This is a genomic window from Anaerostipes sp. PC18 (assembly GCF_039789045.1).
Lineage (GTDB): Bacteria > Bacillota > Clostridia > Lachnospirales > Lachnospiraceae > Anaerostipes > Anaerostipes hominis.
This window is the reverse complement of sequence record NZ_CP121164.1, coordinates 1030266-1087240: the sequence shown is the minus strand read 5'-3', so window position 1 is coordinate 1087240 and position 56975 is coordinate 1030266. Positions and strand designations below refer to the sequence as shown.

Below are 56975 nucleotides of genomic sequence, written 5' to 3'. Positions count from 1 at the left end.
ATTAATGATCATGGAAATCCCCATCTCTTCTTTGATAAAATTGATCTCATCAAAATAAACCGGATTGCTGACTCTTGCGATGGTGGCACATTTTCCGGCTTTTTTAGCGATCAGGCAGCACAGCAGGTTTAATTCATCCGAATTCGTCACCGCAATCAAAAGATCGGCCTCTTCCACTCCGACTTCCGTTAAAACATTATAGCTTGCCCCGTTTCCCACAATTCCAAATACATCATACATATCTACCATTGACTGGACGACGTATGCCTTTGGATCTACAATGGATATATCATGATTCTCGCTGCTTAACTGTTCTACCAAAGAACGGCCGACTTTTCCGCAGCCTACGATAATGATGTTCATATTCCCCTCATCTTTCCCATACTTCTTTCTTTTTCGCTAAGATAACAGTATCGTAACAAGAATTCACCAGGGAAGCAATAAAGAAATGCCATGAAAACCAAATATTTGTTAGTTTCTATTTCTTATTGCTTTTCAGTGTCACTGCATAAGTATAGACATTCAAAGGATAAGTACCATTTCGAATGGTCTCTTTAGAGGGCTTGACCCCATTGACAGAAAGCATTTCGATGTGTGGATTCACAACCAACATCAAGTCTTCCTCCTCCATAAACCAAAACAAAAGCTCCGGCAATCAAGTAATCAAAAAATCGGAAAAAGCTGTATGGTGCAGCTGCTATGCGAATCATAGAACCCAGACACCATACAACCCATCCCGCAAATCCCCAGACTTCTGTCATGATCAGATTAAATCCAGCTCAGAAAAGCTATTTTAAGGCCTGGTTATATTTATCATAAAATATAATGAACAAGCTGAGTCATATTCTTTACGAAAAAGCAGCACAGACAGCCGGCTGCGGTGGGGAGCAGAAAAGCAGCAAACGTCCACTTGAGACTTCCTGTTTCCTTTTTAATGGTGAGGAGCGTCGTGGAACACGGCCAGTGCATCAGAGAAAACAGCATCATACACAGGGCCGTCGTCTGTGTCCAGCCGTTATGTATCAGAAGCTGACGGATCGTCTCCACACTTCCGGGTTCTGTAATTATCCCCTGAGACAAATATGCCATGATCATCACCGGCACGACAATTTCATTGGCTGGAAACCCGAGGATAAACGCAGCCAGGATCACTCCGTCCAGTCCGATCATTCTCGCGAACGGGTCCAGCAGCTCCGTAAATCCGCAAAGCAAGGTTGTTTCCCCTATTGAAATATTGGCCAGAATCCAGATCAGCAGTCCTGCCGGTGCAGCCACTGCCGCCGCACGGCCCAGGACAAATAAAGTCCGGTCAAAAATAGATCTTACGATGACTTTCCCGATCTGAGGCCTCCGAAACGGCGGAAGTTCCAGCGTAAAAGATGCCGGCATTCCTTTGAGCACCGTTTTTGACAACAGTCTTGAAACTGCAAGGGTCATAAATACCCCCAGCAGAATCAACAGTGTCAGCAGCACCGCCGAGCCGATGGAGGCGGGCAGTCCGTCTCCTGTCCCTACAAAAAACAGGGTGATCATAAGGATCAGCGTCGGAAATCTGCCATTGCACGGTACGAATGAGTTTGTGAGGATCGCTATGAGCCTTTCCCTGGGTGAATCAATGATACGGCACCCAACGATCCCTGCGGCATTGCATCCAAAGCCCATACACATAGTAAGTGCCTGTTTTCCGCATGTACAGCATCTTTTAAAGGACCGGTCCAGATTATATGCGACTCTCGGAAGATATCCTGCGTCCTCCAAAAGTGTAAAAAGAGGAAAAAAGATTGCCATGGGCGGCAGCATGACGGATACGACCCAGGCTAAAACCCGGTAAACTCCTGAGAACAGCATACTGCAAAGCCATGCAGGCAGTCCCGCATTAAGAAACAGCCCGGCAAGGCGGTCTTCCGCCCAAAACAGAGCCTTTGACAGCAGTTCTGAAGGGTAGTTGGCTCCAACGATCGTAACCCACAGCACCATGGCCAAAAGTCCGATCATCACCGGATATCCGGTTTTCCTGCTGGTCAGAATATCATCCAGCTTCCGATCCCTTTTTATATAATCTTTTGTCCCGAACAGGACTGTATCGGCACAAATGTCCTGAGCTGTTTTTACCAGCCCTGAGACAATCCTGTCTTCCAGATCCTCTGTTCCGTCTTCTGAAAGAATCTGTTCTGCTTTTTTAACAGCCTGTTTCATATCCGGATCTTCTCTTAGCTCGGTGCCCAGCCGCTGTTCTATCTCCAGAAGCAGAAAAGGATCTGACTCCAGAAGCATAAGTGCAGACCAGCGGCCCGGAAACCTACCCGATACCTTTTGGTCCACCACCGGCTTGAGATTTTTCAGTGCTTCCTCTAAACAAGAATCATACGATGGTTTTACAGGCTTTTGATCCCATCTGCCGTCGGCAACGGCATCGACGGCATTCATCAGTTCCGCAAGGCCCTCTCCGCTTCTGGCAGCCGCTGCCACCACCGGAACCCCCAATTTGTCTGAGATCGCCCGGACATCGATCGAGATTCCCTTCTTTCCCGCCTCATCCATCAGGTTGATACAGACTACGACCCGGTCTGTGATCTCCATAGTCTGGAGTACCAGGTTTAGGTTTCTCTCCAGACAGCAGGCATCACATACAACGATGACCGCATCCGGTTCTTCAAAACAAATAAAATCTCTGGCAACTTCCTCTTCCGCGGAATGTGCCATCAGAGAGTAGGTGCCGGGTATATCGATCATGACATAGGAATTCTTCTCTGTTTTGCAGTACCCCTGTGCATTTGCCACTGTCTTTCCCGGCCAGTTCCCTGTGTGCTGTCTCATTCCCGTCAAATTGTTGAACACCGTGCTTTTCCCCACATTGGGATTCCCCGCTATGGCAACAATTTTGTCCTTTGGATTCTGTTTTTTTACGTTCAGCCCCGAATCTACGGATTTCATTCCGGTGGAATGACTGGTCAGTCCCATCGCATTATGTCCTCCTGTTTTAAATCCTCACTACAATATCTTTCATATCTTCAGAACGTATCGCGATTACCGCACCTCTGATCAAAAAAGCTGCCGGGTCTCCTGCCGGGCTCTTCCCGACGCATTCTATCTTCGTGTCCTTCACCAGTCCAATGTCCAGAAGCCTCCTGCGGATGCTCCCCCTGGTTTTAAGTTCTTTTACCACTGCCGTTTCACCCGGATTTAATTCATTTAAACTGCAATTCTGACTCATAAAATGATTCACTCCTTAATATCTATTAGGATAGGGAAACTTTATTTCTCAATGCTATTATATTGAGGGACAAAAGAAAGCGTTACAATATTTTTAGGAAAAGGAAGCGGCTCATGGAAAAAAGAGAAGGATTTTATACACTAAAAGGATATCAGAACGGAGAAGCCCACAATATGACGGCCTCCATGGAAGATTATCTGGAAATGATCTGCCGCCTGCTCCTGACAGAAGAAGTCGTCAGGGTAAACCAGCTGGCCCACATGCTCCATGTCAAGCCTTCCTCTGCTTCAAAAATGGTAAAAAATTTAAAGGATCTGGGATATCTCTTATCTGAAAAATACGGATATATCCGGCTCACCGACAAAGGCAGAAAAGCCGGGGATTATCTTTTATTCCGGCATGATATCCTGAACCGTTTTCTGTGCATGATCAATGAAAGTGAAGACGAACTGGAACAGGTGGAAAAAATTGAACACTTTATAAATGAAAAGACCATTTATAATATAGAAAATTTTCTAAAAATCCACGAAAAAGAAAAACGGCAGAACAAAGGTCCTGCCGTTTAAAACGAGAAAATGCGTTTTATTTTGTTTTACAGTCGAAAGCCGGGTTGAAAGCATAGAAGTTTTTAGAATCGAGATGATCCTGTACTCTTCTCAGGGCCTCACCGAATCTCTGATAATGCACGATTTCCCGTTCTCTCAGGAAAGCGATCGGATCTCTGACATCCGGGTCTTTAATCAGACGAAGCAGGTTGTCATACGTCGTTCTGGCTTTCTGCTCAGCTGCCAAATCTTCATTCAAATCGGTGATCGGATCTCCGACAGACTGGAAGAAATCTGCTTTAAAAGGTTCTCCGCTGGCTGCCTGAGGCCAAACACCGGTTGTGTGATCGACATAGTACTGGTCAAACCCAGCCGCCTGAATTTGTTCAGGAGTCAAATCACGTGTGAGCTGATGAACAATAGAACAAACCATTTCCAGATGGGCAAGTTCTTCTGTTCCAACATCTGTTAGCACGCCGCATACTTCTTTATACGGCATCGCAAATCTCTGTGAAAGATATCTCATGGATGCGCCCAGCTCACCATTCGGTCCGCCGTATTGAGTGATGATGACTTTCGCAAGCATCGGATCACATTTTTTGATGTTGACTTTATATTCCAAACGTTTCTCATAATTCCACATAGTCTAACATCCCTCCTTCTGCCAAGGCCATTTCGTGGTTGCCCAGGTGAATGTGTCAGTGATCTCTGCAGAATCAATGGTTAATGGCTCAAAGTATTGGGAATACTCTTTAACAGCCTTATTTCTGGCACACTGGTACTGATTAAAGTGACTGATTGCCTCCTGGTCATCCGGATGGGTATCCAGGTACAGTGTCGTATCGATCAAGGCAAAGCTGACTGCATCAATATATCTCAATAATTTTTCCTGATCATATTTATTCATCGTCTGCACCCCGCTTTCCCATAAAATGGTTTGTTAAGTTCCGGGAAAATGGTACCGCATGCCAATCCCTCTTCAGGGCAATAGATCTGATCCCAATGCTGCCACGGCACATATGCCATTGCCAGTGCCATGGAATCCACGCCGTCATGGCGGTGACCGTAATTACCATTTCTTTTCATTTTTGAATTATAACCGCATGTTCGGTCCATTTCATATGGTGCCGGCTGTCCGCATGAGCATCTCTGCTGATTGTATTTTTCCAACGAATTATCTCCTTTCAATTCTGATAATATCAGTTTATGTGAACATCCATAGAATGTGCAGAACAGCTTTTATTTATATTATGAGATCAGAGTCATGAACGCCAAAAAAAGGATTGCCTAAAAAGAAGGCAATCCCGGAAAATTTTATGAAATTATAATACCGTCATTGACGGAGCGGCATAGACTCTTGTCTGAAGCTCTGCGTCCAGCATATATAAGCCTTTCGGATCAGTCCCAAACATTTCAAATTTTTGAACGAGGGAATCCGTATTGTTCTCCTCTTCCATCTGCTCTTTCACAAACCAGTCCAGGAACTGCATACTCCTGAAGTCCTTGCACTGATATGCCGCATCATAAATATTGTTGATCAGAGACGTAACATACTGCTCATGCTCCAATGCTGCTTTGAGCGGGTCCGCCGGTTCTTCAAATCTCTTATCCGGTTTTGCCACTGCCTCCAGTGTTACTTTGCAGCTATTTGCCTGGAGATACTCCATAAATAAAATCGCATGGTCTCTTTCTTCCTGTGCCTGAATCTTAAACCAGTTGGCAAATCCGTCCAGATTTTTGTCCACATAGTAGTTGGACATATCTAAATACAGATAGGAAGAATAAAACTCCTTATTGATCTGATCGTTCATCAATTCTGCTACTTTTTCATTTAACATACTGTGCTTCCCCTTTCTTTATGTAAAACTTACCATATCCATATCATAACGCATAAATTTCAAACTTTAAAGAGGCTTTCTTGCTTCTTCAAATTCTTCCTGCATTTCTTTGGTCGGTTCTTCTGTCAGGAGACTGACAACGATGATCAGCAGAGAAGACACGATAAATGCAGGCAACAGACAGTAAATCTCAAAAATTCCGCCCAGCTTCGCAAACGTATACGGCCAGACAAGGGCGATGACACCGCCGCTGACCATTCCTGCAACTGCTCCCTTTAAATTGGTCCGCTTCCAGAACAGAGCAAATAAGATCAGCGGGCCAAACGCTCCGCCAAATCCTGCCCAGGCATTTTCCACCAGCTTAAATACTGAGCTGTTTTCATCCAGTGCAATGATAACTCCGATGGCAGCGATGACGACCGTAGTAACCCTGGAAATAATCAGGATTTTTTTCTCAGATGCTTTTCTTTTAAAGAATCCCTCATACATATTTTTCGATACACAGGAAGAAGCGATCAACAGCTGGGAGTCTGATGTACTCATGGTCGCTGCCAGAATTCCTGACAAGATAATACCCGCAAAGAGCAAAGGAATAATTCCCTTAAACAGGTGCATTGTCATATAGATAAAAATTCTCTGATTTCCGCTGCCTGCAAGCTCCGCTACGTTCGAATAAAGAGCCGCTCCGGTAAATCCGATGCACACAGCTACCGTCAGTGAAATCAATACCCAAACCATAGCGATCCTTCTGGATTTTTTGATCTCATTAACGTTCTTGATGGCCATAAAACGTACAAGGATATGTGGGACACCGAAGTATCCGAGTCCCCATGCAAGCCCTGAAAGGATGGGGATTATGCCTTGGGATACGGCATGTCCGGTGGCCGGATCATGATATTTCATAACATCAAAGAAGCCTTCCATAGTCTTTCCGTGTTCTACAATATTTCCAACGCCGCCCACAGCCGCGACACCCACGATCAGGACTGTGACGATCGCAAAGGACATCAAAAGCCCCTGGATCAGGTCTGTGGTGCTGGCGGCAAGGAATCCGCCGATCGATGTATAGATAACGATAACTGCCGCGCAGGCGATCATGCTTGCCTGGTAATTGAGCCCGAATACTGAGTTAAACAGAGTTCCGCAGGCAGCAAATCCGGATGCTGTATAGACCGTAAAACAGATCAGGATCATGATGGATGAGACAAACATTAAGATCTTCTTCTCATCTTTGAATCGGTTGCTGAAAAAGTCGGGAACCGTGATAGAGTTGTTGGAAACTTCCGTATAGCGGCGGAGACGTTTTGCAACGATCTTCCAGTTCAAATAGGTTCCTAAGATCAGGCCGATGGCAGTCCATCCCGCCTGGCTGAAGCCGGATGCATAAGCCAGTCCCGGAAGTCCCATCAACAGCCAGCTGCTCATGTCAGAAGCCTCGGCGCTCATTGCCGTAACCCAGGGACCGAGTCCTCTTCCTCCCAGAAAATAGTCTTCAGAAGTCTTATTCTTCTTGCTGTAAATCACTCCGATGTACACAACCATTGCCATGTAGGCAATCATGGCGATCAAAATTGGTGTTTTCATATGATTTCTCCTCTTTGTCAAAATATAAGACCAAGCCTTTTGACTTGGTCTTTTTCGGATAATATTATATCATAGCTTTGACAACGGATGCAATTACTATTTTTAATACCTTCTCTCGGGTATGATGACTGCCGCCACAATGTAAACCAAGATTCCGGTTCCTGAGCATCCCAACAGTACGGCGCCCAATCGTACCAAGGTCGGGTCCACATCAAAATATTCTGCAATTCCTCCGCAGACGCCGCAGACCATTTTGTCCTCTCTTGATTTATATAATCGTTTACTGCTCATGAAAATCTCCTCCTTAAATATTGTTCAAAAAGTCTATGTTAATGTCTCCGCTTCCGCATTGAACATCAATAAATTTGGTCCCATTTCCCCAGGTTCCTTCTTTATTGCTGTGTTCCAGTTCGTGTCCGTCAAAGACTACGTCTCCACTTCCCACATTAATATTATACCTGTAATTAACCCTGCTGTCCCATATGTCCGCCTCTATATTCCCGCTTCCGCACTGAATATCAATATTATCAGACTTGATTCCGGACAATTTGATGTCTCCACTTCCGCACTGAATCCTCATTCTTTTGGATTTCAGTTCCTCTGATACAAAATCTCCGCTCCCCACATCCAGACTGAAATCATCCAGGTTTACATCTTTTGGTATGCTCAAAACTGCCTGTTCATATCCATAATCAAAGAAAAAGGGACGGTGAACCGAAGATTTTGACCGGATCGTCAGCTCATTGAGGCCCTCGTTTAGCTGAGATTGAAACAGTTTGCGGCTTCCTTTTGTAGTGAGCACGATCTGACTTCCTTCTCCTCTGACAATGGACAGATCCCTGCTGCCTACCTTTATTGTTATCTTCTTTACTTTGTCTTTCGGAAATTCCAGCCGCTCTGCCTCTTCGTCTTCATATTTGCCTGAGTAGCCATTTACTTTATCTCTCACATAGTGATAAGTATCCGTAAAGGAAAATCCCATCGCTGCCGCTGCGATAATGCAGCCTGCTCCTGCAACTGTAAATACCAGACAGATGATCAGACAGATCTTATAAAATTTTTTCATGCTTCTTCTCCCCCTTTATGAAACAATAACTTCTCGGAATCTTCAGCCCTGATTTTATAAGGCTTTCAGACCCTATCTCAAAAAAATCACCCACTTTTTTTAAAAACACTTGACAAATCGCTCAAAATTTGCGGCGAAGCCGATTGATTATATTTTATTTCAATCGATTGGAGGCGATTTCTTTGTTACCTACTAATCCCGGCGGACATGCCGCCTATCAGGATACTTTCGTATCCGAGTTTCTGAATTTTTATCCTGATCCCTTTGTGCTTTCCAAAAACACCTGGGATTATATCGTGCAGTTCTGGTATCTCGATCTTTCACCTACTGATTCTATCATGCGGGACTGCTACTCTGTCTTTGGACCGGAACCCCGGCTTCCTTCCTGCATGCTGCGTTCTTACCTGCTTGCCCTGAAACTGAAAGTGACTTCCATTACCGTCTGGTGCCGTATGCTCCGGGAAACTCCCCTTTATGCCATCCTCAGTGGCTTCCCTTTCGGAGATACTCCCGGTGTTGGTACCTTTTACGATTTCTTCTCCCGTATTTGGCAGGATGACTCCAACAACTCTTCTCCGAAAGACCGGTTTCCTAAAATGAAACCCCTTAAGGGAAAAAAGAAAGGCGATAAGACTCCCTGCGATTCTTCCAGTACAGCTTCAAAACTTCTTCCTTTGTTGGAACGCTGGCACTTTAAAGCAGATAATCCTTTTTATCTGATATTCCGTCTTTATCATCAGCAGTTCCTAAGCCTTTCTGTCCGTAAAGGCCTGATTGATCCGGAGCACCTTGCTCTGGCCGGTGACGGAACTCCTGTCCGTACTGCTGCTCAGCAACGGAAAAAAAGGATCTGCGGCTGTAAGGAAAAGGGCCGTTCTTCCTGTAACTGCAAGCATCATTATTCCCAACCGGACTGTAACTGGGGATGGGACTCCCACCGGGAATGCTATTTCTTCGGTTACCACCTCTACATGTATGTGGCTTCTGATTCCTACAGCGATCTCCCTGTATTTCCGCTTTTAGAAAGAGCGTCCCGACATGATATGCTTTCTTTTCTTCACTCCTTTTTTACAATGAAAGCATACCTCCCGGAATTCCGTATTGAGAAACTCCTCCTGGATTCCGCCCATGATGCTTATGCTGTCTATGAATACTGCCGGAAGGAAAAGATCTCTCCTTTTATTGACCTCAATCCTGGCCACACCGGACATTTTACCTATAAGGACGATTTCACTATTGACGGCGATGGTGTCCCTGTCTGTAAGCTGGGCTTACGCATGCACAAAGATGGATATGAGGTTGCCAAACACCGGGCAAAATACCGGTGCCCGAAATCAAACCGCAAATGCGGCTGCTTCTGTGAGCATCCCTGCTCACCGGCGAAATACGGCAGAACCGTACACATCTTCACCGATGATAATCCAAGGTTATTTAACATACCGCCAAGGGACAGTAAAGCATGGGAAAAGGAATATGACAGAAGGACTTCCGTGGAACGCTCCAACAAGCGTGAGAAAGAAGACTATAAACTAGAAGACGGCAGACACCGCTCTACGAAGATGTGGTACTGCCGCCTCTACGGCATCATGATGCTGCAACATCTTGATGCCTGGGAAATGCCGCCAACGGAGGCATTTCAAGAATCATTATTAAGTTTAGCCGCTTAATGATGATATCTTACCCCATACCATAGAATTTTTCAAGGCATAGCTTCCTCTATGTCCAACGTTTATGCCCTTTTTTGCCAAATCTCTATTCCTGCACGATATTCAGTTTTCAAATTTCAGTTAGAATCTAATTCATTGAGATTCCGAGAAGTTATAACAGCCTCCGGATCAGATTTACGACTCCTCTGATCAAGGGCGGAAATACTGTTACGAGGATCCAGCCAAAAAGTACACAGAACAAGAGTCCCACTGCCATCATGATCAAACCGCCGCCGCACATCATAAATCCTGTGGGAAGCTGCGTAAACATCTTTACAATTCCGGCAGCGAATACACCGATCCCTCCTGCCAGAAGCCCCACACTGATTCCGGCAACTCCGGATATAAAGCCGAAAAATATACCGACAATTCCGACTGCTGTTCCTCCAATCACACCAATCAGAGGAAGACCCAGTACCACTGTACCCACTACAATCAAAACAATGAGGATCAGATTCCGGTCCCGGTTCCCTTTGAAATGAAAGCCCGATTCTTTCTTTGCCTTCTCTGGCATCTTCGTGTTTTCATCATATCTCCGGTTATGATATCCATTTTCTGTATATTCATCTTCTCCGGTCGTACCGTTCAGTGAATCCCGGATCATGGCGGCGATTTTTTCAGGACTCCCCAATTCCTCGATCACCTGCTGCTCACGATCCGGTCCCGCTTCCTCAAAATAATCCACATAATATCCAATTGCATCATCCCGTTCTTCCGGCGCAATGTCCTGAAGCAAATATGCCAGTTGGTCCAGAAATTCTTTTTTACTCATGGACTGCTCCTCCTTCAAATATTTTCGTAATCTTAAATGAGTAAGATTTCCACTCTGTCCTATATAAGTTCAGCTGGATCATACCCTGACTGGTCACTTTATAGTACCTGCGGTTCCTCCCGTCGCACTGCCTGTCGTAAACTTCCAGGCAGCCTTCATTTCTGAGTCTGCGCAGCACAGGATATAAAGTGGACTCTGATACATCCAGGACTCTTCGTACATCCTGGGTAATCTTATACCCATAGGACCCTTCTTCTTCTTTTGAGACTACCGCGAGGACAATGGCGTCCAGCAAAGCAGCTCCTGTATTAAATACCATAGACACACTCCCATATCATAATATTGTAGTCAAAATATCTTTTGACCCTGATATCATATTATTTTTTTATCAATACTATATGATATATAATATACTTAATTTTATAATATGTCAATAAAAAAGAAGCATATCGCTTTGCTGTGATATGCTTCTTTTTTATGTTTCCTTCTGTTCGGCATTTTAATTTTTTAGAATGTCGAGTATTGTTTCTTTGATTTTCTCTATTGTTTTATCCTTCTTTATCCCTGTTATAAATGAAGTAACATTGATGATTGGACAAGGGACTTCTCCCCGGTAATTGTTCGTAACAAAAATGATGTCCATACCGTCGGAATTGGCCGGTATATCTGAAATGGAGCATTTTGTAAGCTGAACTCTCACCCCCAGTTCGTCAAATATTTCCTGAATATTGCCTGCCGCAACCGTTGAAGTTGCAATCCCGCTTCCACAGGCTACCATCGCATTGATCAGTCTGTTCATACTCTCTCCCTTCTGTGTGCAGTTATTATTATATAATAACTGCACACAGATAGAAAGTCTTTATGGCCTCAGCATGATTTTAAATCCATCCCTGCTTTCCGCTTTTTGGAATGCTCTGTCCCATTGTTCCAGAGGATAGCTGCCGCTGATGAACTTTTTAAATTCGTCTTGATGTTCGCTTAACAAGTTTAAAGCTTCATGCCATCCTTTTGGAGTGGAGGAACAGGACGGAAGAACTTTAATCTGGCTGCCAAAAACTTTTGTCATATTGACAGAGTAGCCTGTGCTTGATTCATCAATGGCTCCGACCACAATCCTTCCCAGCTTTTTCACCACATGAAAAGTGCTTTGAAAAACAGCTTCTTTCCCTGCCGCATCAACCGCCATATCCGCGTATCCGCCGAAATAATCTAATATATTTTTCGGCAGTTTCTCATCATTGATAAAACATTGGATCCCGTTGTCCTGCAAAACTTCCATTCTGTGTCTGGAATGTTTCGTTCCGACGATCACAGGGACCGCCCCATTTGCCCTGACTGTCATTGCACAGCAGGCGCCGATGGGTCCGGGACCAAAAATTACTGCTTTTTCTCCTCTCCTGATCTTTCCTATTTCTTCGACAATTCTTACAGAACATGCCAGAGGCTCCGTAAGGGCAGCCGTATCCAGAGGCAGCTCCTCCGGAATCTTTATGGCATTTTTCGCGGGACAAACAAGGAATTCTGCAAATGCGCCGTTTATATCAGATCCAATGCCTTTTCTTTCTCTGCAGAGTCCCCAGTTTCCGGTCAGACAGTATTCACATCTCCCACAAGGTTTTACCATCGTATGACAGACAACTCTGTCACCAACTTCCACATGATGAACGGCACTGCCCTTTTCCCACACAATCCCGCTGAACTCATGTCCCGGAATCACAGGAGGCCTCAGTTTGCTGTCAGGGGCAGAACAATCCATGTGGAACATTTTGATATCTGATCCGCAGATCCCTGCATAGGACACCTTCACTTTTAACCAGTCGTCTCCCGGCAACCGGGGTTCCGGAAGGTCCATAAGCACCATATCGTTTGGTTTCTCACTGATTCTTTTTAATCCTTTCATGTTATTTTGCCAGCTCATATACTTTCCGGATATCTTCTTCGTGAAGCTCCACAAAATGCCCGGCGCATCGGTTTTTGCAGAGAAAGTCCATATCCTTTTCACAGACTCCAAGTTCATGAAGGGTCACAGGCATTCCAAGTGATTTAAAAAATTCTTTTGTTCTCCGGATTCCCTCTAAAGCCACTGCTTCCTGGTCAAAGGGGTCATTTGGTACTCTCCACACTTCTGTTGCAAAACGTACAAACCTCGGTATATCATGTTTATATACATACCGCATCCATGCAGGTGCGATGGTTGCAAGGCCCGCTCCATGAGCGGAATCATACAGCCCGCCGATCACGTCCTGTATCATGTGGCTGGCTAAATCGATCTCACGTCCCACGCCGCAGATCCCGTTGTGAGCAATGACCCCAGCCCACATAATTTCTGCCCTTGCTTCATAGTGGTCCGGTTTCTCCATCACTACCGGACCATATTTTATCATCGTCCGCAAGACACCCTCGCTCAGCTGATCCGTAAGTTCCGTCCCCTTTGTATTGGTAAAATAGCGTTCGATCACATGCATCATAATGTCTGTAATCCCGCACGCCGTCTGATATTTGGGCAGACTGAACGTCAGCTCCGGATTCTCGATGGCATAGGCAGGACGAAATACTTCGCTGTGCAGTCCTACTTTTATATTATGTTCCTCGTCTTTTAACAAACATGCCTCGGAGCCCTCGCTCCCGGATGCCGCAATCGTTACAATGGCCCCAATGGGGAGTGCCTTTTCAAACGGAATATTTTTTTGGAAGTGCTCCCAAAAATCATCCCCGCACAGCGCCCCTGCTGCAGTGGCTTTGGCCGTATCAATACAGCTTCCTCCGCCGATAGCAAGAACCGAGTCCACCTTTTCTTCTTTTGCTGTTTCTATACATTTCAAGGTATAATCAAGCCTGGGATTTGCTTTTACACCGCCTGCTTCTACAAATTCAATCTGTCCTTCTGCAAGTGTTTCTTTCACCCGGTCAAGAATACCTGACCTTAGTTCCGGACCGCTCATATGAAAAATCATGACTTTTCTTGAACTGATCCAGTCAAGCAGTTCACCCAAATTGTCCTCTGCATTTTTTCCAAAACAAAATTTAGTGGGACTGTAAAATGTAAACTTATCCATTGCTTCTCCTTTCCTGATCTGTCCACTTTCTCTGAAGTTCGTTCTCCAGACTGCTGCAGGACATTGTTTTTGCATCTTTTAACAGTTTCTCATCCTGGACAGTCCCGATAATCTTATTCAGCATTCCCAGCTGATCATCATTAGATTTTAATGCTATATTAAACACAAATTCTGCCTCGGCCTGTCTGGAATCATCCTCCATTAAAGAGAAAGCAACCGGTTTTTTAAGTCTCAGTACACACACCGCAGGAGATATTACATGGACAGAGTCCGTATGGGGAATTGCCACTGGAATCGGTGTATCCAGTCCCGTAGGAAACCGTTTCTCCCTTTCAACACATCCCTCATAAAAACTTTCTTTTACGAAACCTTCCTCATAAAGCTTCTGGAATGTAATCCTTAATGCCTCTTCTTTGTTTCGAGCCTCACCTTCTATAACAAAAACCTTTTTCATCATTTCCGTTCTTCACCCCTTTCCTTTTCCTGAAAGTGATAAGGGCCTGGACTTTTGATCCGAAGTCCAAACCCATCTGCTATGTTACTGTTTTATGCCGCTTACTTCTCTAAAAACAGAGGATGAAAAATCCATAAATTCTTCCGGCATTGTTTTTACTTTTCCTGCAGCCCTGATGCTTAAATACAATCTGCAGTTTCTTTCAATATTATCGCTGGCAAGCAGTGCCTCATCCATATTTTTTCCCACACCGATGGCTCCGTGGTTTGACAGCAGTACGCCGCCTTTTTCTCCTATGGCTGCTCGTGCAAACTCTGCAAGTTCTGGGCTCCCCGGAGGGGCAAACCCGGCGATATCCATATCTCCGCCGAGTCCAAAAGCCGCTTCAATGTCCACCGCCGGGATCATATTAACCCCTTCAACACTGGCTGCCGCAGTGGCATATGGTGAATGAGAGTGTACAATGGCTTTTACATCTTTTCTCTCGCGATAAATTCCCCGATGCATGGTAAATTCAATGGACGGTTTTTTATCCCCCTCTACAATATTTCCGTCCAGGTCTGCCACGACCAGATCCTTTTCTTCCATAATGTTATACGGATAGCTGGACGGCGTGATGACAAACAAATTCTCTCCTTCCACAATGGATGAGACATTTCCTGCTGTACCAAGTACATATCCATTACCGGAAATAATTTTGCAGGCACGCACAACTTCTGATTTTGCTTTATTTAATGCTTCAGACATTTTTCACCTCCCAATAATCAATCCCAGTTGATGGCATTTTTAATTCCTTCCTGTCTTCCATGGGCTTCCACCGCCTCAATGAGCTGTTCCCATGGGTATTCACCCGTTACAAAAGTATCTACAGGAATTTCGCCATTGATGATCATATCAGCCGCCATCTGCACATGTCTTGGAGTTGTGTGATAGAATCCCGTCAATGTCACCCCATCGTAGTGAATTCTATGTGTGTCAACGGTAATGGTTGTACCTGCTTTGCATCCTCCAAACAGATTGACAAATCCTGCTTTGCGGACAATATTAATTGCATTTTCCCATGCAGCCGGCTGTCCGGAAGCATCAATCGCTGAGTCTGCACCTCGTCCGTCCGGTGTCAGTGCCCGGATTTCTTTCACCGGATCTTCCACACCGGTCAGGTCAAACACAATATCTGTCCCCAGAGATTTGCTGACTTCCAAACGTTTTGCACTAAAGTCTGCATGGATCACTTTTGCTCCCTTTTTCTTCATGAGCATGGCAATCATCAGTCCGATAGGGCCTGCCCCCAGGATAACCACATAGTCACCAAAATGTACCGGAGTCATATCTGCACCGTAGACAGCACAGGAAAATGGCTCTACCAATGCAGCTGCCTTATACGGAACCTGATCCGGGACATGGAACAGGTTTGTTTTCACAATCTGGTCCGGCACTGCCACATACTGAGAATGTCCGCCTTTGATGCGCACCAGAGACTCACATTCCCCGTCATTCCGACCGATCTTGCAGTAATAACAGCTTCCGCACGGCGCCGTATTATGGGTAACTACCCTGTCTCCCACTTTAAATCCTTCTACATCTTTTCCTACTTTTACAATTTCCCCCGCAACTTCATGGCCAAATGTAGCACCCGGTTTTTCTCCCGGATATCCTCGCTTATATGTTTTTACATCGGTTCCGCATGTCAGGGTAACCTTTGTTTTGATCAATACCCCTTTATCATCGATCTCCGGTACCGGAACATCTACAAATCTTACATCTAAAGGTGCATACCATAATGCTGCTTTCATTGTTGCTGGAATTTCACTCATAACTTACCTCCTAATTTGAAATTAATATTTGAAATATTTATCTGCATGCAATAAATAAATACTACCTAGATCAACCCTGCAAACTTTGCAATGATCGCGATGATCACGTTGTAAATGGTGTCGCAGACTGTACCAACCACCTGTGCTCCGCCGGACAAGTCCATGGTTCCCGCCGCCTTTACTACCAGTGTTGTAAGCCCTGCCATAAAGCTCATGGCAATCAGCTCATATACAGTAACCATAATTGCTGAGATCAGTGTCTTCAGTACATTACCTTTGGATGCCCATGAAGAAACAGTCGTCGTGTAAACCATGCCGCCTACAAGGCCAATGGGAAAGAAATTCACTCCCGGAACGATAAATCCCAATGCTATCGTAATCGGTATCATGATGACAGCTGTCTGAATGGCGCAGGTATCACCAAGCCCCAGTGCCACGTCCATACCGATATTAATGTCGTATTCGTCTCCAAGCTTTTTCTGCATAAATTCAGAGGCAGCCTGTCCGATAGGTCCCAATCCTTCCAACAAAACAGATACCATCTTTGGAAGCAATACAATGGCTGCCGCAATGGAAATGCTGATCGTCAAAGTATTTGCCGCAGACTGTTTTGTAATAATACAAAGGATGATACCGATCACAAAACTCATAACCGACGTATCTCCGAAAATTCCTAATCTCTTACTGAGGGTCTTTAAATCAAATTTCGTATCTTTGATTCCGGGAATTCTGTCCAGGACCCAGTTTGTCATTTTAGCGATCGGGTAAGCCGTTACCATAGCAAATTGGGTGGTAACGGCCGTTCCCTCCTGTCCGAAATAGTCCTGCCAGCTTTCTGCGGTGGCATCTGCCACCTTCAGCACGATGACCGAACAGACAAGAGCCGCAATCGTTCCCGCAATTCCCGCGGTAATAACGGAAGCTCCTCCGAGTCTCATCGGATAATAAACCATACACGCGGTGATCAAAAAATGCCAGTAATTCCACAAGTCCACGTTTAATGTTTTTGTAAACCGGAATCTCACCAGAATAAAATTTAATATAAATCCCAGCGGAATCACCAGCATCGCAAAGGGTGTTGACCATCCTGCCGCTCCGAGCGCCGGCCATCCGCCGTCGATGACGGTAAATCCGCTCCCAAGATTCTGATAATATCCGGAGATGTTCCCCATCGCTCCGGTAAGGATTCCCAGTGCCGTGTTAATTCCAAGAAATCCAATCCCTACCATCAATCCGTTTCTGACTGCTTTCTTTACTCCTATCCTAAAGTAAAGACCCAGCACTGCTATGACAAACGGCAGCATGGCGGAAGCTCCTACATCCGAAATAAATTTTACTATCGTATTGATCAGTTCCATATAATCCTCCTTTGTTTTCCCACACTATCCATTAATCTTTTCATTCAGACCTGTAATGACATCTTTAATCTCTGCAATCTTTTTGTCTTTTTTTATTCCGGTCAGAAAAGCTGTAACATTGACTACCGGACACGAAATTTCTTCTCTATAGCAATTTGTCACAAACACAATATCCATCTCATCTGCTTTTTCAGATATTTCCGGAACCGTACCTTTTATGATTTTTACATCAATCCCAAGTTCCTGAAATATTTCATGGACTGCATTTGCCGCAACCGTCGAAGTCGCAATGCCGCTGCCGCATGCTACCATCGCTCTGATCTCTCTTCCCATAACTTCACCTCCTTACATTTTGATACTTTTATTTCATTTTTTGTTTACTTATTTGATTTTATGATTCTTTTTTGTCGTTTTATTGATTTGTTTGATTCAATATTAATCCTGTTTTCCTCTTTTGTCAACCTTTTTATCTATAAATTCATATTTTTGATTTATTAATTTCAATTTTGGATAAAATATTGACATCTTTGTGTCATTTCAGTATTATGGTAGAAAGAAATATGATGTCCCATTAGAGTTGTGTTCTGTACAGAAAGGAAAGACTATGGCAAAAAGAGAAAAAAGACTGAATGAATTGTTATCTTATATTAAAACTTATGAGTATGTTCCAATCCCCCAGCTGATGAGCGATTTTAATGTTTCAAAATCAACGATCATTCGTGATCTGTCCATTTTAGATGAACAGGGACTGATTGAGCGGATCCACGGCGGAGCCCGCGCGCTTTCCGATGACCGGATCACAAAATTTAATATTCGGGAAAAGCTCAATGAAAAAGAAAAAACTGCGATTGTGCGCCGTGCCGCAATGCAGGTCCATGACAATGACACGATCTATCTGGATACAGGTTCTACCTGTTTTCTCCTTTACAAGGAGATCACCGCAAAGAATGTCACGGTTTTCACTCCTAATCTGGCGATCATTCATTATGGCCCCCGTTCCAACGTGACACATATTTATGCCCTTGAAGGAGAGGTGTCCACCTCCAACTATTCACTGACCGGCAACCTGACACTTGAAAATATGAAAAGGATCTATCCGGAAAAAATTTTCTTTTCTGCTCTTGGTCTTCACAATCACCATAATCATGAGATCCAGTGTGCAAATGAGATTCAGATGAGCACTATACGGATTATTTGTGAGATGGAAGGTCTAAAGATCCTTATGCTCGACTCCTCGAAAATCGGCCTTCACAAAGCATTTCAGGGAAATCCAATCCGGGATATAGATCTGCTCATCACTGATTCCAATATCACTGATGAAGATTCTAAGAGTATTCAAGACAGTGTAAAAGAAATGATCATTGCAGAATTATGATAAATCAAAGGACAAAAAAAGAGATTATTCAGAGTCTTAATCTCTGAATAATCTCAAAAAACTTTTATTTTAATACAGTCTTCAGCTGGTTTACTGCTTTCCTGCTGGTCTTGCTTTTAAGGTCCTGATAGTCAAAGAATGCAAATCCGTCCACTTTGTACTTGCGGCCATACTGTACCTGTTTTTTCAGCACCTTCGTGTCACTCTTCCATTCTTTTCTCTCTGCCCGGTTCTGTCCCGCATTGTGTCCTGCCCGGTAGACTCCGATCCCAATATAGAGCTTCACTTTTTTCTTCCTTGCAGCCTTCACCCATCGTCTCGTCACTTTGTCAAATGCAGCCGTCGGATGTTTGAATCCCCAGTAGATCTGAGGACAGATATAATCCACATAAGCCGTGGAGTTCAGCCATTTATGAATATCTACATAGTAAGAATACTTGCTGGTCAGATTATCAATGTTTCCTGCCGGACTGATGCCGTAGGTCACGTTCGGGTCCACGCTTTTGATCGTCTTTTTCATCCTCTTGACCAGGTTATTTACCTGAGCCCTTCGGTATGTATAAATGCTTTTTTTCTTCTTTTTGTAGGAAGACTTGTTGTATTCTTTTGCATCGAATGCTTTCTTGACATTCTTCTTTGTAAAACTCGGATAGAAGTAGTCATCCATATGGATACCGTCCACATCATACTTCTGGACGATCTCCTTTGCCCCGTTCACGATCAGGTTCTGAACGCCCTTTTTAGATGGGTTGTAATAAAGGCTTCCTCCGTAGGAAAGTACATTCCTCCTTGTAGATTTCTTTGCATTCCACTTTCTGGCCGGGTTGTTCTTTGACAGCTTTTTATAGCTGGTGCTGCCCTTGGTCACCCTGTAAGGATTCACCCATGCCTCAATAGCCATTCCTTTGGAATGTGCCACGGATACCATAATCTTCAACGGATCATATCCCGGGCTTCTGCCCTGTTTTCCTGAAATATATTTGGACCATGGGAAGTACTTGGACTTGTAGATGGCATCACCGAACGGCCTTACTTGAACGATCACACGGTTCATGCCAAGGCTCTTTCCCTTGTTTACAACTTTTGTAAAATACTTTTTGAAATTTGATGCGTTATTCTTTTTATAGGTGTCACGATATTCATCGTAATCATAAAACGAGAACCAAAAAGCCTTATATTCTTCTGATGCTTTTGTTGTCTTTGCCTTCTGTTCTGTTTCTGTCACAGCGGTCTTTGGCTGTACTTTTGCGATCCTGTTTCTTCTCTGGGCAGCCCGCACCACTGCCTCACTGCTTAAACTGACAAACATGGCACTGGCAACCAGCCACGCTGTCAGACGCAGGATCTTCACTCTTGATTCTTTCATACTCTGCGATCCTTCCCTTCCCACTATTTGATTCTGTCAATTTTCTGTCACTGCTGTCTCCATTGTATGAAGAATTTTCCAGCTTGTCAATGGAAGAATCCTATTGTCCGGCGAGTATATGTAACTGCTCATAAAAGTTGGGATATGACACGTCCACACACTCTGCATCCTCAATGACCGTCGTTCCCTGTGCATTGATCCCTGCGACAGAAAATGTCATGGCGATCCGGTGGTCATATTTGCAGTGGATAGACGCTCCCCTCAGTGGATTTCCGCCGCGGATGATCATTCCGTCATCGGTGGCCTCGGCATTGACTCCCATTTTCACCAGGTTATCCACGGTCAGATCAATCCGGTTAGATTCTTTCACTTTAAGTTCTGCCGCATCTTTGATGACGGTCTCGCCTTCTGCAAAAGCCGCCATCAATGCAATGACAGGGATTTCATCAATCAGTGTGGGAATCAGCTCTCCGCCGATCTCCGTGCCTTTCAGCCTGCTTGTTTTTACTGTGATATCTGCCGTCGGTTCTCCGTTATCGTCTTTTACATTGGACATCGTAAGATCTGCCCCCATAGCTTCGCATACTTTTAAAATGCCATTTCTGGTAGGATTGATACCAACCTGTTTTAGAGTAATACAGGAATTCGGGGTCACAAGTCCCGCAGCAATGAAAAACGCTGCAGATGAAATATCGCCCGGCACTGCAATGTCCGTGGCCGTCATCTCTTTTGGCGGCATCACGGATGCCGTTGTACCCTCCGACAATACCTGAACTCCGAAAGACTTAAGCATCAGTTCCGTATGGTTCCTGGACAGGGCAGGCTCTGTGACACTCGTTCTGCCGTCCGCATAGAGTCCCGCAAGAAGAACTGCGGATTTTACCTGTGCGGAGGCCACCGGCGATTCATAGCGGACTGCCTTCAATGGTTTTCCGGTTATTTTAAGCGGAGCACATCCGTCTCCATTGACACTCTCAATCTCCGCTCCCATCATGGAGAGCGGCTTCATGATGCGCCCCATGGGGCGTTTGTTTAAAGATGCATCGCCTGAAAGTGTAACTTCAAAATCCTGTCCGCTCAGAATCCCGGAGATCAGCCGGGTCGTCGTCCCGCTGTTTCCCACATCCAGCTGTTTCTCAGGTTTTTTAAGTCCACGGAGGCCGTTGCCGTGTACCGTAACCACTGTGCCTTCCTGTTCTATCCTGACTCCCATTGCCCGGAAACAGTCTATGGTAGCCAGGCAGTCCGCACCGGATAAAAAGTTTGTGATATGTGTCGTTCCCTTTGCCAGAGACCCGAACATGACTGCCCTGTGGCTGATGGATTTATCTCCGGGTATGGATATCGTGCCTTTTAGTCCTTCTACTTTCTTAAGTTTCATTTCTAGTTCCTTTCATATACACTGTAATTTTTATCCTGCAGTATCTCTCTGGCGCGTTTGGCAGAGACATCATCGTAGAGCATAATCTTTAAGACACCCTCTTCAAACTCCCGGTTATGGATGATTCCGATATTTTTAATACTGATATTATTAAGCGCCAGCAAAGTCGTAGTCGTAGACAAGGTTCCCGGCTCATCCGGAATATCTACAAATATCTCATAAGATTTTTCCATCAGTCCCACAGCACTGTCCGGAACGGTCTCCCGGTACTCTCCTGCCTCTTTAAAATACTCGTTCAGATAACTGTGGTCGTCTCTGTCCAGCGCATGGATCATTTCCGTAATGCTGTCTTTGATCTGCATTAAAAGCTCTTTTATATTTTCCTTATTCGAAAGGCTGATCTGTTCCCAGACAACAGGAGAAGAGGATGCAATCCTTGTAATATCCTTGAATCCTCCGGCCGCCAGCTGTTTTAAAATGCCGTCTTCGGTGTCCATATTTCTCACCGTATGTACCAGTTCTGCCGCCATAATATGCGGAACATGGCTGATCGCGGCAGTAAAAGCGTCGTGGCGCTTTGCATCCAGCAGGATCGTCAATGCACCCAGTTCTTCTATGAAAGATGTAAATTCTTTTACCTTCTCGGTATTTACTTTTTCTGTCGGCGTAATAAAATAATAGGCATTTTCAATCAAACGGTCAGAGCTGTAAGAAAATCCGGCTTTTTCTGAACCAACCATGGGATGTCCTCCGATAAAGCAGGTCTCCATGTCCAGATCTTTTACTTTTTTATGAATCCCGCCTTTTACGCTTCCCACATCCGTCACGATGCATCCCTCTTTCAAATATGGCTTCAGCTGCTCTAAAAACTGGAGGTTATGCTGCACCGGCGCACATAGAAAAATATAGCTGCATTCGGAAAAATCACTGTTAAGTTCCGCCGCCGGGCGGTCGAGAACTCCTTCCTCCACAGCCTTTTTCAGGGCTTCTTTATCTGTGTCATATCCGATCACCGTATAGTTCGGAAATACACGGCGTACATTTTTGGCAATGGACCCTCCGATGAGTCCAAGCCCGATAAATCCTATTGTAAAATTCGTCTCTGTTGACATATAGATCGCTCTCCTTGTGTTGATTGATATGGTTCATTTTACCGTGGCGATGGGGAAAAGTCAACACATCGTCACTTTAAAGCATCAAAGCAGAGAATTCCTTCATTGACCGCATCATAAAAATGATTTATGATAAGTATGTAAAAATGTCCGCAAAAAAGGAGAAACCCATGTTTGAGAAAGCAATTATCTTTGCAGCGAAAGCCCATTCCGGCCAGAAGCGAAAGGGAACCGATATCCCATTTATGATCCATCCCCTGGAAGTCGCCTCGATCGTTGCCGGCATTACGCCGGATGAAGAGATGATGTGCGCCGCGGTCCTCCACGATGTCATCGAAGACTGCAAAGATGTGACCGGAGAGGATATACGGAGGGAATTTGGGGACAAAGTAGCGGATTATGTCCTGATAGAGAGTGAGGACAAGAGCAGATCCTGGATTGAGAGAAAACGTCATACTGTGGACTTCTTAAAACACCGCGCCAAACGTCCTGCCAAAGTCATTGCCCTTGGGGACAAGCTTGCCAACGTCCGTTCTCTGGCCAGAGACTACAAGCTTCTGGGAGACGATCTGTGGCAGCGCTTTAATATGAAAGATAAGAATATGCAGGGCTGGTATTACAAAAGCATGATCGAGTGTTTTGAAGAGTTTTCTGATTATCACGAATACAAAGAGTACTGCTGTCTGGTAGAACAGGTATTTAAAGATACCATTGATATTGATATAGAGAACGAAAAAACAGGCGTGAGATAAATATCTCACGCCTGTTTTCGTTCTCTGAGCCCGATCCGTAAAGCAGCTATGCACCTGCTATCCCAAAGCCACATCCAGTACCATCATGATCAGGAATCCAACCATGACGCCCAGGGTTCCCGTGTGGGAGTGTTCCCCAAGGTGTGCCTCGGGGATCAGTTCTTCCACTACCACATAGATCATAGCTCCCGCGGCAAAAGACAAAAGCCACGGCATATAAGTTCCAAGTCCTTCCGCCGCCAGCACGGCCAGCACACCGAACACAAATTCCACCGCACCGGACAGTGCCCCGAACAAAAATGCCTTTCCTTTAGAAAAACCTTCTCTCCTTAGCGGAAGAGAAATTGCCGCCCCTTCCGGGAAATTCTGAATCCCGATCCCGATGGCCAGGGCCACAGCACCGCTGAATCCCACTCCTCCGTGTCCGCTTGCCACGGCGAAAGCCACACCGACAGCCATACCCTCCGGAATGTTGTGTAAGGTGACGGCAAGGACGAGCAGGGTCGTCCTTTTAAACGAGGAGGAAAGTCCCTCCGGATGTTTCTCCCCCAGATGCAGATGAGGCATCAGCCGGTCCATCAAAAGCAGGAAAACTCCCCCGAGGATAAAGCCTCCGGCAGCCGGTATCCAGCCTATCTGCCCATTAGCTTCTGCCACTTCGATAGCAGGGATGAGCAGGGACCATACAGACGCTGCGACCATAACTCCTGCGGCAAATCCCAAAAAGACCCTCTGCATATTTTCCTGCACATCTTTCTTTAAGAAAAAAACAGTGGCTGAGCCCAGGGCTGTCATCAAAAATGTAAATCCCGTACCTCCGGCCGCCCACTTTAAAGCTTCCATATATCCCACTCCTTTTCTTTTCGTTAAAAATAAACGGACATATTTCTATATTATATGCAATCTTGTGAAAACATATAGTCCTTTACTGAGTCAGTTTTATCAAAAGCTCCTCAAGTCCCGACAAATTTTGTATCACATAATGGGCACCGGCACTTTTAAAGGATTCCTTTACTTTTCTGCACACATCTTCTTTCTGCGCATCCGTCATAGTTTCATATTCCTCTTCTGTCAGTCCCATCTCTGAACTTCCTTCCACCACGCCCACAGAAATGACTCCCGCATGCCGTGCTTCTTTAATATCGGAAATCGTATCTCCGATCTTTACTGCATTTTTTACCGAAGAGACCTTTAATGCTTCCAGATTCTTAAAGATCATATAAGGATAAGGACGTCCGATGCCTCCTGTGGAATCCGGTGAAAACCATGCGTCAGGCTCATATCCCTGCTCCTTTGCACCTTTTGTCACGACTTCCATCATGGCATCCGTATATCCGGTAGTGGAACCGATCTTAATTTCATCCTCCCGGAGAAGTTCCACAGTTTCCGGCACATACGGCTTGAGTGTTGTAAACTGGTCCAAAATACTCATGAGTTTGGATTCAAAAAGGTCATACATCTGAAGTACGTGATTCTCGGAAGGTTCAGATCCATGTTCCTTCACCCACAGATCATGAATCCGCGGCATGGAAAGCATCGTCCTGATATGATCGATCTTCAGCATTCCCATAGGTTCTCTCACCTCATCCATCGTCGGTTCGATCCCAAAATGTTTAAACACTTCCACGAAAGCCTGCACCGGTGCAAAACATCCATAATCTACCGTTGTACCGGCCCAGTCAAAAATAACTGCTTCTATACATCTGCTCATTGTTTCTTCTCCTTTAAAAATTGCTCCATGATTTCTGAGAGTTTCTCAATATCCTCCGGGTATATTTCTCCGATGGTGCCGATGCGGAACGTCTCGGCTTCCGTCACCTTTCCCGGATATATCGCATACCCGCGCTCTTTGATATAATGATACATCTCACTGAACGTAAAATCTGCATCTTCCGGATACAAAAACGTAGTGATGACCGGACCCTGATGAGTGCCGTCAATATAAGGCAGCATGCCCATTGAGCGAAACCGTTCGATCAAAATACGGTTATTTTCCCGATATCGGGCCGCTCTTTTTGGGATTCCTCCTTCTGATTCCAGCTCTTTAAGCGCTTTTGCAAAGGCCAGGACCGTATGGGTAGGGGAAGTGAACCTCCATTTTCCATCCTTCTCCATCGTTTCCCACTGGTCATATAAGTCAAGAGACAGGCTTCTGGCGTTTCCTTTACTGTCTGACAGCTTCTTTTTATCGGCAATAATAAAAGAAAAGCCTGGGACACCCTGAATACATTTATTTGCGCTGCTTATGAGAAAATCAATGCCTAATTGTCCGACTTCAATGTCCACGCCTCCGAAACTGCTCATAGCATCGACAATCAATATCTTATTGTGTTTCTTCACCACAGAAGCAATGGCCTCAATATCATTGAGAATGCCGGAAGTCGTCTCACTGTGCACCATAGCCGCATGAGTGATTGCAGGATCTTCTCTCAGTATCTTTTCAACAACTGCTGCCCGGGGAACCTTTCTATAATCTTCCCGATAAATTTCATAAGGTATCCCTGCATGCTCTGCAATGTCCGCCATGCGCTCCCCATATGCACCGTTGGCAATGATCAAAAGCTTTCCGTTTTCATTTATCACGCTGGTGATCACGGATTCTACACCGAAGGTCCCGCTGCCCTGCATGAGGACGGCCGTATAGTCGTCCTCTGACACGTGAGCAAGGGAAAGCAGCTGCTTCCTTATCTTCTGGGTGATGTTTTTATAATCTTCATCCCAGGTGCAGTGATCGAAAAGCATCTCTTGTTTTACAGTGTCCGTGGTTGTAAGCGGACCGGGGGTTAATAGCTTATACTGGTTCATTTTTATACCTTTCTCTTATTTTGCTCTTTCTGATAATTTCTGATGTTTTTCCAGAAGATCCAAAGTCAGCTTTTCTTTAAATACTTTTGGATTTCCGGATTTGTTTTCACCTGATTCGTCTTCGCCATTATAAATCGGGATCGGATAAGTCCTGATCAAGTCTGTTCTTCCCTTTTTGATAATACACTCTGCCATCTCAAGGGCAAGCTTTTTCCTGCCGCTGTCTTTTTTGTCCACTACGGAAACACACTCTGTCAGAGAAAAGTTTCCTTCTTTCGGGTCTACATAATCAATCGGAAGACCGTCCTTTTTGTCTGCCACCGCCTGCTGTCTTAAACCGAATCCGATGGCCACTTCCCCTGCCCGGACCTTCTTGATCGGAGCGGAGCCTGAATCTTCGATGTGGTCTCCTGCATTCTGGTAAATATCATGGAGAATACTTTTTGCTTCCTTTTCCCCATATTCAGACACAAGACCCTGGATTAAAAGCCATGCGGTGGAAGATGCTTTAATATCCGTCACAGAAATAGATCCTTTATACACAGGCTTTGCCAGGTCTTTGATAGACTCCGGTTTCGGAAGTTTCTTCTCCTTCATTACTTCCGTGTTCAGGATCAGCGTTCCTTCCTGTGCCGTGATCGGAGACTCATATTTCTGAAAATCAGATTCCTTCTTTAAGTTCCTGTCGAAACCAAGATCCGCAAACATCTTGTTTTTCTTCTGGGCACTCTCAATATAGAAAGTGCTCATCGTCACCATATCGGCCTCTATATTTTTGCCCTCTGCGATCAGCTTTCCTCCCAGTTCTGAGGTTCCAAACGTCTGAAGAATATATTTCCCTTTGTATCCGTTTCCGTCCAGTGCTTTTTTCATTGCCTCCACAGCTTCGTCGTCCGCGTTGGAATAGATTACTACCTGCTCATCCTGTTTTTTGGCGGAACACCCGGAAGTGAACACTCCGGTCGCTGTCAGAAGGGCAGCCATACACATCACCGATGCTCTTTTTAACCATGTCTTTCTCATAAACTTCTCTCCTTGTTTTTTCTAATATGTAATTTAAAGAATTGTCCAGCCGCTCCTCCTTCTGTGACCCCTGCAAGCTTGGTAAATGCAAACTTACCGATAATATTTGTCGCAAGGATTAAAAGAGAAAGCACAAATACTTCGTTAAATTTGTTATAATACTGCAGTTCTTTGATCTTTGTCGTGATGACCATTGTCCTGGCCCCTGCGATAAAGATGACCGCACTGATCGTCACCATGGCATTGATAAAGTAATAGCTGAATACCTCGATGATCGTACTCAATGCGTTGGGCGTTACGATCCTCAAAATGGTTTTTGCCCAGCTGTCTCCCATGAGCATCGCCGTTGTCTCCCATGAGGCGTTCATTTTCCCCAGAGAACTCTTCATCATCAGATAAGGCGTGGAAAAAAAGTGGACCACGTTGCAGATAATGATCAGCAAAAATGTATTTTGAAGACCGGTTCCTGTAAACAAGAACAAAAATGCGAGACCAAGTACCATTCCAGGAATCGTGTTCGTCACCAGGGCAATTCCTTCTATGATGTCTTTTGCCTTTTGACTGATCCTGCTCCTGGCTGTCACCAGCGCGCTTCCATATGCGGCTATGGTTCCGAGGGCAGCCGTGGCCGCAGCTACAAACAATGAATTTGTGTAGACATTGAAAAGGTTCGGGTCCTCAAAGACATTTCTGAAATTGTCCAGTGTAAAACTAAGCCTGTAGGGCCATTCTTCCACAAATGGAATTACAAAAATGACTGCAAATACAGATAAGACGCTGACGATCAGAAGAATACTGACCCCGCCGCATAAACCATCTCTGACTCTGTTCTTTTTCAGTTCGATCTTGGAAATCTTGTTATACCTAATCTGGTATTTCTCCAATATTTTTAAAACCGTAATGCTGACGACAGACGGCACAAGCATTACGACAGCCACTACCGCGCCGTTTTGGAAATTCGGTATGCTTCCGAGCATCTCGCTGTAAAGCAGAGATGCGATGGTCTTAAACTTTCCTCCCACTGCCGCCGGAATACCGAAATCCGTAAAACTCAAGAAAAAAGACTGAATCACGGATGCAGCCAGCGTTCCTAAAAGAGGACGAAGCACTGTCATTTTGAAATTTGCAAAGGCACTGTCACCCATCACTCTGGACACAACCATATACTTTTTATCTATGTAGCCCATCGTATTATTGATCAGCATGAATGAAATAGGCAGAGTATAAATGACGTAGCCCATCAAAAGACCTTTCATTCCGTAGATTTCAAACAGCTGCTTCCCGAACAGACGGGTCAGAAGCCCCTGTTTCCCGAAAGAGTATATGATCGCAAAGCCGTAGGTGATCGTCGGCAGAAACATGGGCAGCACAGCGGCTCCTTTTATCAATGTTTTGATCCAGTCCGGTATATTTGTATAGTGAATCGTACAGGCCAGGAAAAATGCCAGCAGGGTCGTAACTGCCGCGCTCAGTCCGGCAACGCCGAAGCTGTTTCTCAAAATCTCAAAAAAGTCTTTCCGCGCAAAAACAGACTGAAAATTCTGTAAGGTAAGTCCTCCTCCTTCTGTGGTAAACGACTTCATAAGAAGCTGTACCATCGGGACTGCTAAAAATGTAAGAAAGATCAGTGCGATCCCGGCAAATATGACTTTAATCTCTTTTTCTTTTCTATGTTTCATCTGATTTCTGCCGCCTTACGAAACAAGGCTTTCCTTTCCGGGCTGTATATTCAGCTGATTTTTAAACAGCGTAAAAATATTGTTTTTTTTGATCTCCAGCTGGTTCAGGATAAAATTCTTCACAAAGTCATTCCGGGGCGCGTTGACGATCTGTTCCGGCTCGCTGTACTGGGAAATCCGTCCCTCGTTTACAATCAGCACCCGGTCAGACAGAGTCAGCGCCTCTTCCGGGTCATGTGTCACGATGACAGTAGTCAGATGAAATTCCTTCGCGATCGTCTTAATTCTGTTTTTAATAGATTCCTTGATCACTCCGTCCAGTGCACTTAAAGGCTCATCTAAGAGAAGGATCTTGGGCTTCATGACCAAAGTTCTTGCCAGGGCCACTCTCTGCTTCTGTCCCCCTGAAAGCTGCTCAATCTTCTTCGGAAGATGTTCCTTCAGGCCAAGCAGGCCGATCAGTTCCTCCACCTCCTCTTTTGAAGAGATGTCCGGCTTGTTTTTCAGTCCGTAAGTAATGTTCTGATATACATTCAGATTCGGAAACAGGGCATAATCCTGAAACACGATATTGAATCCCCGTTTTTCCATCGGTGAATCAGTGATATCCTTTCCGTTAAACTCAATGCTTCCGCTGTCCGGTTCCGTGATCCCAAGGATCATATTTAAAAGTGTTGTCTTTCCGCAGCCGGACGGCCCCAGGATGGAAACAATCTCTCCATCCGGAATCTCCAGAGATATTCCGTCCAGCACCGTAGTGCCGTCATAGGATTTCTTTATATTTTGTAATTTCAGCATAAACTTCCATTCCTTTCTCAATCGATATCATCTCTTTGAACAAGACCAAGTCTATCACCGAAAGTTTGAATTCATTTGAACATCATGTTAAATGTTGGTAAAAAAACAGAAGGAAGATCCCTTGATAAAGATCTTCCTTCTATGAAAAAGTATTGAATCATTAACCCAGTATTTCTCTCAGATCACTTTCCGGGTCTGAAACAGGATGTATCCGGTATTCCTTTACCAGCATATCCAGTACGCCCGGTGATAAAAATGCCGGCAGTTTCGGTCCAAGATAAATATCCTTCATGCCGAGATAAAGAAGAGTCAGCAAGATACACACCGCCTTTTGTTCATACCATGACAGTACCAGGGTCAGCGGCAGGTCGTTGATCCCGCAGGAAAAGGCTTCTGCCAGAGCCTGGGCTGTTTTGACGGCACTGTATGCGTCATTGCACTGTCCCATATCCATGATCCGGGGCAGTCCTCTGATCTCTCCCAGGTCCATATCATTGAACCGGTACTTTCCACAGGCCAGCGTCAGGATGATGCTGTCTTTCGGAGTCTGTTTTACGAATTCCGTGTAATAACTCCGCTCCTTGTGTGCCCCGTCGCAGCCTCCCACAAGGAAGAAATGACTGATCTCGCCCTTTTTCACCGCATCCACGACCGTATCTGCCACAGACAGTACTGTATTGTGCCCAAAGCCGGTCACCGTGCTGCTGCCGCCGTTGATTCCTGTAAATTCTCTGTCTTCTGCATACCCTCCCAGTTCCAGCGCTTTTTCGATCACCGGGGTGAAATCTTTGTCCTCACCGATGTGAACCATTCCCGGATAGGAGACGACTTCCGTCGTAAAGACTCTGTCTGCATAGGACGGTTTTACCGGCATCAGACAGTTGGTCGTAAACAGCACCGGAGCCGGGATATGGTCAAATTCTTTCTGCTGGTTCTGCCACGCAGTGCCGAAATTGCCTTTCAGATGCGGATACTTTTTAAGTTCCGGGTAAGCATGGGCCGGGAGCATTTCCCCGTGTGTATAAATATTAATCCCCTTGTCTTCCGTCTGCTCCAGCAAAAGTTTCAGATCGTAAAGATCATGTCCCGTTATGACAATGAACGGTCCTTTTTCCACCTTAAAAGGAACGGATACAGGCTCTGGGTTCCCAAATGTTTCTGTGTTTGCCTTATCGAGAAGTTCCATACACTGTAAATTCACTTCTCCAAGCTTCAGTGCAAGTGATAAAAGCCGTTCTTTGGGAAGATCGTAGCCTATGGATGCCATGCCTTCATAGAAGAACCGGTTTACCGTCTGATCCGAATAGCCCAGCACCATGGCGTGATAAGCATAGGCTGCCATTCCCCTCAATCCAAACAAGATCAGGGATTTTAAGGACCGTATGTCTTCCTTCTCCTCCCAGAGTTTTTTCATCACATAGTCATCGTTTCTTCCGCAGGGTGAGGAACATTCCCCGCAGGAAGGCACTAATTTTTCCTTCTCCCTGTGCACCAGGCCGATCTGCTGCCGGATCGTCTCCGGGTTAAAATTTACATTGGTTATTGTCGTAAACAAGCCAGACAGCATGGCCCTGTCCGTACTGTCCAAAGGCCGGCTCCCTTCTGTGGAACGGGCAAGGCTAATCAAAGCTCCGGTCAACCGGTCCTGGAGTTCTGAAGTCTCTGCATCTTTCCCGCAGACCCCTGCTGCTCCTGTACATCCGCTGCATCCTGCCGTCTGTTCACACTGAAAGCAAAACATCTTTTTATCCATCGCTCTATCCTCCTGAAATTTCTTATATTTGAGTTTGTTCCTTGAGTATACAGGAGTGAGCCTTAAAAATCTGTTGGATATTCAACACTTTGTCAATTAATTTTCTTTGTCTCCATAAACATCATGAAAAATACTGCCAGAAGAAGTGCAGAACAGATCAGAACGGCATTGTGAGAAAGCACATTTCCTGCCACCGTGCCTGCTGCCGCACCTACTATGAAAAACAAAATAATCCCAAAGTATTTCAGGCTCCTGTTCAGCAGTTCCCGGTCTTTCGTCTGGAAATATTTAAACAGGATTTCCATTCCGCTTCTTAAGTTTCCTGTGCACATGGTCGTCGCATAGGCATTTCCGTGTACCTTTCGAAAGGTCTCCACCTGCATGGCACAGACAAAAGAAATGATCACATTGGCGATCATATCCGCTTCTCCCGAAGGGATAAAGGCAACCAGGCAGATCATCGCCGCTTCGATCATGACAATGATCTGTCTCCAATGGATTTTTGGATGCTGTTTAAAATACTTCTTGATGAGTTCCACCACAATGACTCCGGCCGCAAAGGCCAGAATAGGGATGGCGTAATGGACACCCCCCTGCCACTTTCCTTTTTGCAGGCTGATGCCCAGCAGTACGATATTTCCGGTCTGGGCATTGGCAAACACTCCGCCTCTGAAAAGATAACTGTACGCATCCAGAAATCCCCCGACAACTGCCAAAACGGCACCCAGCTGAAAAGCCTCGGACATCTGGATTTTCTTATGCTGTTTCACTGAATCTGCCTCCCTTAACCGCAGTAAAATTCCTGAAGAGCCCTGATCATATATTCTGTGTCCCTGGCTCCTGCCGTCTCATAGGCAGAATGCATGGCAAGCTGGGCAAGGCCGATATCCACGGCTTTTAACGATACACTGCCCGTCAGAATATTTCCGAGAGTTGAGCCTCCCGGCAAGTCTGAACGGTTGTGGAAGGTCTGATAAGGGACTCCGGCTATTTCGCAGATATGTTTCATCCTCGCACCGGAGTATGCATCCGTCGTATATTTTTGATTGGCACTGTACTTGATCACAATTCCTTCATTCATATACGGCCGGTTCGTAAGATCTGCCTTTCCGGGCTGGTTTGGGTGCACCGCATGAGCATTGTCCGCAGAGATCATGAAGCTCTCCGCCACGGCCATCCGGTACTGCTCCCCGGTTCTCCCCAGCGCCTCATTTACCCGCCACAAGACATCTTCTAAAAATGTAGATCCGGCTCCCTGTTTTGTTCCGCTGCCGACCTCCTCATTGTCAAATGCACAAAAGACATTCATATACTCTTTTCCCTCACTGTTGACAAAAGCCTGCAAAGATGCGAATACACACTGAAGGTCATCGAGCCTCGGTGCCGACATGAACTCGCCGTTTGCTCCCCATACAGTTCCCGGCATCCGGTTGTATAGGTAAAGATCTGTACCGAGGATATCTTTTTCATTTACACCCGCCTCGGATGCAGCTGTCCGCATAAATGCCTTTTCGGCTGTCTGGTCTCCGAAGACGGGAAGCATATGAATCTGGGGATTCAGTGTGTCATCCTCTGCTCCTCTTTTCATATGGATTGCCAGCCCTGGGATCATTAAGAGATCTTTCTTTATATGAATTAGCTTTTCCGTAAGTTTTTCCCCGTCTCTCACGATGATCTTTCCTGCCACAGAAAGTGGACGGTCAAGCCAGGAATCCATCAGCATTCCCCCATATTTTTCAGTGTTCAGTTTTGTATAATGCTTTTCCGCCTGTAATTCCACATTCTCTTTTATCTTAAAAGCAGGTGAGTCCGTATGGGACGCGGTAATATGAAACCCTTTTAATTTTTTCTCCGGTACGCAGAAAGCAGCCAAAGAAGAACCGTTTCTGCTGGTAAAATACTTACCGCCCTTTTCTACTTCCCAGGCCTCCTGCTCTCTCAGTTCCAGAAATCCATTTTCGGTCAACTCTTTTTTGATCTGCTCCACAGCGTGATAACTGCACGGACTTTTTTCAATAAACTTAAACAGCTGCCGGTTAATCTGATCTGACATGTTCTGCCTCCTTCTCAACTTATCTGTCATATGAAATCTTTTCTATCTATTTTAGCAAAACAGTGAATGAAAAGAAAGGTGTGTCGAACCTTCATTATGACTGCACATCCATATAAAGAAAAAAGACCCTTATGAGTTATCATAATGGGTCTTAATAATATTGATGAAATACTTACTTTATAACTGCAAACAGCATTAATATCATTACCGTTTTTTTGAGCATATTTGTCAGTAATTTTAGGTGTCCCTTCTGACACCGTGACTACTCCAAACGAATCAGAACCTGATTCGGCATATCTTGCCCTTAATCCGTATTTTCCAATGGAATAATGAAATTTAAGATGAAGCTTAGAGTCCGGATAAAGTTTATGTTCAACAACAACAATTGCTGTAAACATCCTGTTTCCAAATTTTTTCGTTCGTATAGTATTTTTTGTATATGATCCCGTTGATAATAGTTCGTGTTCCTTTTCATCTTTAAGCGTAATCGTTGTAGCTCCCCCATCTTTCAAAGTGTACTTTCCTTCAAAAATGGTTTCAGTATTTATGATATGAAAAAATCCATATCAGGATATTGATAATACAGATAAATCCTAAAATTATAGATACAGGTAAACACTTCATTACGTCAAAACCATTTGTAATCCAAATAACAACGATAAATGCAATTAAAAGAAAGGGGATAATTCTCCCCTTTTTGATATTTTTTGAAGATATATGATACTGAAAATAAACACTCAAAAATAATACCAATATATAAATTACTGGAAATAATAGATTCTCTTTCATATTTTTATTATTTCCTCCTTTTTTATAATTTTTCAATATAATTCTATTTTTTATAATTTATGTTATTATATTCCTTCAAATTCATCTTGTCAATATATATAACTATATCAACTACCATTAAATCTAATCCTCATAAACATAATCTAATAATATTTTATAACAAAAAAATAGCAGCCAGAAAGGCTCCTTTCTGCTGCATATTCTTTCGTTATAAAATCTTTAAAGCTCAGATCCCAGCCAGATGCCTTAAGGATGTCTTCAGCGCTTCCTGCTCCTGCTGTCCCATATCTTTCAACACGATCCTGTTGACCTCTTCCACTGTTTCCAGAATTGGTTCTTCCAAGTCATTCCCTTTATCAGTCAATATAATCTCTACAAAACGCCGGTCTTCTTTGCTGACTTTTCTCTTGATCAATCCCTTTTTCTCCATTCTCTCAAGAACACCTGAGATCGTAGAGTTTTCCAGCCTCAGTTCTTCTGCGATCTCCTTCGGGCTGTTTTTCTTCTTCACCCAAAGACAGTACATAACACCGTACTGTACCGGAGTCACGTCAAATTTAGAGAGCTGTGCGCTCATCTCCTGAAACACCGCGTGCTGGGCAGTGGTCAAAAGATAGTTGATACATTGATTCAATTCCATCCGTTCCTTTTCCCTCCTACACAAAACTACATGCAAACACTTCAAACTGTTTGCATACTATATATTTCATCATATCTGTTACAAAAACTTCTGTCAAGAAAACATACTATAATTTTAAGGCTTTTATCCTAAAGCAAAGTCATCCTTGTAAAGCATGAAAAGGGGATGCCATAATTGACATCCCTGAAAACTTAGGATTCATATTCCAAAAACAGACTATCTGAAAATCGCTCCGCTGACCACGAGTTTCTGGATCTCGTTGGTTCCCTCGTAGATCTGAGTGATCTTGGCATCTCTCATCATGCGCTCTACATGGTATCCCTTCATGTAACCGTTTCCTCCCAGCATCTGCACCGCCTCTGTTGTCACATGCATTGCCGCCTCTGTACAGAGGTATTTTGCCTTTGCGGCCGGAATAGAATATGGTCTTCCTTCCTGTTTGTCGGTAGCAGCTTTATAAAGCATGAGCTTTGCAGCGTCAATTTCCATTTCAAGTTCCGCCATCTTAAATGCAAGATACTGGTTCCTGTATAATGGTTTGCCGAACTGCTCTCTCGTCTTTAAGTATTCTTTTGCAATCTCAAATGCACCTTCTGCAATTCCAAGTCCCTGTGCGGCAACACCGATACGGCCTCCGTCCAGAGTCTTCATAGCCAGTTTAAATCCGTCTCCGGAAGGAACGATCATATTTTCTGCCGGCACCCGTACATTTTCCAGGATCATCTCTGAAACCTGCGCGGAACGGATTCCCATCTTGTCTTCCACTTTGCCCACTGAAAATCCGGGAGTTCCTTTCTTCACCACGAAACAGGACAGTCCCTTGGCTTTTTTCTCAGGTTCCGTCAGGGCATATACTGCCGTATAATCGGCTAAAGGTCCATTCGTATTGAAACACTTCATACCGTTTAATATGTACTCATCCCCGTCTTTTTCAGCAACGGTTACACATCCGCCCGCATCAGATCCCGCATTTGGTTCCGTGAGTCCGAAAGATCCGAAGTGCTGTCCGGACAATATCGGCGCCAGAAATTCATTCTTTTTCTCGACCGGAGCGTCAGAGTTCATAATGCTTCCTCCATATAAAGAAGTGGATACAGAATAAGAAATACCCACAGAAGCATCTACTTTAGAGATCTCCTCCACTGCCAATACATAAGACAGGTAATCGGCTCCCTGGCCTCCGACTTCTTTCGGATAAGGAAGTCCGATCAGTCCCAGTTCTCCCATCTTCTTATAGAGATCTACCGGAAATTCACTGTTGGCATCTCTCTCGAGCACTCCCGGCTGTAACTCTGTCTGAGCAAAGTTTCTTGCTGTCTCCTGAATGGCTGCCTGCTGTTCCGTTAATTCAAAATTCATAAATAATCACTCCTTTCACCAAACTTAACATAAATTTACCATTTTGTTTCCCTATATTTGCACACTAATATTTTGTAAGCTAAATATATCACCACTTGTGCATATTGTCAATAAACTTTTATAATCTTTTATAGAATTATACAATTTAAATAAAATATATTGATAAACCATTGACAAACATGCAAATATAGTCCATATTAGAAGCATAAATAATATTTTGTATCCTAAATATTTGCACGCCAATATGTTAATTTTCTAACAAGAGCTGATTAAGTGTAATGTATATGTCATTTCAAGGAGGATTTAGAATGAACAATTTATTAATGGAAGTAGAAAACGAGATCGCAGTAGTTACAATCAACAGACCAAAATCTTTAAATGCCTTAAACAGTGAGACATTAGCAGAATTAGACCAGTGCTTTTCCGAGATCTCCCGCCGCAAGGACATCAGAGTCGTTATCCTTACAGGATCAGGAGAAAAATCATTTGTAGCCGGAGCCGATATTTCTGAAATGGTCAATGCCACTCCTGCGGAAGGAAGACAGATGGGTCTGCTGGCAAAGGAAGCATTCCTTAAATTAGAGACAATGCCTCAGGTAACGATCGCCGCTGTCAATGGATATGCTCTCGGAGGCGGATGTGAGATCTCCATGGCCTGTGATATCCGTGTAGCCGCAGAAAATGCAAGATTCGCACAGCCGGAAACAGGACTCGGAATCCTCCCGGGATTCGGAGGAACACAGCGTCTCTCCCGCTTAGTCGGAAAAGGACGTGCAAAAGAACTGATCTTTACCTGTGACCAGATCGATGCCGAAGAAGCTTACAGGATCGGACTTGCAAACAAGGTAGTTCCTCAGGCAGAACTGATTGATTACTGCAAAAAGATGGCAGCTAAGATCATGTCCAAAGGAAGCTATGCAATCTCTCTTGCAAAAGAAGCGATCAACACAGGCATGGACACCGATTTAAGCAGCGGACTTACATTAGAAGCAGATTTATTCGGACTCGCATTTTCTACGGAAGATAAAAAAGAAGGCATGACTGCATTTCTTGAAAAACGCAAAGCAGATTTAAAAGATTTCTAAAATAAATGAAGGAGAAAAACTATGGGAAAAGTTAAGATTATTACAGCAGATCAGGCCGCTGCCCTGGTAGAAGATAATACAACCGTCACTACCAGCGGATTTGTTGCCAGCGGAATGCCGGAAGCCCTTACAAAAGCTCTGGAAAAAAGATTTTTGGAAACCGGTTCTCCGAAAAACCTGACTTTATTTTACGCTGCTGCCCAGGGAAACCGTGACGGAAGCGGTGCGGATCATTTTGCCCACGAAGGAATGACCAAACGTGTCATCGGCGGACACTGGAACATGGTCCCGACGCTTGGACAGCTGGTCCTTGATAACAAAATTGAAGGATACAATCTGCCGCAGGGCACTCTGGCACAGCTCTACCGTGCCATCGCCGGTCACAAACCCGGCGTGATCACTCATGTGGGATTAAATACATTTGCCGACCCGCGCATTGAAGGCGGCAAATTAAATGACATTACGACCGAGGACATCGTAGATGTGGTAGAAATCTTAGGAGAAGATAAATTACTATATAAATCTTTTCCGCTGAACATCGGATTCATCCGGGGTACATATGCTGACGAGCACGGCAACGTGACACTTTCCCATGAATGCTGTACAACAGAAGTCACAACCATGGCTCAGGCAGTGAAGAACAGCGGCGGAAAAGTTGTGGTGCAGGTGGAAAAGGTCGTCGCAGACGGTACCTTAGATCCAAAATTAGTCAAGATCCCCGGAATCTATGTGGATGCAGTCGTGGAAGTGGAAAATATGCAAGACCACGAACAGTGTGTAGGATGTGACTATGACGGTGCAATGACCGGAGACTTCCGTATTCCTTTAAGCAGCCTTGAATATCCTCCTCTTTCCGCAAAAAAGATCATCGGCCGGAGAGCTGCCATGGAACTGACGGAAAATACCGTGGTCAACTTAGGAATCGGTATTCCTGAATATATCTCTATGGTTGCCAATGAGGAAGGCATCGGAGATTATATGACTCTGACCGTAGAGGCTGGGCCTGTCGGCGGCGTGCCTCAGGGAGGAGCCAAATTTGGAGGTTCCGTCAATCCCGAATGTATTTTAGACCAGCCGTACCAGTTTGATTTCTATGACGGAGGCGGAGTTGACTATGCATTCTTAGGCCTTGCACAGGCAGATAAAGACGGAAACATCAACGTCAGCAAGTTCGGTCCGAGGATTGCAGGCTGCGGCGGATTTGTAAACATTACTCAGAATGCAAAACGCTGCTACTTCTGCGGAACCTTTACTGCCGGCGGTTTAAAAACGTCTGTAAAAGATGGAAAGCTTATCATTGATCAGGAAGGAAAATCTAATAAGTTCCTGGACACGGTAGAACAGATCACATTCAGCGGCGAATACGCAAATAAAGTCGGCCAGCCGGTTCTCTATATCACAGAGCGCGCTGTCTTTGAACTCAGAAAAGACGGTGTCTATCTGACAGAGGTTGCACCCGGCATCGATATCCAGACACAGATCATCGACCATATGGGATTCACTCCTAAAATGGACGGTACGCCAAAACTCATGGATGAAAGAATTTTCAGAGATGAGCTGATGGGCCTGAAACACGATTAACAATCCACAAATAAAGGAGGGTTTTTGTGAATTTACAAATCTTAGTCTTAGTCCTGGCGATTGTCCTGTTCGGAGTTCTGGCATTTAAACAGATGAGTGCTTTGATCCTGGCTCCGCTTGTCACGATCTTCGTGGTCATCTGCTCCAGGCTTCCAATCCTGGACTCGCTGAAAAACGCATTTATGCCTGCAGCATCCGACTATGTGACAAAGTATTTCCTTGTCTTCTTTGTCGGCGCACTTTTTGGTTCTGTTTACCAGTATACTGGAGCCGCAGAATCGATTGCCAGAGCGATCGCAGGCCTCTGCCGCGGGAAGTTCGTGGCACCGATCATCATGATCATCACCGGTCTTTTGACTTTTGGAGGAGTCAGTGGCTTCGTTGTATTCTTTGTTATCTATCCAATCGCACTGAATCTTTTCAAAGAGGCGAACCTTACGAGAAGGCTCATTCCGGCGGCAATCTCTGCCGGATGCTGGACCTGGTCCATGAGCGGTCCCGGCTCTCCTTCTATTCAGAATGTCATTGCCATGGATAACCTTGGTACACCGGCAACAGCCGCATTTGTACCATCCCTGATTACGACCGTGGCTATGTTTGCCATGATCTTTGTCTGGCTGGAAATGCGCGCAAGAAAATTTACAAAAAGGGGATATCGTTTCATCGATAAGTCCTTAAAATATCAGCTGAGTGAAGAAGAGATGGCCATCGATGAAGATAAAAGTCTTCCTCACGTTGCCATCGCCGTTCTTCCGATCGTTCTCATTCTGGTGCTCTTCAACATCGTGAAGCTCCCTGTGGAAACGTCTGTATTTGCAGGTGTCGCCCTGGCAACCATTCTGATGTTTAACAGGATCAAGGGAATCAACGAATGGATCAACGTTTTCAACAAAGGTGCTTCTGACTCCGGCGTTGCGATTCTAAATACCGCAATTGTTGTCGGTTTCGGAGGCGTAGTCCAGAAGACCCAGGGCTTTACCGACCTGGTTGCCGCTCTGAAAGATATGAGCATGCCGCCTCTGGTGTTTGTAATGATCACCGTGGCTGTCTGTGCAGGAGCCTGCGGTTCTGCTTCCGGCGGTATGGGGGTTGCCTTTAATGCTTTGAAGTCTACCTATATTAAAATGGGAATCCCTCTGCCTTATGTACACAGGATTTCTGCCATCGCAGCCGGTACTTTAGATACGCTTCCTCATCAGGGAGCGCAGATCACACTGCTCGGCATCTGTAAAATGACCCACAAAGAAGCTTACTGGGATATTGCGGTTACGCAGATTATCATACCATTTATATCCTGCGGAATATTTATTGTTTTAGCTTCTTTTGGATTATAAACTTATCTATAGAAGATCCGTGAAATACCGGATCTTCTTTTTAATTTTCGAGAAATTCTTTTAGTATCTTTTGGGCATCCCCCACGATTCCATAGTCACAGTATTGAAAAATAGCAGCATTCGGGTTGTTATTGACTGCGATCACAGTCTTTGCCCGGACTCCGGTCATATGCTGGATTGCACCGGAAATCCCAAATGCCAGATAAAGATCCGGTTTCGTAATGGAACCGGTCTGGCCAATCTGCTGCTCCGGCAGGGTCCACCCTGCATCCACACACGGTCTTGTGGAGCCCATTTGAGCGCCGATGCGGTCGGCAAACCGTTTCAGAAGTTCAAACCCTTCCGGCCCTTTCAGCCCCCGTCCTCCGGCAGCAATGATCTTTGCATCCTCCAGACAAATCTTTTGATCTCCTTCAAAAATAAAATCCAGAGTTTTTTTCTGCTCTTTGATATCCTCCAGCCAGTCTGCCGGAATCATAGTAATGTTCCCTTTTTTATTGTCCGTCTCATCAGATTTCTGAAAGACTCCAGGCTTTACAGAAGCGATTTGTACCTCAGCCTCAGGCATTGACACTACTGACATCTGCTTCCCGTCAAAGGCCGGTTTTATGGCAAGTAACCTTCCTGTCTCTCTGTCGATATCCAGGCCGACGGCATCTGTCATAACTTCTGTTCCAAGAGCTGCTGCCACAGAGGGGATCAGCGTCTTTCCAAATAAGGTCCCTCCTCCCAGAACAATATCTGGTTTTTGTTCCCGGATCATGACTTCCATCACCTTGCCGTGGACCTCCAGCTGTGCAGGCTCCAATCTTGGATGATCCATCGCTATGATCCTGTCCACCGGATACCGAAGGAGATCCCTGCAGATTCCCCGGATCCCGCTGCCTGCAACTGCCAGAAATAGTCTGGCGCCCGTAAAAGACGCAAGCCTCTTTCCCTCTCCTATCAACTCCAATGTCACCGGAACCGGCTTCCCATTTTGTATTTCTCCAATGATCAGTATCTTTCTTGATCTCTCCATACGACTCTCCCTCTACTCCAAAACGTCCTGCTCTCTCAGCACCTGATACAGCTTTTCTGCCAATTCCTGTTCATCTTTCCCATCCAGCAGCTTTCTTTTCTTCGGCGTTTCTTTTGGTGTATATTCTCTGACCTTTTGGATCATCCTTTCGGTCTCACTTTGTCCTGTTCCAAAAACGGGAATGGCTGTACTTTCCGCATAGGCTGACATAATATCTGCAACATTCGGATGCCTTATTTTCTGATTCTCCTTCACTGAAAGAACCAGTGCCGGCATGCTGCACTCTGTCTGTTCTGTCCCATTCTCTGACATGCACCAGTTATAGAGCTTTCCATTTGCTGCTTCTATTCTTCTGGAATACGCAATAAGAGGGATCTTTAGAAAAAATGCCGTCATAGCCGCCATATGTGCCGCATCTCCGTCGAGAGCCTGCCTGCCGCATAACACAATGTCAAATGCCCCTTCGGCCTCTATGGCTCTTGCAAGCAGCCTGGCGCTCTTCCGGACATTCCCTGTCCCGTTCCTTCCTTGTAAAACCAGGATCGACCGGTCAACGCCCCAGGTCAATGCCTCTCTTGCCGTCTTTTCCGCCCTGGACGGTCCGATGGTCATGACTGTCACCGTTCCTCCTTCTTCATCCCTCAGATTCAGAGCTTCCATCAGGACATTTTTATCGCTGTCATTGAGGCCTTCTGTATCCTGGTATTGATCCCGCTCTTCCTCCGGAGGTATTTCTTTTAAGTACACTAAGATCCTCATATTGGTTTCACTCCCTTCACCGACGTAATATTTTGTAAAAATTTCTTTAATATAAATTAAAGCTGACTCTTCAAAAATGCTGTACCCAAAAGGGCATCCCGTGTTTTATGCCCTTCGGGCTTGACGCGCTCCGCGCGATAAGGTATACTATGATAACCATACAAATTAGTTTGCATCCCATTAGTTCGTATGCTAATTAATTTTTACTGTTATAATATCACCATTCATTTTATATGTCAATCATAGAAAGAAAGGAATCTATTATGCCATTAATTCAAGTAGATCTGTTAAAACAAAACGATAAAGCGAGACTTAAAAATATTCTGGACACGATCCATCAGTGCGCTGTTGAGGCCTTTGAAATCCCCGAGCGCGACCGCTATCAGATTGTAAATCAGCATGAACCGGAAGAGATGATCCTGTTAGACACAGGCCTTGGATTTGAACGGACAAAGGACCAGATCGTCATCCGGGTCACAAGCAAACAGAGAACCCGGGATAAAAAAGAACTGCTCTATACTCTGCTCTGCCGGCGGTTAAAAGACCGGTGCCAGATCAACCCCCAGGATCTTCTTGTCTCCATCGTGGAAAACGGGGATGCGGACTGGAGTTTTGGGTTTGGAAAGGCACAGTTCCTCACCGGAGAACTTTGATTATTTTATAAATGATACCGGTCAACAATTAAACTGTTGGCCGGTATCATTGAATAGAAATCTCTTGATTATAACTTTACAGTTTTTCTTATAACATGCAATGCCATATTTTAAAATCTTCTGCATCCCATCTGCTAAGAGCCTGTCTGCATATCTATTTTTCTCAATCTGTTCTAATGCTTTCCTGCATTCAGCATCAAGATCAGCGTCATGGGCATATTTAACTTCAATAATAATTCTAACTTCTTCGTCATCAATCTCAACCTGAATATCATTATAGCCATCCCCTGACTCCTTGTTTGACGCTACACTCCACGTCTCTTTAAATCCTAAAATTTCCAACAGAATGCCGCGATAAAAATTTTCTTTTGTCTGTTTTCTTACAAATGTATTCCGAATACTAATTGTTTTCTTTAAATATTCTGTAAACTGATTTTCTACACCCCTGGCATCACCATTTTTCAACACTTTGCAGAATATATTTAATGTCTCTCCACCTTTACATACATTTTCCTTAAACAGTTCTATAATCTTCCTTGTAAATATCTTACGGATTTCCATATTGGGAATCACTAACTGAAAAGTATCACTCATTGCTTTCCCGCGCTGTGTCAGGTAACCTGTGGTAAATAAAACACTCCAGATATTATCTATGGAATCATACAATTCTTTATAGGTTAGTTCCTGATGAAGTTCTTTTGATACTGCTTCTCCCGCAACAAGCCTTTCAATCTCTCGCCAATAAAATTTCTCACAACATCATTGCCGCTTGTGTTCGACCAGTAATCTTTCGGAACAGCCGTTTTGTCTGCCCCCAGCTCGTCACAATAACTAATGACAGCCCACGGACAGTATACGTCAATACTTCCAAACCGATATCCGTCATACCATTATTACCTGTCACAATCCGCCCACTAAAACGCCTGATAAAGCACTGCGTTGGATAGCATAATGCTGCGCCGATCATCATTCCTAAATATGGGCTCAGCTTGAATTTCCCGGCACTATTATATCCGATCACAACCGGAAAGAAATAAAAAAGTATGGACCCAGGAGAAAAAAGGTCCATACTTTTGTAATGCAGATATTACACAATAACAATTCATTTTTGAGCCAGGTATTGGAGGGTTTGGCCCGGGGTATTCTTATTGTTTTTATTTTTAGGAGTTTCAGTGGCATAAATCTGCATTGATCTATATTTAAGTACGTTAAACGCACGTACTTACTACATTGTGATTACCACAGATTGCGGTAAATTTCTTTGACATCTTCCGCTGTGATGGCTTTTCTTGTGTTGGACGGGCTTCCGCTGTCCATGGCATCGTTGGCCATTTTGTCGATCACACCGAAAAATTCTTCTTTATTGATTCCATATTCCTCTAAGGAAGGAGTTTCAAGCTCATCGCAGATATCCACAACTGCCTGAAGGAATTTCTCACTGGCTGCCTGGTCTGTGTCAGTCTCAGCCGCCACGTTAATCGCTTTGCCAAGCTCGCCAAAACGGTCATAAGCCCCGTCCAGCGCATAGATAAAGCATTCCTTCAGCAGCATGGCATTGGAAAGTCCATGTGCCACATGGAACATAGCACCGATTGGACGGCTCATTCCGTGGACTAAGGTCACGGATGCATTGTTAAATGCAATTCCTGCTTCCAGTGCTGCTATTGACATCTGTTCTCTGGCTTCAACATTCTTTCCGTCTTTGAATGCAACCGGAAGATATTTGAAGATCCTTTTAATAGCAGAAAGCGCAAATGTATCGGATAATGGCTGTGCCAGCTTTGATGTATAAGCCTCTGCCGCATGAGTCAGGGCGTCAAGTCCTGTAGCCGCAGTAATCTTAGGAGGTGCAGTCATTGTAAACTGTGGATCGATGATGGCAAGATCCGGCATTAGAACAGCGCCTTTGAGCAGCATCTTGATATCATTTTTTGTATCTGTGATGATGGTAAACTGAGTTGCCTCAGAACCTGTACCCGCTGTGGTAGGAATTGCAACAAGTGTCGGTGTTTCCTCTGTGATAATCTTTCCCATGTAATCTGAAATCTGTCCGCCGCTGGTTACCAGTGCACCGATTGCTTTCATAGAGTCAATCGGGCTGCCGCCTCCGAGAGCGACAATAAAGTCACATCCTTCTTCTTTGTAAAGATTCAGTCCGTCTTCAATCATTGTGTCGGTCGGCTCACCGTTGATCTCGCTGTAGATCACATATTCAATGTTCTGGTTTTTTAAAACAGTTTCTACCTTTGCTGCGTTTCCAAGCTCGACCATCACCTTATCTGTGACGATCAGCGCTTTTTTGCCGAGAGTTCCTAACTTTCCTTCTGCCATATCCAGTGCACCCTCACCAGTATAAATCTGGCCCGGCGCGATAAATTCTCTTGCCATGTTCTTATCCTCCTATACTTTCTTATGATTTTCTATCTTAGAATTCTGCGTCATGAAGCCAAACGTAGCGTTCATCTTCATTTCTGTCTGTCTGAAGCCATGGGTTCCCTTCCAGATGACGGATCATCCAGCAAGTATACATCTGGTATCCCGGAGCCACTGCCTGAGGATGAAGTTCTCCCCCTGGAATCGCTGAAAAGCTTCCGTCTGTACTCTTAAATACCTGGTCTCCCACAAAGCTTGCCCCGAATCCTTCCGGATGGTCAAACAGGAAGTAATAAGTTTCCGGCTGCGGATGTCTGTGAGGAAGATATCCTGACCAGTTTCCGCGGTCATTTAAGACTTCACCTAATACCATGTTGGAGTATGGTGCAATGTCATGGTCAAAGATGGTATTGACACGGCGTTTCGCAACATTTCCGAACTTTCCTACACAGGAGTATCCCCAAGGAGCATCTTCCGGCGCATACAGTTTACTCTCAAATGTCTGGTCATTCATTGTGGACTGTACCAAGATTTCAGAGTCTGCCTTTGCTTCCACTGTGACTTTGGCTCCTGTGCAGATATGTACTGCCCAGGGTCCTTCTGTAAATACATCTTTTCTTGTGACTTCCCTGGAAGTTTCATCAAATGAGAATACGACATCCCCTTTTAGTAAAAGAACCGCGGTCTCCTCTTTTTCTTTGCAGAAGGTCTTCACATCTCCCGCTTTTAAGCGGAAGACGCGGATATCCATCAGCATTTCTTTATAATCATTGTCATATGTTGTTAAAACCTTTTCCCCGTTTGCATCAAACTCAGGATAGCCGAATACTTTACCCATTGTCATACCTCTTTTCTAATACTGTCTTGCGTTTCTGCGGCCTTCCAATACTCCTTCACATGCTTTCTGCACGCTTTCTTTCACAGAAGTTGTCGCAATACCTACGTTCCACCATGATTTGTAACCATCTGTCATTGTTTTCGGAATGACCTTCAGGTCGATCAATGTGGCTACGTCCTGTTTCTTAGCATCGATCAATGCTTCCTCAAGCTCTTTGATCGTTCTTACACTGTATGTCTTAAGTCCGTATCCTTCACCGACTTTTGCATAGTCAACCGGGATCAGATCGCCCTTGATCTCATTGTTTTCATCGCGGTATCTGAACTCTGTTGCAAGACTTCCCACTCCATGATTCATCTGAAGGTTGTTGATGCAGCCGAATCCACAGTTGTCAAATACGAGGATGTTGATCTTCTGTTTTTCCTGCATTGCTGTCATGATCTCACTGTGGAGCATCTGGAAGCTGGCATCCCCCACAACCACATAGGATTCATGCTCAGGCTCTGCCATCTTTACGCCGAGCGCTCCCGCCACTTCATATCCCATGCAGGAATATCCGTATTCTGCGTGATATCCGCCTCGTTTGTCTGTAGTCCAGATTCTCTGCATACAGCTCGGAAGACTTCCCCCTGCTGTCACAATATTAGCGTCTTCATCAATGACCTCACGAATCTTGCACAATGCTGCAGTCTGAGTGATAAGTCCCCCTGTAAGTTTTACGAATTCAGGAATCGTACGAGGATCTCTCGCTTTGATCTCCGGCTCAAAATCATCACCTGTATATTCAATGTTTGCAAGGCGGTCCATCTCTTTATCCCAGGCTGCCTTTGCGTCCTTGATCTCTGTTGTGTAAGCAGATTTGTATCCTTCTTCTTTCAGACTGGCAGAAAGAGCTTCTACTGTCACTTTTGCGTCTCCGACAGCTTTCACTGCATCCATTTTATATGCATGGTATTTGTTGTTGTTGATGGTTACCATTTTTACATCAGGGTTTTTGAACTGTCCTTTGGAGCCTGTTGTAAAGTCTGAAAGTCTGGTTCCCACTGCGATGACTACATCGGCCTGCTCAGCGATCGTATTTGCAGCCAGAGTTCCTGTGACACCGATTCCTCCTAAGCAGTAAGGGTGGCTTGACTTGCAGGCACTTTTTCCTGCCTGGCTCTCTCCGAACGGGATGTTAAAGTCTTCGCAGAACTTTTCTACAGTTTCTCCTGCCTCTGAATACTTCACACCTCCACCCACGATCACTAACGGATTTTTAGCTTCTTTAATAACTTTTACTATATCCTCAATCTCTTCTTTTACCGCGCAAGGTCTGGTGATCCTGTGTACGCGTTTTTCAAACAGGTAATCAGGGAAATCATAAGATTCTCCTTCTACATCCTGAGAAAGTGCGATGCACACAGCGCCTGTCTCTGCCGGATCTGTGAGAACACGCATAGCGTTGACCATGGCTGTCATCAGTTGTTCCGGGCGGATGATCCTGTCCCAATATTTACAAACTGGTTTGAATGCGTCGTTTGTTGTTGTAGAGAGACTATCGCTCTTTTCTAACTGCTGGAGCACCGGGTCCGGCTGTCTTGTGGCAAATGTGTCAGAGGGCACTACCAAAAGCGGGATATTGTTCACTGTGGCTGTAGCCGCTGCTGTCACCATGTTTGCCGCTCCAGGTCCTACAGAAGATGCGCAAGGGATGATCTTTCTTCTTCTGTTCTGTTTTGCGTAAGCTGTCGCCACATGGCACATTCCCTGCTCATTTCTTCCCTGAAGAACCTTTAAGCTCCCAGGATTGCTGTCCAGTGCCTCTCCGAGACCAACGGCGATCCCGTGTCCGAAGATTGTGAAGAAACCTTCTACAAATTTTGTCTCTTCCCCGTCAAATTCCACATACTGATTGTCAAGGAATTTTACAAGGGCCTGCGCTACTGTCATTCTGGTTGTACTCATTTTCATATCCTCCTATACTCTCGCAATCATTTCGCCATATTTGTCTTTTGTTTCGCGGATAAAGTCTTTGACTTCCTGAGGGTTTGGAAGTTCCTCAGAACAGGAATGGCTTCTCACCATCATGGCCGCTTCCGCACTTCCGAATTCCAGACACTCGATCATATCCCATCCCTCAAATACTCCATATAAGAAGCCAGATGCATATCCGTCTCCGCCTCCGAAGCCTTTTAATGCCTCAACCGGGAACGGTTTGATTGAATAGTCATTTCCGTCATTGGTATATGCCGTAGATCCTTTTTTGCCATGTTTGATGACAACGATCTTTGCATTTTCATTGTTCCAGGCCTGTGCAGATTCTTTGTCTGTTCTGCCCGGTTTTATCAGTTTTTCTGTCAGGTCAAATTCTTCTCTTGATCCCATGATGATATCTGCTTCTCTGGCTACTAAAGAATAGTAGATTGAAATCTCATCGGAATTTTTCCAATTATATTCTCTATAATCGATGTCAAAGATGATCTTTGTATCATTTTTCTTGGCAAGCATCACTGCTTTTAACACTGCTTCTCTGGATGGGCTCTGTGCCAATGCTGTTCCGGAAACCAGGATCGCCTTTGTGTTTTTTATGTATTCCTCATCGATGTCATCTACAGATAACTGTAAGTCTGCGATGCAGTTACGGTACATTAAGATGCTGCTCTCTTCCCTGGAGAGGATTTCTGTAAAGGTAAGTCCAAGCTTTTCTCCGTTTGTACATTTTGTAATGTGGGATGTATCGATCCCTTCTTTATCAAAGAAATCCACTACATACTCTCCAAACTGGTCATCAGAAACTTTGCCGATGAATCCAGCTTTCTTTCCGTGTCTCGTGATCCCCACTGCGATGTTTGCCGGAGATCCTCCCACATACTTCTTGAAGGTAGTGCACTCAGATAACGGGTGGAAATAATCTACCGGGTTAAAATCGATGGCTACCCTTCCGATGAGTACTAAATCCATTGGTCTTGTCTGGTCAAATTCAACATACTTCATAACTTTCACCTCAGTTTTGTTTTCCACGCACATTGCGTGTTATTTGCGTGTTTTATTATTTTCTTTGCTTTTTTCAAATGCGTTTTATGTGCTTTACTTATGTGCTTATAGTATCACGCACGCCATTTATGTGCAAGCACTTTTTATAAAAAAGATTGTTTTTGATACATTACACAAATGTATACAGACTTCTTAGTCATTATTGCACAATCGTTTGACACGCATATGCACGCAAAAAAAAGAAGAGCAAGACACTATATTTGTGTTTCACTCTTCTATCAAACTGACAGTATACCTTATCGTGCGTAGCACGCCTATCCGGAGGATATAAAATACGGTGTGCCCTGCGCGTATATTTTTTAATATTGTTTATGGATCCTGTAATTGGTGTAGGAAGCGGCAATCTGCGCCAAAGGCTTTTTGTGCTGTACCTGTTTGATGATTTGATACCTCACAAGGTCATAAACTTCAAACCGTTTTCTGGTGTCCTCCGGGTTTCCGTAAACCTTCCAATACCCTGAAAACAGATAGCTGTGCCCCTGATGTCGGATAAATCCTTTTACATCACACAGCGGGTATCCAAGAATCAGACCCAGTTCATGGGGAAATCCTTTTCTACCGTTTTTGTACTCCCAGTAGTTTTTACAAAAAACCGTAAACATGTCATTTAGCTGAACAGAATCATATCCACAATCCCTCATAAATATTTGATGTTCTCTTTTCATCAGATATTGTTCAAGGTCTTGTTCCCTGTACAACAGCCAGACGCACCGTTTCGCATCGGCATATAACAGTCTGTATTGAATTCCAGTGTCTTTCAGCGCCTGCGTCAGGGAAATTGTTTCTTCCCTGTCCAGAGTCACCGCATTTGAAGGTTTAACTCCGGCAAACACCTGCGCACAGTGAGCCGCAATCTTCATCTGCACATCATTTTTATATGTGATCCTGCCAAGCTCTAATCGGCAATTCATCCGGCCGCTCCTTCCTTTGGTTATTAGTATAACCTTAGGATGGACACTTCCGAAACTTATTATGTATGAGTTTTTCTTCATTATCTCCAGTCATCTCTGGAAAGGTCTCCTTCCGGCAATGAAGAAAAACTCTCGTAGGATAGCACCTTTTGGCTTGCGGTAACCTAATCCGGCAGATACTACGTCCATGTTCTACATGATTGGAGTGAGGCATTCTAAGAGCCGAACGGAAATCATGTGGAACATGTCACACATTGTATTTGTTCTTGATCTTTATATCGGTATAGATATGGTCCTTCTCCGGCAATTCTCCTTTTTGGATCATGTTATAAAGCAGGTTCGGAGGCCTGTAACCCTGTTCGTAGCCTTCCTGGTCAATCAGAAAATCATACCGGTCTTCTTTGAGGGCTTTTGTATTCTTAGGCGTAGCGTCATAGACTATGACATATGGCCTCTTATCAAGCTTCAGCTTCTCAAAAGCCAGGCATACTCCAGCCTGTCCGCCGGATGCCACAAAGACTCCGGCCAGATCCGGTGCAATGGCCATTGTATTTTCGATGATCTTTTCCACTTCCTTTGTCTCATCAAAGCTGCTCTGGACGCCCAGCAGTTCCATTTCCGGATAGGAATTCTTGATCTCCTGCACGAAGCCTTCCACACGCAGACTGTTTACACTGTTGGTAAAGAATCCCGTGATCACGAGGACTTTGCCCTTTCCTCGTGTCAGCATTCCCATGAGCCCTGCGGCGGTTCGCCCGCTTTTCTTGTTATCCAGTCCCACAAAACATGCACGCTTGGTGCCCACGATATCGGAGTTAAATGTGACCACTGGGATCCCCTTTTCCTCCATTAAGCGGTTCAGCCGTTCCCTGACACACTCTGACTGCACCGGCATGATGGCAAGGCCGTGGATCCCCTCCGCTTCCAGTTCGTCAATGGCTTTTATCTGGGCTTCTTCATCTACGGATTCAATATCCTTCAATAAAAGCTCCACTCCCAGATACTCAAGCTCCCGCTCTGCATCACGGATCCCCGCTTTAACAGGGATCATAAAGGAGGCTTCTGAGAGCTGGGTGATGACCCCTATCTTTATATTTTTGTCCGCTTTCTGCGTGTTCTTTTTTGTCTTCCTGTTAGAATGATAGTCTAATTCTTTGGCGATGGCCATGATCCGCTCCGCCACTTCCGGCTTGATTCTGCCCCGGTTATTAAGCGCCCGGTCCACGGTTCCCCGGGAGACCCCGGCACGCTCTGCAATTTCTTTGATTGTTCCTGCCATGTGCTTTCCTCACTTTTCCTTTTTATTTGACACATTGCACGCATTTGTTTTATTATAACCGCGCATTTCTGAAAAGTAAAGCAATATCCCATTCGGGCATTGCAAATGTGTCATAAAGGGATTATAATTCGAATATATTGACAATACTCATCAAGTATAGAAAGGGGTTTTTATATGAATCAAGCAGCAATGTTTCAACTAAGCTACGGTTTGTTTGTACTGTCAGCAAAAGACGGAGACAAGGACAACGGTTGTATCGTCAACACAGTCCAGCAGGTCACGACCACACCGAACCGTATTTCCGTAGCAGTCAATAAAGGCAATTACACTCATGATATGATCCGGGACACCGGTTCCTTTAATGTATCCATCCTGTCCGAGGAGGTTCCCTTTGATATTTTTAAGCATTTCGGATTCCAGAGCGGCAGGGATGTTGACAAGCTGAAGGATTTCTCCGGCTATGACCGTTCCTCCAACGAGATTATTTATTTAAGTCAATATGCGAACGCATTTCTCAGCGCTTCTGTGGCAGAGACAGTTGATCTGGGCACACACACAATGTTTATCGCCGATGTCACAGACGGAGAAGTCTTATCAAATATACCTTCTGTTACCTACGCATATTATCACAAGAATATCAAACCCCAGCCGCAGGAAACAAAGAAAACCGGCTGGCGCTGTAAAATCTGCGGATATATTTACGAGGGTGAAGAACTCCCCGCCGATTTTGTATGCCCGATCTGTAAACACGGCGCTTCTGATTTTGAACGAATCTAGCTGGAATAGGGTTGCTCTTACAATAAAATACCTCTAAAGCAGACACGGCAGACAGCCAAAACTGCTTTAGAGGTATTTTTATATTTCTCGGTTCAAAACCAACGTTTCAATTGCCTTGGCCACTCCGTCACTGTTGTGATCGTCAGTTATATAATCGGCAATCTCTTTCATCTCATCACTGCCGTTTTCCATGACAACCCCGATCCCTGCCGCCTCGATCATCTGATAATCATTTTCCGCATCGCCGCAGGCCATAATATTTTCTTTCTTTAAGTCCAGGTGCTCCATTAGATGGGCCAGCGCATCACCCTTATTGCAGGAATGAAGAGAAATCTCCAAATTATTCTTTAAGGAAGCCACAACAGCATATAAACCACATTCTGTCAGTTCCTTCCTCGCCTTTGCCCGTTCTTCCTGGTCTTCAAAAAACAGCGTCATTTTTTCTGAAGTTCCGCCTTCCTTTTGGATAAATTCTTTTAAATCCTCTACCGGCGTCCTGGAGGCACGGATCATCTCCTCGGAATACTCTCCCAGATGAAATGATTCCAGCCTATAAAGCTCTTCTTTATAACAGTATACCTTTCCATCCTTTGCTATGCTCCGGAAAGCATGGTACGGTTTGACCGCTTCCAAAAGCTTGAGGATCTGATCTGTGTCAAACTGGTTTTTGTAAATCAATCTCTGTTCGTGTAAATCATAAACCCTGGCCCCATTGCTCAGAATGCAGTATCTTAATCTCTTAAGATCCGTCAGCTCCTTCGGAAGCCCATTCACTGACCGTCCGGTAGCCGGGACGATCTGGATCCCTCGGTCCATTGCTTCTTCTAATACTTTTACTGTCTTTTGTGTCACTTCCTTCCGGCTGGTCAGAAGTGTCCCGTCCATATCCATGGCGATCAATTTGATTTCTTGTTCTTTCATCCCGTCCCCCACTGTTCCTTTCAGCATGTTTTATACCCTTACATTCTTGTACTTCACGCGTTAAGGTTGCTTGTTTCTGCTTTATTATACCTCAGAAAAAATGTCAGGAAAAGACCTCCTTGATGATAAAAGTATGGACTAAAGTTATTAGCATTAAACTTTATCACAACTTACCAATTGCTTCTTTTCAATTTACTCATAATATACTATAATAAAACAAAGCTTTTATTTTTATGGCCAGACTGGGCCTAAATTTGAATAAACGAGAGGGAGTTTTCATATGCGTACAAAACGAATCGATGAAATAGAACAGTATATCACAAAAGAAAAGTCGGTTTCCTTGGATACCTTATGCGAGGTTTTCCAGGTCTCCAAAAATACGATCCGAAGAGACATTGACACGCTTGCAAAAGCAGGAAAAATAAAAAAAGTGTACGGAGGAGTCACATTAAATGACACTCTTCCGTCGAAAAAGCTGCTTCCTTTTGCAGAACGCCACGAAAAGTTCGTAGAAGAAAAGAAGGCCATCTGCCGCCTTGCAGCCGATCATATTGAGGATGATGACATTATCTATATCGACACCGGTACAACCTGCCACAATATTGTGGATTATATTTCAGAGAAACGCTGCACCATCATCACCAACAGCCTGCAGGTTTCCCTGAAAGCCCTTCCTTATAAGAATCTGACCGTTATTTCCCTTCCAGGCTACTTAAAAAGGGAAACCCTCTCCTTTGTGGATGCGAAGATCTCTGAGTATCTTAAAGCTTTTAATATCAGCAAAGCCTTTATGGCATGCACCGGCCTTTCCATTGAAAACGGCCTGACAAACGCGTCTGAGGAGGAATACCGGGTAAAGGAAGCCGTCGTCTCCAACAGCATGCAGCGATATGTGCTGGCAGACCACTCAAAATTCGGCATCTTTTCTCTGATGACTTACTGCCCGCTGGAAAAGATTAATTATATCCTCACGGATCAGCTTCCCAAGGAAGAGTATACAGATTTCTGCCGTTCCAATTCCATTACAGTGGAAACCATTGATTAAAGGTCCTGTATCAAGTGGTCAAGGACAGCGCCGGACAAAACCGGCTCTGTCCTTTTTTATCATAGTTAGAAATAATTTCTCCTATCAACAACCAAATAAAAATAGTCTGGAAGAGATCATAAACCGCGTTGTAGATCATCTTATACCTTATCGCGCAAAGCGCGTTCACCCGAAGGGTATAAAATGCGGGATGCCCTTTTGGGTATACCTTATCGCGCAAAGCGCGTTCACCCGAAGGGTATAAAATGCGGGATGCCCTTTTGGGTATACCTTCCCAGTCATTACCATAATATTGATATGTCAGAAAAAGAGCAGGGCTAATGACCATATTCCCTGCTCTTCACTCGTCAATTTAACTAAATACTGTCTTCATGATAGACATCACTTATAATTATCTGTGTTTTTCAATATATGACAAAATAACATCTGCCGCTTCTTCAAAACTGATCTTCCCCATGTTCAGCGCAAGATCATAGTTTGTCACATCGCCCCACTTCTGCCCCGTGTAATAATTGTAGTAGGATTCTCTAGTCTTATCTTCCTTTTTGATGTCAGCCATAGGAACTTCCCGTCCCTCGGCTTCTGAAAGACGCTTCTGCCTGAATTCATCATCTGCATAGAGATATACAGAAGTTACATTCTCAAAATCTTTTAAGATATAGTCAGCGCATCTTCCGAGAAAAACGCCGGATCCATAGCCTGCCAGCTTCTGTATGATCTTTCCCTGTTCTTTGTACATCTGGTTATACACCGGAATATGGCCTGGAGTTCCCATCATGACACTCAGTCCTTCCATATATTTTGAGCTCTTCTTGTAGTTCAGCTCCTCCATGGCCTGCTCATCCAGGGAGTCAAATCCAATCTTGTCTGCCGCAATGTATAAAATCTCTCTATTGTAATACCATACCCCAAGTCTGTCTGCCAAAATCCGCGCTACTTCGGTTCCGCCGCTTCCATGCTGACGGCTGATCGTGATCAATGTTTTTTCCATTTTTCGATTCCTTTCTGATTTACTTTTGCGGGTATACCCGAAAGGGCATACCATAAGATACCCATCTTATTTATGACTTATCACTATTATTGCTCTTGATTTTCTGTTTTCGCTCTCATTATACTCAATTAGTCCCCAGAATACTATAGTAAATTTTATTTTTAGTGAATTGATCATTCTTTATGTAAAAATCAGTCCGTCTCTTGTCAGGTTTATACAATACTTTATTTTTCAAATGAAATAAATCCGCAGTCGGTTGGGTGATCCAGGATCAGCCCATTTTTATGCTTCAGAAGATAACATCCGATGGTAAGGTCCCCGCCTGCAGACAGCATATTCAGGACTGCAAGCAAAAAAACCGTATTATTGGGAACGATCATGGAAACTGCAAAAAGGCCCAAACCTAATACACAGAAAGGCAGATATAAGCCCACCGAATAACTGCCGAACTTCAACGGCTCTCTGCAGTGGCAGTATGGAGTCAACGAACTCCACATCACACCAAATGCAATACTTTTCCATCCATCTTTACAATTCAGACTCCACCCCAAACCATGAAGCAGTTCATGGACAAATATGGCTGCAAAAAATAGTGCAAAAAAGAAGATCAGATTTCTTCCATTCATGGTCCACCCACTTTCTCCCCAGCGAATGAAATATAGTATATAAGCTGCAATACAGATTGGTCCGGCAGTAGCAAACGCCAAAACATTGGCCCTCAGCACAGAAATGATCCCGGAGGATTCCTTGTACCCTGCCTTTTTCATTTTTTCTCTCTGACTTTCAAAATTTTCAATCCGTTCCTGCTTTTTGTCTCTTTTTTTATCCAACATTTGCGATATCTCCTGTCCAATGTTCCTTTTTCTAAATAATTTTTTGTATTCTCCTTTTAATCTACCATAATGATTAAATATTGTCTATAATACTTGTAATCTATGAGTCGATAGCTTATAATAAAAACAATGATAATATTACGATAAATTATTGATAAGGAGTGATGATTTGATACAGATCAAACCTGTTTCTGACTTAAGAAATAAGTTTCCCGATATAGAAAAATTGGTCAACAAAGGGGAGCCTGTGTATCTTACAAAAAATGGTTACGGTTCTATGGTAGTTCTTAGTCTGGAGGCATATTCCAATCTAACAGACGGTTTAGAGACTGCTCTTTATAAGGCTGATGCTGCCGCCCAAAATAACAGTAGGCGTTATTCACATGAAGAAGTTTTTGAAGGGCTAAGAAGGAAAATAAATGACTGATAGCAAATATAGTTTGCGGTATCTCCCATTATTTCTAAAAAGACATCCTCAAAGTTAAATACAAACTCTGAGGATGCCTTTTTATTATTCTTATTTTCTTCTCTTTTCAATGTACTCAAGAATTAACTCTGCACAGTTTTCAGGGCTGATTTTCGTCATATTGACAGCCAGATCATAATTCTGTACGTCGCCCCATTTCTGTCCAGTGTAGTAGTTATAGTAAGATTCTCTTGTCTTATCTTCCTTCTTCAATTCAGATTTTGTAATCTCGCGGCCTTCCGCCTCAGACAGATGACTTATACGGAATTCATCATCTGCATAGAGATATATTGTATAAACATTATCCATATCTTTCAGCACGTAATCTGCACATCTTCCAAGAAAGACTCCAGAGCCGTATCCGGCAAGCTTGCGGATGATCTTGGACTGTTCCTTAAACATCTGATTGTAGACCGGAATGTGTCCCGGTGTTCCCATCATGACACTCAGTCCCTCCACATATCGGGAGCTTTTTCTGTAATTCAGCTCTTCCAGCGATTTCTCATCCAGATCATCCACGCCGATCTTCTCAGCAGCCATATACAGGATATCTCTGTTATAGTACCAGACATCCAGCTTGTCCGCCAAAACCTGTGCAACCTTTGTTCCATCACTTCCGTACTGGCGGCTGATGGTGATCAATGTTTTTTCCATAGTTTCTCCTTTCCAATCTCGGTTTCAGAAAATTATCATAATATATTCATAATTTGCAACAGTTCCCTAACAATATTCAACTATATTATAAATATATATTCTAATTATACTCAATTTATTACCAAA

Annotated in this window: 61 protein-coding genes (1 of these 61 only partly in view); 11 read left to right on the top strand and 50 right to left on the bottom strand. The window is 44.4% G+C overall.

What is annotated here, in order from left to right; genetic code table 11:
* The 4 genes from trkA to P8F77_RS05950 form a co-directional block, all read right to left on the bottom strand.
* Positions 1–363 carry the 5' end (the start) of a Trk system potassium transporter TrkA gene (gene trkA / locus P8F77_RS05965; protein WP_034549644.1) on the bottom strand. The gene continues 999 nt to the left of window position 1, outside the view, so only the first 363 of its 1362 coding nucleotides appear in the window; its start codon is at positions 361–363; its stop codon lies beyond the left edge, outside the window.
* 115 nt (positions 364–478) lie between these two features.
* Positions 479–613 (bottom strand): hypothetical protein, encoded by a 135-nt coding sequence (locus tag P8F77_RS05960; protein WP_268876101.1) that lies wholly within the window; start codon positions 611–613, stop codon positions 479–481.
* 200 nt (positions 614–813) lie between these two features.
* Positions 814–2961, bottom strand: coding sequence for a ferrous iron transport protein B (feoB, locus tag P8F77_RS05955; protein WP_287518853.1), 2148 nt, complete (start codon positions 2959–2961; stop codon positions 814–816).
* A gap of 19 nt (positions 2962–2980) precedes the next feature.
* Entirely contained in the window at positions 2981–3214 is a 234-nt protein-coding gene (locus P8F77_RS05950; protein WP_006568796.1) for a FeoA family protein, read from the bottom strand.
* 113 nt (positions 3215–3327) lie between these two features.
* Here P8F77_RS05950 and P8F77_RS05945 point away from each other — a divergent pair, with 113 nt between their 5' ends.
* Positions 3328–3780, top strand: a complete 453-nt coding sequence (locus tag P8F77_RS05945) for an iron dependent repressor, metal binding and dimerization domain protein (protein WP_156340617.1) — start codon at positions 3328–3330, stop codon at positions 3778–3780.
* A 16-nt stretch (positions 3781–3796) separates the two neighbouring features.
* Here the strand turns inward: P8F77_RS05945 and P8F77_RS05940 are convergent, their stop codons facing one another.
* The 7 genes from P8F77_RS05940 to P8F77_RS05910 form a co-directional block, all read right to left on the bottom strand.
* Positions 3797–4402, bottom strand: a complete 606-nt coding sequence (locus tag P8F77_RS05940; protein ID WP_006568794.1) for a manganese catalase family protein — start codon at positions 4400–4402, stop codon at positions 3797–3799.
* 3 nt (positions 4403–4405) lie between these two features.
* The gene (locus P8F77_RS05935) at positions 4406–4666 is read right to left on the bottom strand and encodes a spore coat protein CotJB (protein WP_006568793.1); all 261 of its coding nucleotides are present in this window, start codon (positions 4664–4666) and stop codon (positions 4406–4408) included.
* Positions 4663–4929: a spore coat associated protein CotJA gene (locus P8F77_RS05930; protein WP_022260865.1), complete on the bottom strand. Its 267-nt coding sequence runs from the start codon at positions 4927–4929 to the stop codon at positions 4663–4665. The genes P8F77_RS05935 and P8F77_RS05930 overlap by 4 nt, the downstream gene beginning before the upstream one ends.
* A gap of 152 nt (positions 4930–5081) precedes the next feature.
* A complete protein-coding gene (locus P8F77_RS05925) occupies positions 5082–5597 on the bottom strand; it encodes a ferritin (protein WP_009288801.1) in 516 nt (171 codons plus the stop codon).
* A gap of 66 nt (positions 5598–5663) precedes the next feature.
* Positions 5664–7181 carry a sodium/proline symporter PutP gene (putP, locus tag P8F77_RS05920; RefSeq protein WP_156340618.1) on the bottom strand — a complete coding sequence of 506 codons (1518 nt, stop codon included), beginning with the start codon at positions 7179–7181 and terminating at the stop codon, positions 5664–5666.
* Positions 7182–7283: 102 nt separating this feature from the next.
* Entirely contained in the window at positions 7284–7472 is a 189-nt protein-coding gene (locus tag P8F77_RS05915; protein WP_006568789.1) for a PspC domain-containing protein, read from the bottom strand.
* A 13-nt stretch (positions 7473–7485) separates the two neighbouring features.
* Positions 7486–8247, bottom strand: a complete 762-nt coding sequence (locus P8F77_RS05910; RefSeq protein ID WP_156340619.1) for a DUF4097 family beta strand repeat-containing protein — start codon at positions 8245–8247, stop codon at positions 7486–7488.
* A gap of 182 nt (positions 8248–8429) precedes the next feature.
* Here P8F77_RS05910 and P8F77_RS05905 point away from each other — a divergent pair, with 182 nt between their 5' ends.
* Positions 8430–9914, top strand: a complete 1485-nt coding sequence (locus P8F77_RS05905; RefSeq protein WP_287518697.1) for a hypothetical protein — start codon at positions 8430–8432, stop codon at positions 9912–9914.
* 151 nt (positions 9915–10065) lie between these two features.
* On the opposite strand, the gene P8F77_RS05900 is transcribed toward P8F77_RS05905, so the two are convergent.
* From P8F77_RS05900 to P8F77_RS05855, 10 genes are all read right to left on the bottom strand, one after another.
* A complete protein-coding gene (locus P8F77_RS05900; RefSeq protein WP_287518694.1) occupies positions 10066–10725 on the bottom strand; it encodes a DUF1700 domain-containing protein in 660 nt (219 codons plus the stop codon).
* Positions 10718–11044 carry a PadR family transcriptional regulator gene (locus P8F77_RS05895; RefSeq protein ID WP_006568786.1) on the bottom strand — a complete coding sequence of 109 codons (327 nt, stop codon included), beginning with the start codon at positions 11042–11044 and terminating at the stop codon, positions 10718–10720. The genes P8F77_RS05900 and P8F77_RS05895 overlap by 8 nt, the downstream gene beginning before the upstream one ends.
* A 180-nt stretch (positions 11045–11224) precedes the next feature.
* The gene (locus tag P8F77_RS05890; protein WP_156340621.1) at positions 11225–11524 is read right to left on the bottom strand and encodes a PTS sugar transporter subunit IIB; all 300 of its coding nucleotides are present in this window, start codon (positions 11522–11524) and stop codon (positions 11225–11227) included.
* Positions 11525–11584: 60 nt separating this feature from the next.
* Positions 11585–12625, bottom strand: coding sequence for an alcohol dehydrogenase catalytic domain-containing protein (locus P8F77_RS05885; protein ID WP_287518688.1), 1041 nt, complete (start codon positions 12623–12625; stop codon positions 11585–11587).
* A 1-nt stretch (position 12626) separates the two neighbouring features.
* Positions 12627–13781: an iron-containing alcohol dehydrogenase gene (locus P8F77_RS05880; RefSeq protein ID WP_287518685.1), complete on the bottom strand. Its 1155-nt coding sequence runs from the start codon at positions 13779–13781 to the stop codon at positions 12627–12629.
* Positions 13774–14238 carry a PTS sugar transporter subunit IIA gene (locus tag P8F77_RS05875; RefSeq protein ID WP_287518682.1) on the bottom strand — a complete coding sequence of 155 codons (465 nt, stop codon included), beginning with the start codon at positions 14236–14238 and terminating at the stop codon, positions 13774–13776. Before P8F77_RS05875 ends, P8F77_RS05880 begins: the two co-directional genes overlap by 8 nt.
* An 81-nt stretch (positions 14239–14319) precedes the next feature.
* Entirely contained in the window at positions 14320–14982 is a 663-nt protein-coding gene (locus P8F77_RS05870) for a class II aldolase/adducin family protein (RefSeq protein ID WP_156340625.1), read from the bottom strand.
* Between the two features lie 17 nt (positions 14983–14999).
* Positions 15000–16049 (bottom strand): alcohol dehydrogenase catalytic domain-containing protein, encoded by a 1050-nt coding sequence (locus P8F77_RS05865; RefSeq protein WP_006568780.1) that lies wholly within the window; start codon positions 16047–16049, stop codon positions 15000–15002.
* 65 nt (positions 16050–16114) lie between these two features.
* Positions 16115–17407 (bottom strand): PTS transporter subunit IIC, encoded by a 1293-nt coding sequence (locus P8F77_RS05860; RefSeq protein WP_006568779.1) that lies wholly within the window; start codon positions 17405–17407, stop codon positions 16115–16117.
* 24 nt (positions 17408–17431) lie between these two features.
* On the bottom strand, positions 17432–17740 hold the full coding sequence (locus P8F77_RS05855) for a PTS sugar transporter subunit IIB (protein ID WP_022261136.1): 309 nt from the start codon (positions 17738–17740) through the stop codon (positions 17432–17434).
* A 271-nt stretch (positions 17741–18011) separates the two neighbouring features.
* Here P8F77_RS05855 and P8F77_RS05850 point away from each other — a divergent pair, with 271 nt between their 5' ends.
* Positions 18012–18782 (top strand): DeoR/GlpR family DNA-binding transcription regulator, encoded by a 771-nt coding sequence (locus tag P8F77_RS05850; RefSeq protein ID WP_227052107.1) that lies wholly within the window; start codon positions 18012–18014, stop codon positions 18780–18782.
* Positions 18783–18846: 64 nt separating this feature from the next.
* On the opposite strand, the gene P8F77_RS05845 is transcribed toward P8F77_RS05850, so the two are convergent.
* The 3 genes from P8F77_RS05845 to P8F77_RS05835 form a co-directional block, all read right to left on the bottom strand.
* On the bottom strand, positions 18847–20148 hold the full coding sequence (locus P8F77_RS05845) for a family 10 glycosylhydrolase (RefSeq protein WP_227052106.1): 1302 nt from the start codon (positions 20146–20148) through the stop codon (positions 18847–18849).
* Between the two features lie 100 nt (positions 20149–20248).
* Positions 20249–21529 (bottom strand): 3-phosphoshikimate 1-carboxyvinyltransferase, encoded by a 1281-nt coding sequence (aroA, locus tag P8F77_RS05840; RefSeq protein WP_287518664.1) that lies wholly within the window; start codon positions 21527–21529, stop codon positions 20249–20251.
* 2 nt (positions 21530–21531) lie between these two features.
* The gene (locus tag P8F77_RS05835; RefSeq protein ID WP_227052104.1) at positions 21532–22641 is read right to left on the bottom strand and encodes a prephenate dehydrogenase; all 1110 of its coding nucleotides are present in this window, start codon (positions 22639–22641) and stop codon (positions 21532–21534) included.
* A gap of 170 nt (positions 22642–22811) precedes the next feature.
* On the opposite strand from P8F77_RS05835, the gene P8F77_RS05830 reads away from it, so the two are divergent.
* Complete coding sequence (locus tag P8F77_RS05830; RefSeq protein ID WP_227052103.1) at positions 22812–23393, top strand: HD domain-containing protein; 582 nt, start codon at positions 22812–22814, stop codon at positions 23391–23393.
* A gap of 57 nt (positions 23394–23450) precedes the next feature.
* Here P8F77_RS05830 and P8F77_RS05825 read toward each other — a convergent pair whose 3' ends face one another.
* The 12 genes from P8F77_RS05825 to P8F77_RS05770 form a co-directional block, all read right to left on the bottom strand.
* Positions 23451–24236 carry a ZIP family metal transporter gene (locus P8F77_RS05825; protein ID WP_287518656.1) on the bottom strand — a complete coding sequence of 262 codons (786 nt, stop codon included), beginning with the start codon at positions 24234–24236 and terminating at the stop codon, positions 23451–23453.
* A gap of 82 nt (positions 24237–24318) precedes the next feature.
* On the bottom strand, positions 24319–25104 hold the full coding sequence (gene phnX / locus P8F77_RS05820; RefSeq protein WP_287518654.1) for a phosphonoacetaldehyde hydrolase: 786 nt from the start codon (positions 25102–25104) through the stop codon (positions 24319–24321).
* A complete protein-coding gene (gene phnW, locus P8F77_RS05815; protein ID WP_287518651.1) occupies positions 25101–26198 on the bottom strand; it encodes a 2-aminoethylphosphonate--pyruvate transaminase in 1098 nt (365 codons plus the stop codon). The genes phnX and phnW overlap by 4 nt, the downstream gene beginning before the upstream one ends.
* Positions 26199–26213: 15 nt before the next feature.
* Positions 26214–27221 (bottom strand): extracellular solute-binding protein, encoded by a 1008-nt coding sequence (locus P8F77_RS05810; protein WP_287518648.1) that lies wholly within the window; start codon positions 27219–27221, stop codon positions 26214–26216.
* Positions 27218–28900: an ABC transporter permease subunit gene (locus P8F77_RS05805; RefSeq protein WP_287518645.1), complete on the bottom strand. Its 1683-nt coding sequence runs from the start codon at positions 28898–28900 to the stop codon at positions 27218–27220. Before P8F77_RS05805 ends, P8F77_RS05810 begins: the two co-directional genes overlap by 4 nt.
* Positions 28901–28915: 15 nt before the next feature.
* Positions 28916–29698, bottom strand: a complete 783-nt coding sequence (locus P8F77_RS05800) for an ABC transporter ATP-binding protein (protein WP_148458854.1) — start codon at positions 29696–29698, stop codon at positions 28916–28918.
* A gap of 160 nt (positions 29699–29858) precedes the next feature.
* The gene (gene hcp, locus P8F77_RS05795) at positions 29859–31451 is read right to left on the bottom strand and encodes a hydroxylamine reductase (protein ID WP_022261140.1); all 1593 of its coding nucleotides are present in this window, start codon (positions 31449–31451) and stop codon (positions 29859–29861) included.
* Between the two features lie 92 nt (positions 31452–31543).
* A complete protein-coding gene (locus tag P8F77_RS05790; protein WP_009288828.1) occupies positions 31544–32221 on the bottom strand; it encodes a YoaK family protein in 678 nt (225 codons plus the stop codon).
* A 14-nt stretch (positions 32222–32235) separates the two neighbouring features.
* The gene (locus P8F77_RS05785) at positions 32236–33504 is read right to left on the bottom strand and encodes a M18 family aminopeptidase (protein WP_287518640.1); all 1269 of its coding nucleotides are present in this window, start codon (positions 33502–33504) and stop codon (positions 32236–32238) included.
* 26 nt (positions 33505–33530) lie between these two features.
* Entirely contained in the window at positions 33531–34016 is a 486-nt protein-coding gene (locus P8F77_RS05780; RefSeq protein ID WP_024728145.1) for a hypothetical protein, read from the bottom strand.
* Between the two features lie 503 nt (positions 34017–34519).
* Complete coding sequence (locus P8F77_RS05775) at positions 34520–34933, bottom strand: MarR family transcriptional regulator (RefSeq protein ID WP_270431400.1); 414 nt, start codon at positions 34931–34933, stop codon at positions 34520–34522.
* Between the two features lie 216 nt (positions 34934–35149).
* Positions 35150–36292 (bottom strand): acyl-CoA dehydrogenase family protein, encoded by a 1143-nt coding sequence (locus P8F77_RS05770; protein WP_287518635.1) that lies wholly within the window; start codon positions 36290–36292, stop codon positions 35150–35152.
* Positions 36293–36600: 308 nt separating this feature from the next.
* Between P8F77_RS05770 and P8F77_RS05765 the strand changes: the two genes are divergently transcribed.
* Genes P8F77_RS05765 through P8F77_RS05755 form a run of 3 tightly spaced genes read left to right on the top strand, consistent with a single transcriptional unit; the run spans position 36601 to position 40292 of the window.
* A complete protein-coding gene (locus P8F77_RS05765; RefSeq protein WP_009288832.1) occupies positions 36601–37377 on the top strand; it encodes an enoyl-CoA hydratase-related protein in 777 nt (258 codons plus the stop codon).
* A gap of 21 nt (positions 37378–37398) precedes the next feature.
* Complete coding sequence (locus P8F77_RS05760) at positions 37399–38958, top strand: CoA-transferase (RefSeq protein WP_009288833.1); 1560 nt, start codon at positions 37399–37401, stop codon at positions 38956–38958.
* Between the two features lie 26 nt (positions 38959–38984).
* Positions 38985–40292 carry a GntP family permease gene (locus P8F77_RS05755; protein WP_024728149.1) on the top strand — a complete coding sequence of 436 codons (1308 nt, stop codon included), beginning with the start codon at positions 38985–38987 and terminating at the stop codon, positions 40290–40292.
* 40 nt (positions 40293–40332) lie between these two features.
* On the opposite strand, the gene P8F77_RS05750 is transcribed toward P8F77_RS05755, so the two are convergent.
* On the bottom strand, positions 40333–41313 hold the full coding sequence (locus P8F77_RS05750; RefSeq protein WP_034549674.1) for an electron transfer flavoprotein subunit alpha/FixB family protein: 981 nt from the start codon (positions 41311–41313) through the stop codon (positions 40333–40335).
* Between the two features lie 12 nt (positions 41314–41325).
* Positions 41326–42072 carry an electron transporter gene (locus P8F77_RS05745; protein WP_024728150.1) on the bottom strand — a complete coding sequence of 249 codons (747 nt, stop codon included), beginning with the start codon at positions 42070–42072 and terminating at the stop codon, positions 41326–41328.
* A 263-nt stretch (positions 42073–42335) separates the two neighbouring features.
* Between P8F77_RS05745 and P8F77_RS05740 the strand changes: the two genes are divergently transcribed.
* On the top strand, positions 42336–42725 hold the full coding sequence (locus P8F77_RS05740) for a tautomerase family protein (RefSeq protein ID WP_024728151.1): 390 nt from the start codon (positions 42336–42338) through the stop codon (positions 42723–42725).
* A gap of 21 nt (positions 42726–42746) precedes the next feature.
* Here the strand turns inward: P8F77_RS05740 and P8F77_RS05735 are convergent, their stop codons facing one another.
* The 8 genes from P8F77_RS05735 to P8F77_RS05700 form a co-directional block, all read right to left on the bottom strand.
* Entirely contained in the window at positions 42747–43319 is a 573-nt protein-coding gene (locus P8F77_RS05735) for a PD-(D/E)XK nuclease domain-containing protein (protein WP_330625644.1), read from the bottom strand.
* 157 nt (positions 43320–43476) lie between these two features.
* Complete coding sequence (locus P8F77_RS05730; protein ID WP_347256409.1) at positions 43477–43794, bottom strand: hypothetical protein; 318 nt, start codon at positions 43792–43794, stop codon at positions 43477–43479.
* 167 nt (positions 43795–43961) lie between these two features.
* Positions 43962–45113, bottom strand: a complete 1152-nt coding sequence (locus tag P8F77_RS05725; RefSeq protein ID WP_024728156.1) for an iron-containing alcohol dehydrogenase — start codon at positions 45111–45113, stop codon at positions 43962–43964.
* Positions 45114–45150: 37 nt separating this feature from the next.
* Positions 45151–45936 carry a 5-deoxy-glucuronate isomerase gene (locus P8F77_RS05720; protein WP_024728157.1) on the bottom strand — a complete coding sequence of 262 codons (786 nt, stop codon included), beginning with the start codon at positions 45934–45936 and terminating at the stop codon, positions 45151–45153.
* A gap of 15 nt (positions 45937–45951) precedes the next feature.
* A complete protein-coding gene (gene iolD, locus P8F77_RS05715; RefSeq protein WP_024728158.1) occupies positions 45952–47889 on the bottom strand; it encodes a 3D-(3,5/4)-trihydroxycyclohexane-1,2-dione acylhydrolase (decyclizing) in 1938 nt (645 codons plus the stop codon).
* A gap of 6 nt (positions 47890–47895) precedes the next feature.
* Complete coding sequence (gene iolC, locus P8F77_RS05710) at positions 47896–48912, bottom strand: 5-dehydro-2-deoxygluconokinase (protein WP_287518622.1); 1017 nt, start codon at positions 48910–48912, stop codon at positions 47896–47898.
* A 359-nt stretch (positions 48913–49271) separates the two neighbouring features.
* Complete coding sequence (locus tag P8F77_RS05705; RefSeq protein ID WP_024728160.1) at positions 49272–49883, bottom strand: DUF3793 family protein; 612 nt, start codon at positions 49881–49883, stop codon at positions 49272–49274.
* 247 nt (positions 49884–50130) lie between these two features.
* Positions 50131–51162, bottom strand: coding sequence for a LacI family DNA-binding transcriptional regulator (locus P8F77_RS05700; protein WP_287518620.1), 1032 nt, complete (start codon positions 51160–51162; stop codon positions 50131–50133).
* Between the two features lie 174 nt (positions 51163–51336).
* On the opposite strand from P8F77_RS05700, the gene P8F77_RS05695 reads away from it, so the two are divergent.
* Positions 51337–51939, top strand: a complete 603-nt coding sequence (locus P8F77_RS05695) for a flavin reductase (RefSeq protein WP_024728162.1) — start codon at positions 51337–51339, stop codon at positions 51937–51939.
* Positions 51940–52017: 78 nt separating this feature from the next.
* Here P8F77_RS05695 and P8F77_RS05690 read toward each other — a convergent pair whose 3' ends face one another.
* Complete coding sequence (locus P8F77_RS05690; RefSeq protein ID WP_024728163.1) at positions 52018–52860, bottom strand: Cof-type HAD-IIB family hydrolase; 843 nt, start codon at positions 52858–52860, stop codon at positions 52018–52020.
* 280 nt (positions 52861–53140) lie between these two features.
* On the opposite strand from P8F77_RS05690, the gene P8F77_RS05685 reads away from it, so the two are divergent.
* Entirely contained in the window at positions 53141–53905 is a 765-nt protein-coding gene (locus P8F77_RS05685; protein ID WP_024728164.1) for a DeoR/GlpR family DNA-binding transcription regulator, read from the top strand.
* A gap of 391 nt (positions 53906–54296) precedes the next feature.
* Here P8F77_RS05685 and P8F77_RS05680 read toward each other — a convergent pair whose 3' ends face one another.
* Both P8F77_RS05680 and P8F77_RS05675 read right to left on the bottom strand, forming a co-directional pair.
* Positions 54297–54896, bottom strand: a complete 600-nt coding sequence (locus tag P8F77_RS05680; RefSeq protein ID WP_024728166.1) for a cytidylate kinase-like family protein — start codon at positions 54894–54896, stop codon at positions 54297–54299.
* 224 nt (positions 54897–55120) lie between these two features.
* Positions 55121–55729, bottom strand: coding sequence for a DUF3267 domain-containing protein (locus tag P8F77_RS05675; RefSeq protein ID WP_095142876.1), 609 nt, complete (start codon positions 55727–55729; stop codon positions 55121–55123).
* Positions 55730–55898: 169 nt separating this feature from the next.
* On the opposite strand from P8F77_RS05675, the gene P8F77_RS05670 reads away from it, so the two are divergent.
* Complete coding sequence (locus P8F77_RS05670) at positions 55899–56156, top strand: type II toxin-antitoxin system Phd/YefM family antitoxin (RefSeq protein ID WP_024728182.1); 258 nt, start codon at positions 55899–55901, stop codon at positions 56154–56156.
* 90 nt (positions 56157–56246) lie between these two features.
* On the opposite strand, the gene P8F77_RS05665 is transcribed toward P8F77_RS05670, so the two are convergent.
* Positions 56247–56849 carry a cytidylate kinase-like family protein gene (locus P8F77_RS05665; protein WP_034549691.1) on the bottom strand — a complete coding sequence of 201 codons (603 nt, stop codon included), beginning with the start codon at positions 56847–56849 and terminating at the stop codon, positions 56247–56249.
* Positions 56850–56975 lie beyond the last annotated feature (126 nt).

Excerpts from the sequence above, each read along its gene's own strand:
- phnW (WP_287518651.1), bottom strand. The coding sequence starts at position 26,198 with ATGAACCAGTATAAGCTATTAACCCCCGGTCCGCTTACAACCACGGAC.
- P8F77_RS05810 (WP_287518648.1), bottom strand. The coding sequence starts at position 27,221 with ATGAGAAAGACATGGTTAAAAAGAGCATCGGTGATGTGTATGGCTGCC.
- P8F77_RS05915 (WP_006568789.1), bottom strand. The coding sequence starts at position 7,472 with ATGAGCAGTAAACGATTATATAAATCAAGAGAGGACAAAATGGTCTGC.
- P8F77_RS05845 (WP_227052106.1), bottom strand. The coding sequence starts at position 20,148 with ATGAAAGAATCAAGAGTGAAGATCCTGCGTCTGACAGCGTGGCTGGTT.
- P8F77_RS05805 (WP_287518645.1), bottom strand. The coding sequence starts at position 28,900 with ATGAAACATAGAAAAGAAAAAGAGATTAAAGTCATATTTGCCGGGATC.
- iolC (WP_287518622.1), bottom strand. The coding sequence starts at position 48,912 with ATGAAGTATGTTGAATTTGACCAGACAAGACCAATGGATTTAGTACTC.
- P8F77_RS05825 (WP_287518656.1), bottom strand. The coding sequence starts at position 24,236 with ATGGAAGCTTTAAAGTGGGCGGCCGGAGGTACGGGATTTACATTTTTG.
- P8F77_RS05665 (WP_034549691.1), bottom strand. The coding sequence starts at position 56,849 with ATGGAAAAAACATTGATCACCATCAGCCGCCAGTACGGAAGTGATGGA.
- P8F77_RS05690 (WP_024728163.1), bottom strand. The coding sequence starts at position 52,860 with ATGAAAGAACAAGAAATCAAATTGATCGCCATGGATATGGACGGGACA.
- P8F77_RS05830 (WP_227052103.1), top strand. The coding sequence starts at position 22,812 with ATGTTTGAGAAAGCAATTATCTTTGCAGCGAAAGCCCATTCCGGCCAG.
- P8F77_RS05760 (WP_009288833.1), top strand. The coding sequence starts at position 37,399 with ATGGGAAAAGTTAAGATTATTACAGCAGATCAGGCCGCTGCCCTGGTA.
- P8F77_RS05730 (WP_347256409.1), bottom strand. The coding sequence starts at position 43,794 with ATGGACCTTTTTTCTCCTGGGTCCATACTTTTTTATTTCTTTCCGGTT.
- P8F77_RS05775 (WP_270431400.1), bottom strand. The coding sequence starts at position 34,933 with ATGGAATTGAATCAATGTATCAACTATCTTTTGACCACTGCCCAGCAC.
- P8F77_RS05740 (WP_024728151.1), top strand. The coding sequence starts at position 42,336 with ATGCCATTAATTCAAGTAGATCTGTTAAAACAAAACGATAAAGCGAGA.
- P8F77_RS05880 (WP_287518685.1), bottom strand. The coding sequence starts at position 13,781 with ATGGATAAGTTTACATTTTACAGTCCCACTAAATTTTGTTTTGGAAAA.
- P8F77_RS05750 (WP_034549674.1), bottom strand. The coding sequence starts at position 41,313 with ATGGAGAGATCAAGAAAGATACTGATCATTGGAGAAATACAAAATGGG.
- P8F77_RS05935 (WP_006568793.1), bottom strand. The coding sequence starts at position 4,666 with ATGAATAAATATGATCAGGAAAAATTATTGAGATATATTGATGCAGTC.
- P8F77_RS05940 (WP_006568794.1), bottom strand. The coding sequence starts at position 4,402 with ATGTGGAATTATGAGAAACGTTTGGAATATAAAGTCAACATCAAAAAA.
- P8F77_RS05720 (WP_024728157.1), bottom strand. The coding sequence starts at position 45,936 with ATGGGTAAAGTATTCGGCTATCCTGAGTTTGATGCAAACGGGGAAAAG.
- P8F77_RS05895 (WP_006568786.1), bottom strand. The coding sequence starts at position 11,044 with ATGGTATTTAATACAGGAGCTGCTTTGCTGGACGCCATTGTCCTCGCG.
- P8F77_RS05890 (WP_156340621.1), bottom strand. The coding sequence starts at position 11,524 with ATGAACAGACTGATCAATGCGATGGTAGCCTGTGGAAGCGGGATTGCA.
- P8F77_RS05705 (WP_024728160.1), bottom strand. The coding sequence starts at position 49,883 with ATGAATTGCCGATTAGAGCTTGGCAGGATCACATATAAAAATGATGTG.
- P8F77_RS05945 (WP_156340617.1), top strand. The coding sequence starts at position 3,328 with ATGGAAAAAAGAGAAGGATTTTATACACTAAAAGGATATCAGAACGGA.
- P8F77_RS05870 (WP_156340625.1), bottom strand. The coding sequence starts at position 14,982 with ATGTCTGAAGCATTAAATAAAGCAAAATCAGAAGTTGTGCGTGCCTGC.
- P8F77_RS05875 (WP_287518682.1), bottom strand. The coding sequence starts at position 14,238 with ATGATGAAAAAGGTTTTTGTTATAGAAGGTGAGGCTCGAAACAAAGAA.
- P8F77_RS05770 (WP_287518635.1), bottom strand. The coding sequence starts at position 36,292 with ATGAATTTTGAATTAACGGAACAGCAGGCAGCCATTCAGGAGACAGCA.
- P8F77_RS05865 (WP_006568780.1), bottom strand. The coding sequence starts at position 16,049 with ATGAGTGAAATTCCAGCAACAATGAAAGCAGCATTATGGTATGCACCT.
- phnX (WP_287518654.1), bottom strand. The coding sequence starts at position 25,104 with ATGAGCAGATGTATAGAAGCAGTTATTTTTGACTGGGCCGGTACAACG.
- P8F77_RS05885 (WP_287518688.1), bottom strand. The coding sequence starts at position 12,625 with ATGAAAGGATTAAAAAGAATCAGTGAGAAACCAAACGATATGGTGCTT.
- P8F77_RS05835 (WP_227052104.1), bottom strand. The coding sequence starts at position 22,641 with ATGTCAACAGAGACGAATTTTACAATAGGATTTATCGGGCTTGGACTC.
- putP (WP_156340618.1), bottom strand. The coding sequence starts at position 7,181 with ATGAAAACACCAATTTTGATCGCCATGATTGCCTACATGGCAATGGTT.
- P8F77_RS05850 (WP_227052107.1), top strand. The coding sequence starts at position 18,012 with ATGGCAAAAAGAGAAAAAAGACTGAATGAATTGTTATCTTATATTAAA.
- P8F77_RS05785 (WP_287518640.1), bottom strand. The coding sequence starts at position 33,504 with ATGTCAGATCAGATTAACCGGCAGCTGTTTAAGTTTATTGAAAAAAGT.
- P8F77_RS05725 (WP_024728156.1), bottom strand. The coding sequence starts at position 45,113 with ATGGCAAGAGAATTTATCGCGCCGGGCCAGATTTATACTGGTGAGGGT.
- feoB (WP_287518853.1), bottom strand. The coding sequence starts at position 2,961 with ATGGGACTGACCAGTCATTCCACCGGAATGAAATCCGTAGATTCGGGG.
- aroA (WP_287518664.1), bottom strand. The coding sequence starts at position 21,529 with ATGAAACTTAAGAAAGTAGAAGGACTAAAAGGCACGATATCCATACCC.
- P8F77_RS05675 (WP_095142876.1), bottom strand. The coding sequence starts at position 55,729 with ATGTTGGATAAAAAAAGAGACAAAAAGCAGGAACGGATTGAAAATTTT.
- P8F77_RS05695 (WP_024728162.1), top strand. The coding sequence starts at position 51,337 with ATGAATCAAGCAGCAATGTTTCAACTAAGCTACGGTTTGTTTGTACTG.
- P8F77_RS05950 (WP_006568796.1), bottom strand. The coding sequence starts at position 3,214 with ATGAGTCAGAATTGCAGTTTAAATGAATTAAATCCGGGTGAAACGGCA.
- P8F77_RS05910 (WP_156340619.1), bottom strand. The coding sequence starts at position 8,247 with ATGAAAAAATTTTATAAGATCTGTCTGATCATCTGTCTGGTATTTACA.
- P8F77_RS05925 (WP_009288801.1), bottom strand. The coding sequence starts at position 5,597 with ATGTTAAATGAAAAAGTAGCAGAATTGATGAACGATCAGATCAATAAG.
- P8F77_RS05960 (WP_268876101.1), bottom strand. The coding sequence starts at position 613 with ATGTTGGTTGTGAATCCACACATCGAAATGCTTTCTGTCAATGGGGTC.
- P8F77_RS05765 (WP_009288832.1), top strand. The coding sequence starts at position 36,601 with ATGAACAATTTATTAATGGAAGTAGAAAACGAGATCGCAGTAGTTACA.
- hcp (WP_022261140.1), bottom strand. The coding sequence starts at position 31,451 with ATGGATAAAAAGATGTTTTGCTTTCAGTGTGAACAGACGGCAGGATGC.
- P8F77_RS05900 (WP_287518694.1), bottom strand. The coding sequence starts at position 10,725 with ATGAGTAAAAAAGAATTTCTGGACCAACTGGCATATTTGCTTCAGGAC.
- P8F77_RS05800 (WP_148458854.1), bottom strand. The coding sequence starts at position 29,698 with ATGCTGAAATTACAAAATATAAAGAAATCCTATGACGGCACTACGGTG.
- P8F77_RS05680 (WP_024728166.1), bottom strand. The coding sequence starts at position 54,896 with ATGGAAAAAACATTGATCACGATCAGCCGTCAGCATGGAAGCGGCGGA.
- P8F77_RS05855 (WP_022261136.1), bottom strand. The coding sequence starts at position 17,740 with ATGGGAAGAGAGATCAGAGCGATGGTAGCATGCGGCAGCGGCATTGCG.
- P8F77_RS05735 (WP_330625644.1), bottom strand. The coding sequence starts at position 43,319 with ATGAGTGATACTTTTCAGTTAGTGATTCCCAATATGGAAATCCGTAAG.
- P8F77_RS05685 (WP_024728164.1), top strand. The coding sequence starts at position 53,141 with ATGCGTACAAAACGAATCGATGAAATAGAACAGTATATCACAAAAGAA.
- iolD (WP_024728158.1), bottom strand. The coding sequence starts at position 47,889 with ATGAAAATGAGTACAACCAGAATGACAGTAGCGCAGGCCCTTGTAAAA.
- P8F77_RS05860 (WP_006568779.1), bottom strand. The coding sequence starts at position 17,407 with ATGGAACTGATCAATACGATAGTAAAATTTATTTCGGATGTAGGAGCT.
- P8F77_RS05700 (WP_287518620.1), bottom strand. The coding sequence starts at position 51,162 with ATGGCAGGAACAATCAAAGAAATTGCAGAGCGTGCCGGGGTCTCCCGG.
- P8F77_RS05745 (WP_024728150.1), bottom strand. The coding sequence starts at position 42,072 with ATGAGGATCTTAGTGTACTTAAAAGAAATACCTCCGGAGGAAGAGCGG.